A 56,547-nucleotide genomic window follows, 5' to 3' on the forward strand; every position below is an offset into this window, starting at 1 on the left:
GCTTGCGATCAAGGCCGGGCGGGTGCCCGACGCTTGGGCGGACAAGCCTGAGAAACTGCGCCAGAAGGATCGCGATGCACGCTGGACCCTGGTCTACGGCAAGGCCCGCCTGCGCGAGGACGGTACGAAGCACGCCGACATCGCCATCCCCGTCTTCGGCTACAAGAGCCACGCCGGAATTGATCGTCGCTACGGCTTCATCCGTACATGGGCGGTCACGGATGCCAGTCGCCATGACGGCCGGATCCTGCGCCGCGGCCTGCTGGACAAGAGCAACACCGCCTCGACGGTCTGGGCGGACAGTGCCTATCGCTCCAAGGCGAACGAGGCCTTCATGGAAAAGAACGGCTTTCGCAGTCAGGTCCATCACCGCAAACCGCGAGGGCGCCCCATGGCACCGCACATCCGCCGCGGCAACGCCAGCCGCTCAAAGGTCCGTGCCGCCGTCGAACACGTCTTTGCCCAGCAGAAGGGGGCAATGGGGCTCTTCATCCGCACCATCGGCCTGGCACGAGCCAAGGTGAAGATCGGCATGGCCAATATCACCTACAACATCCGTCGTCTGGTCTGGCACGAGCGACGACAGGCGAGTGCCTGAGGCCGAGCCGACAGAGAGGACCGCCGACCTCCATAGCCCCGCCGAGGCTGCAGGGTAAGGCGAGCGCAGTAATGAAGCACGGCGCGGCTTGGCTGCTTCAGAACATCAAACCCGGTTGTTAGAGGTCCTCAGCTTTCCCGTGCACCTATTCATCAAGAATACAATCAGCCGAGCGGGTTGATGTTCCGAGACCGATCACTCCGGCGCAGAAACCGCGAAATGATCTCTTGGCTCTTCACTCGCCGCAGTTGTTGGAACCATCGTTCGGGGCCTGCGTTTTGCTGCAGAGACCTCCCATCACGGCGCCTTTTCAAGGGCTTGAGGTGTATCAATGATTTCCACGGCATCACGGGTTCCCAGTCATACAGCCAGCGAAGTCAATCGCCGGATCAAGAGAGATACCGAGGCGCGCATAGCTTATTTCGCAGAGCATCTTGATGAGATTCCTGTGCGACTAGGCGAGCTTGACCGGGAATGGGACATAGAGCGCGCCATAGAAGCCAATGCATCAACGCTTGCCTTTGCGGGCGTTGCCCTCGGCACAACTCTTGACCGACGCTGGCTTGCGCTGCCCGCTGTGGTCACCGCCTTTTTATTTCAGCATTCGATACAGGGTTGGTGCCCTCCCGTTCCGATCCTTCGACGCATGGGATTCCGTACCGCCGACGAGATCAGCCGGGAGCGTTACGCACTCAAGCGATTTCAAAGCCGTTGGCTCCGCCCATGACACGGCAGCGGCTGTGCTGAAGGCGACCGGCATTCACGGAAAGTAGGTCGCGGCTTGCGGTCGCTGATTTGAGGTCGGCACCTGAAAGAGCACGCGCTTCCAAGCCAGTGATCGCTTCTCGGGTTGAGGGGACACCACGCTGACCGCCCAGACAGTAGCGTGTTGTGGCTTCGAGCGACACTCGATCCTGCGCTGGAACAGTTAGTCCGCCACCCTGGTTAACGAAGGTCACGACCTAATCAGCATGGCGCCGCTCAAGAGGTCTTTAAGCGGGACGTATTGATCATGAAAACACTACCCCATGGAATAATAAGAACCGCACGACTTGATGAAATAATGATCCGTGATCACGAGAATCAGTGGCTGGGTATGGTGAAAGACGTGGTCTTGGCTATGCCCAGTGGACGCATTCAATTCCTATCATTGGATCGAGCTGACCAGCCTGATTCAAATCAGGAGCTGGTTTTGAGCTGGGACCAGCTCAATTATGATCCGGACAGCGGAAATTTTAAGAGCCTTTCCGAGCGAGAACAGGCGGGAGAACTTGCGCAAGAGTTAGAAGAACAGGCCGGCACAGGCCTGATCCGCGGCCGCGACCTCTCCGGTAGACAGGTTCGGGCTGCCGATGGAGAGGTATTCGGCGAACTGCGCGAAGTGATCCTGGACGTTGAACGCGGGGAGGCGATCTACGCACTGCTCGCCGACACCAGTGGGAAGCACTACCCCCTACCGTGGGCTGTACTCTCTTACGATGAAGACAAGCGCATCTTCCACCTGCAAGCCCAACACCATCAACTGCGCAGCGCCCCACACTTCGGAAAAGGCGGGGAACCACAGGCGCCTTTTGACTGGAGCGAACGCGTCTGGGCCGAGAGAGTCCATGAACATTATGGCGTTCAGCCTTTCTGGACGGTCAGCCGCCCCAAATAGCGACTGTGGTTTGAAGAAATAAGACCACAGTCTTTTCTTTTCCGAGATCGCCATGGCGAGAAATTCCATCAACAGGATGCCGTACAATCGTCAAACCACATTCGCTGGTGGCCTACTCGGCTTTGCGCTTGGTGGTTTCTTTGACGGAATAATCCTCCATCAGATTCTGCAGTGGCACCATTTGCTGAGCGCCATTGAAAGCGCGCCCTTCCGCAACATTCAGATGCAGATCATGATGGACGGGTTTTTCCACGCACTGATGTACGTCTTAGCCCTGGTGGGTTTATGGCTCCTGTGGCGCCAACGCGACACCTTCGCAATGGTGGGAACCGGTCGATTGCTGGCAGCAAACGCCATGATTGGCTTCGGGCTATGGCATGTGCTGGACGGGGTGTTATCGCATTGGATACTGGGTCTGCACAGGATCCGCATGGACAGCCCAAACCCGCTCTTCTGGGATATCCTCTGGTTTCTCGTATTCGGTGTCAGCGTTCTGGCCATCGGCTTCTGGCTGCGCCGCCGGCCCGGCGATAACAATCTTTCGGGCGCCGGAGGACACATCGCAGCCATCGTCTTGGCAGTGGCTGTGAGCGCGACTGGTCCCATCTCCGCCATTCCACCGGCCGAATCACGCACTGTAATGGTGCTCTTTTCCGAGAACACGCCACCAGAGCAGATTTTCGCCTCAGCGGCCGAAGCGGATGCGCGGCTTGTCTGGAGCGACCGCTCAGGCCGCCTCTGGGCCATTGCACTGTCCGACAGTGGCGACACCAGCGCTTTCTACAGACACGGGGCACTTGCCGTGAGCGGAAACTTCCTCACTGCAGCCTGCCTCGACTGGACGGTCCTATAGAACCGCGCCTTCGCGCCACGGAACAACAGCTACAGCAGGCCACCGACGACGATGTAGGCAACGCCAGCGGCCGCAAGAAACGCAATCACGACGAGCAGGCCATCCCTCGCTGTGAGGGCCAAGGCGAAGAGCGCCACCGTCAAAGCAGTGAATGCGTTGGCCATCGGCACGATCTCCAATGGCGGCATGGCGAGAGCGATCAGGACAGACGCGACCCCAACGATGCGCGGAAAGGGCGCGCGGACCAGACGCGGCAGTCGCGGATGCACAAGCTTGTCGATGGTTTGAGCCACGGGTTCCAGATAGCGCATCGTCCGGGTGAGTTTTTGGCCGCTCACCTTTCGCTTCAACAGCACCAATGGAAGCCACAGTTGCTGCCGGCCCAACAGCAGCTGCAAGCCGATCAAAGCGATGATGACGGCACCGATCGTTGGTGCGCCTGGCACAGCGCCCACTGGCGTCACCAGCAGAACGCTGACAACCAGCAGCAGCGGCGCAAAACTTCGCTCGCCGAGCGCGTGCAGGATGCTATCGATTGTAACGTCCTGATTTCCGCCAGCGGACTCGACCCGTTCGACGAGGCGCCGCAAGCTCCGCTGCCGTCCTTGCTCATTGGTCACCGCTTCAGCCCTCTAGATACAACAGGCAGGCGAGCAGCGCCCGTTCCTGGGGCTCTGGGTGCCGGCGAAGCGGGCTACGCAATACACGCTTCATCATGGTCAACTAACGGGGCCGCTTGGTCGTGGTTCCCGCCTGAAGCGAGCCGAGGTTGGAACCATTCCTCATCCTGCAGGTTCGGCTGCAGATGCTGCTATGACGAAGGCATGACCCTCGAAGGCAGCTCCTCCAGTTGGCGCTTTAGGGAAAACGAGGCATGGGCTTGTTCCTGATTGCAGGCGGCGCGGGCTTCATTGGCCGGCATCTGTGCCGAGAGTTGCTGCAGCACGGGCACAAGGTGCGCGTGCTGGACAGTCTCGTGGAGCAGGTGCATGGCCCGACGAGCGGTGTGGAGGCCTGGCCAGAGGTGGACTTCATCGAAGCCGACCTACGCGATACCGCAGCAGTGCGAGAGGCGCTCACCCAGGTTGACGGCGTTTTCAATCTGGCCGCTGAGGTGGGTGTTGGCCAAAGCATGTACGAAGTCGAACGCTACGTGGCGGCCAACGACCTCGGAACAGCGGTGCTGATGCAGGAGGTGATCGCCCAACCTGTGAAACGGGTGGTGGTCGCCTCTTCCATGAGCCTCTATGGCGAAGGTCTGTACCGGACCGAAGCAGGCGAGCGAGTAGAAGTGGGCGCCCGCCCCTCCACGGCCCTTCGCGAAGGCCGATGGGAGCCGGAATGGGAAGGCGCTCCCCTCCTCCCGATACCGACAGACGAAAGCAAGCGCCCCGATCTATCTTCCGTCTACGCCCTCTCAAAGTACGTTCAGGAACGCCTGACCCTGATGCTTTGTGCGGCTTACGGCATCGAGGGCGTGGCGCTTCGCTTGTTCAACGTCTTTGGCCCTGGGCAACAGCTTTCCAACCCTTATACCGGCGTGCTGGCCATCTTCTCGTCACGCCTTCTCAATGGCGCTGCGCCGCTGGTGTTCGAGGACGGACAGCAGCGGCGCGACTTTGTGCATGTTTCCGACGTTGCGCGCGCGTTTCGGCTCGCGATGGAAGCGCCTTCAGCCGCCGGACAGGCCATCAACGTAGGCAGCGGCCGCAACCACTCGGTGGCCGAGGTGGCCGCACTGCTTGCGACGGAGATGGAGCGCCCGGATCTCGTTCCGGAGATTCTCAACAAGGCCCGAAGCGGCGATGTCCGCCACTGCTTCGCCGACATAAGTCGCGCCCGTGACTTGCTGGGATTCGAGCCAACGCGGACCCTGGAGGACAGCCTTCCGGAACTGGTCGACTGGCTCTCCGGCCAGCATGCCTTGGACCGCGTCGGCGAGGCCCGACGCGAACTGGAACAACGAGGGCTGGTGGTATGATCAGCCGCTTTGTCGGAGGCTGATTGTCGTGCGCTTCCTGCTTTTCACGCACTCCCTGGTGAGCGACTGGAATCATGGCAATGCGCACTTCCAGCGCGGGATCCTGCGCGAGCTGTCCGCCAGGGGTCACGAAGCGCTGGCCTTGGAACCTGCTGAAGGGTGGAGCCGCCACAACCTGTTGGCGGAGTGCGGTCCAAAAGCCATCCAGGACTTCGAACATCGCTTTCCCGAGCTGCAGGTACAAACCTACGGCGCCTGCCCCGACCTGGATCGGCTGCTCGAGGGAGCCGACGTGGTTCTGGTGCACGAATGGACTGACCCGACACTGATCGAGACTTTGGGCCGTCGGCGCTTGGAGGGCGGCCGTTTCCTGCTGTTGTTCCACGACACCCACCATCGGGGCGTCTCGGCGCAGCAGGATATGGCTGCATTGAAGCTCGATGGTTACGACGCTGTGCTGGCGTTTGGCGAAGTGCTGGGCGAACTTTATCGACAGTTCGGCTGGGGGCGCAGGGCGTTCTGCTGGCACGAAGCGGCCGACCTGCGCCTGTTCAAACCCCTTCCGGCTGTGCCGCGCAAGCAGGACCTCGTGTGGATCGGCAATTGGGGAGACGGCGAGCGCGACGCCGAACTGCGGGAGTATCTGCTCGAACCCGCACGCGACCTGGGCCTATCCGGCGTGGTGCATGGTGTGCGCTACCCGGAGGAGGCGCGAGAGTCTGTTCGCATCGCCGGTTTGGACTATCGCGGCTGGTTGCCAAACGCCGACGTGCCGGCCGTTTACGCTGGTCACCGTATGACCCTGCACGTGCCGCGACGGCCCTACGTGGAGCAACTCCCCGGCATTCCCACCATTCGCGTTTTCGAAGCACTCGCCTGCGGCATTCCGCTGCTCTGCGCCCCTTGGCGTGACGAGGAATGTCTCTTTCGCCCAGGCCAGGACTTTCTGCTCGCTGAAGATGGTCAAGAAATGAAAAACCAGATGGCTCAGCTGCTCGCAGAACCGGAGATGGCAAAGGAGATCGCAGCAGCCGGACTTGAGACCATTCGCTCGCGCCACAGCTGTGCTCACCGCGTCGACGAACTCTTCACCATACTCCGCAAGCTTGAGCTTGAACCGTCCCTGGGTTCCAGGGAGGCAGCGGCAGGATGAGGCAGAAAAAGCTATCGCTCGTCTTCATCGGCCTATCGCTCTCCTCCTCCTGGGGCAACGGACATGCCACCAACTACCGCGCGCTCCTTCGCGCGCTCCACGCCCGCGGCCACGATCTGACCTTTCTTGAGCGCGACCAACCCTGGTACGCCGCCAATCGCGATCTGCCGCAACCGGATTTCTGCCGCCTGGCCTTTTATCGCGATCTGCACGAGCTGAAGCGAGATCACGCCCCTCTTATCGCACAGGCGGATGCCGTGGTTCTGGGCTCCTACCTGGCTGAGGGCCCAGAGGTGGCACGCACTGTGCTCGAGAGTGCCAGCGGACTGGTGGGATTCTACGATATCGACACCCCGATCACGCTGGCGAAGCTTGCTTCGCAGGATGCGGAGTACTTGACCGCCGAACTGGTTCCCTATTTCGACTTCTACCTTTCCTTCACCGGCGGCCCCTTGCTGAAGCGCTTGGAAGCGGAGTACGGCGCGAGGCTTGCAACGCCCTTCTACTGTCTGGTCGACAGTGATTCCTACCAGCCGGTGAGCAAAACGCCGCGTTGGGATCTGGGCTATCTCGGCACCTTTGCTGCCGATCGCCAAGCCTCTCTTGAGCGCCTGCTGCTGGAGCCGGCACGCCGGCTCCCGTCGCATCGCTTTGTCGTCGCCGGCTCGCTTTATCCGGATGACATCGATTGGCCCGCGAATGTTGATCGGATCACGCACTTACCGCCGGGAGAGCATCCGCGCTTCTTTGGCAGCCAGCGCTTTACCCTCAACCTGACGCGCGCCGCCATGATCGAGGCAGGATGGTCGCCCAGTGTCCGGCTTTTTGAGGCGGCCGCTTGCGGGTGCCCCATCATCACCGACCGCTGGCCGGGGCTCGAAGACATCTTGCCTCCTGATCGCGCGCTGCTGACGGCAGAGCGCAGTGAAGACGTTGTGAGCATCCTGACCCAGGTCTCTGCGACCAGGGCAAAGGCTCTGGCGGAGGATGCGCGACGGATCGTGCTGACCAAGCATACAAGCCCAAAGCGGGCAGATGCGTTCGAAGAGGTTTTGGCAACTGCGGGCATCGCAGATCGATCGCGAAACAGCGGAGCAGCCAAACATGCCCTCGTCACGTCGAAGTGAGGTTCGTTCAGTTCTGGTTGCCGGCGGTGCCGGTTTCCTTGGATCCCATCTCTGTGAACGGCTGGTGGCGGAAGGGCGGCGCGTTTACTGCCTGGACAGCCTGCACACAGGCGTGATCGAGAACCTCAGAACCTTGGAGCGGGAAGCGCGATTCCAGTTCATCGAAGGCGATGTTCGCCGACCGAGGATTCCTCCCGTCGACCAGATATTCAATCTTGCCAGCCCCGCATCCCCTCTGCACTACCAGCGCGATCCAATCTACACGCTGACCACCAACGTAGGGGGAACCGCTGCTCTGTTACAGGCAGCGGAGGAGGTCGGTGCACGCTACTTGCAAGCCTCGACCAGCGAAGTGTACGGCGATCCGCAAGAGCACCCCCAGCGGGAAAGCTACAACGGCAATGTAAACCCTACCGGCCCACGCGCTTGCTACGATGAGGGCAAGCGCGCTGCGGAAGCTTTATGTTTCGACTTTCTGCGCCATAGTCGGGTCGATGTCAGGGTGGCGCGGATATTCAACACCTACGGCCCGCGCATGCGCGCCGACGACGGCCGCATCGTCTGCAACCTCATTGCCCAGGCGCTGCGAGGCGAGCCCCTGACCATCCATGGCGACGGCACCCAGACCCGCTCCTTCTGCTACGTGTCCGACCTGATCGAAGGTCTCATTCGCCTAATGCAGTTTCCGCAGGTGCCGAAGAGCGCGGTCAACCTCGGCAACTCCGATGAGTTCTCCATTCTGGAACTGGCTGGAGAGGTTGTCCGGCTCGTGGGGTACCAAGGCTGCTATCTCCATCGCCCGCTCCCCCAGGACGATCCCCGTCGGCGCCGACCCGATATCTCGCTCGCGCTGCGCCTCCTCAAGTGGCAGCCGCAGGTGACACTACGCGATGGACTGCCTCCGACCGTGGCATGGTTTCGCCATTCGCCTCCTGCGACGCCGGCGACGTCGGCGCAACCCGCCGCTGTCGGTGGTGTCTGAGTCTGGAACCCTGCTGCTGCCGTCCAGTTTGCCATAAATAGCCCTCACAGGAACATCGCCAATGCCGGAGACTGGAGAACAGAGCTTAAGGCGACCGATGAAGCCAGATCGGGCCGGCAACAAAGGCTTCGGCATTACCGAGTGGTTCCGTCCCTTTGAGTACGAGCGGGTCGACGAGTGCTTGCTACATCTGACGAACCTCGGAGCCTCCCACCTGCGCACGCACCTTTCCTGGGCAGATTTCCACGTCGAGGGCGTTCCGGAGTGGTACGATTGGCTGATACCGCGGCTCGCGGAGCATGTCGATCTTCTCCCATGTGTCCACTACACACCTCCCTCCCTCTCTCGTACCGGCACGACGGCCGGGCCACCTCGGCGCCTGCGCGATCTCGCAGATTTCGTAGACCAGGTTCTGGACCGCTATGGCAGTCACTTTACCCATCTCGAACTCTGGAACGAACCCAACAATCTACTGGATTGGGATTGGCGCGCGGATCGCGGATGGCACCAGTTCTGCGAAATGATCGTGGCTGCAGCTCATTGGACGGAGCACCGCAGCTGGAAAGCGGTCTTGGGCGGCCCCGGCCCTTTCGACATCGAGTGGCTGAAAATGGTCGGACGCCAGGGGGTGCTTGAGCAGGTATCGGCGGTTGGCATCCATGGTTTTCCCGGAACCTGGGACAGTGAGACGGGCATCTGGACAGGCTGGGAAACGCAGATCACGCAGCTGCGCCAGGTCCTCTCGGAGTACCAGCCTCACGCCGAGATATGGATCACGGAGGCCGGCTACTCCACATGGCGCCACGACGAACTTGAACAGGTGCGACGCTTTCTGGAAGCCGTCGATGCACCCGCCGAACGCCTCTACTGGTATTCGCTGTGCGACCTGCCTCTCGATGCTGACATCCAGGAGGGGCGGCAGTTCGACATGCGGCACTACCATGTCGGCCTGCTCGATCGCCGCGGCCGGGACAAGCTCTTGGCACAGTTGCTGCGAAGGGGCGGCATAGCCAGTGCCCGCCGCAAGTTGCACATGGTCGGCCGCGGGATCGATGCGCCTCAGCTGAAACCGTCAGGCAGGCGTCCCGTTCTCATTACCGGCGGGTCCGGCTTCATCGGCTGCAATCTGGCTCATGCGCTTCTGTCCGAGGGGCAGGAAGTCATCCTCTTCGACAATCTCAGCCGATCCGGCGTGGCCGCCAACCTGGAATGGCTGCGGGCTCACCATGGTGAGCGAGCAATCATTCAAACCGCAGATCTGCGCGACACGACAGCGGTGGCCGATGCCGTGGGCGCCTGCAGCGCTGTCGTTCATCTGGCAGCCCAGGTGGCCGTCACGGAAAGCCTGGAGAGCCCCTTGGAGGACTTTGCCATCAATGCAGGCGGAACCCTGACACTACTGGAAGCGCTGCGGCGCAGAGGCGAGAAGGTTCCGCTCGTTTTTGCCAGCACCAACAAGGTCTACGGCTGCCTGCCCGATCTTCCCCTTCACCGAGGGGATGCGGGCTACCTGCCCAGCGATCCGGATGTTCTGGCCCGCGGCCTCGGCGAAAACCAGTCATTGCAGTTCGCAACGCCCTACGGTTGCTCCAAGGGAGCGGCAGATCAGTACGTTCTCGACTATGCCGCCTCCTTCGGTCTGCCCGCGGTCGTCCTTCGTATGAGCTGCATCTATGGCCAGCGGCAGTTCGGCACGGAGGATCAGGGATGGGTGGCGCACTTCCTCATCAAGGCGCTAAACGACGAGCCCATCACACTATTCGGCGACGGCTTTCAGGTCCGCGACGTGCTGCATGTGGATGATGCGGTGCGGGCCTATCGACTGCTGCTCAAGAATGCGGAAGGCCTCGCCGGCCAGGTTTTTAACCTCGGTGGCGGACCAGGGAATGCCGTTAGCCTGCTGACCATGCTGTCGGAGATCGAAGCCTTGCTCGGCCGGCCCGTCGAGCGGCAGCACGCCCCCATGCGGGCGGGAGATCAGCGCTACTTTGTCGCCGATACTGGCCGGCTGGAAGCGGCCACCGGATGGTGCGCCAGCGTGCCCTGGCGCGACGGGCTGCAACAACTCTGCTCTTGGCTGCAGCAGCAGTCACCGGTCGAGGGGCTTCCCGGCCAGAAGAAAGACCCAGCTTGGAGTGTTTCCGCATGAAACTGGCTCTGGTCAATCCGCCTTGGCGCTTCGAGGGCAGCATCTACTTCGGGTGCCGCGAACCGCATCTGCCGCTGGAGTTCGGTTATACCGCGGCGATGCTGCGCGCCGCCGGGCACGAAGTGCTGCTTTTGGACGGGCACCTCACCGAGACACCCGCGGAGCACCTGGTCGAGGATATTTCCGCCTTTGCCCCGGACTACACTGTTGTCACCACCGCACCGAGCTATCTTTTCTGGCGCTGTCCGCCGCCGGAGTTGCGGGTGCCGGCGGAGATCATCCGGCTGCTGGACGGGCGCGGCGGTCGGGTCGTCGCCGTGGGCCCCCATGGTTCGACCACGCCGCGTGCCGCCCTGACGAAGTTGGGGGCCGACATTGTTGTGCGCGGCGAGTGCGAGGAGGTCGTGACCAACCTTGCCTCGGCGCAGGATTATCGGCGGGTTCCCTCTATCGCCTACCTTGACAAGGGGGAAGTGCAGGTAACCGGGGCACCCAATGTCAGTCCCTTCGTGGAGCAGCCACCTCTGGCCTGGCCGGACGAGTGGATTACCAGGCACAGCCATCACCATCATCGCTTCGATACCCGGCCGTCCGGACCCGGGGCCGAGGTTGAAGCCTCACGCGGCTGCCCCTTCGCCTGCAGTTTCTGCGCTAAGCTCGACTACCGGGATGGCTACCGGAAGCGGGCGCTGCGCCATTTGCTGCCGGAAATCGACGCCCTGATCGCTCAAGGTGTCACATACCTCTACTTCATCGATGAGATCTTCCTGCCACAGGCGGACCTGCTTCAGGCGCTGGTCGAGCGGCCCGTGCAGTTCGGCGTTCAGACCCGCATCGACCTCTGGAAGCCCGAGATGATCGAACTGCTGGGACGCGCCGGATGTGTCTCGGTCGAGGCCGGCGTGGAAAGCCTCAGCGTCGAGGGGCGGGCGGCCCTGAACAAGCGCTGTCGCCTGAGCAATGAAGAACTGGCGGAGCTCCTGCTGCTGGCGCGCAGCCACATCCCCTTCGTGCAGGCTAACCTTTTGGGAACCGAGGAAGACGACCCGCTGGTCATCGCGCAATGGCGGCAGCGGCTGCAGCAGGCGGATGTCTGGTCGAACGACCCGGTTCCGCTTTTCCCCTACCCGGCCTCGCCCCAGTACCGCATGCTTTGGGGTGAGCCGGACGACCAGGCCTGGGAGCGGGCCCACGCACACTACCTCGCTGCCTTCGCGCGTTTCAGCGACATCCAGGAAGCGCGGCCAGCGGACCTTGCCCAGCTGGAGGCGGAGTATTGCCGCTGAAACCAGGGCACCTCATGATGACCGCCGACAGCGTCGGCGGTGTCTGGCGCTACGGCTTGGACGTCAGTGCGGAACTGGTGCGCCGCGGCGTAACGGTGACCTTGGCGGGCCTGGGGCCACTGCCTTCGCGGGGGCAGGTGCAGGAAGCCGATGCGGCCGCCGTTGATCTGGTCTGGCTGGACGTGCCGCTGGATTGGGCCGACCCGAAAGGAGAAGCATTGGCGCAGGGCGCCGCTGCCCTGAATGATCTGCTGTCGGAGCGCCGGCCCGACCTGCTGCATCTGAACACACCCAGTCTTGCCTCCTTGCTGGAGGGACGACCGCCGTGCCTTGCTGCCGCTCACTCCTGTCTTGCCACCTGGTGGCGCGCTATGCGCAGCGAAGCGCTGCCGGCTGATTGGCAGCGGCACGCACAGGACATGGCCTCCGGTCTCGCGGCCGCCGACGTCGTAACGGCGCCCACCGCCGCCTTTGCCGCTCAATTGCGCGCGGCCTATTCCCAGCTGCCGCCGGTGCAGGTGGTGCCCAACGGCGGTCGTACCATCGAAGCGCAAGCAAAGGGGCAGTTCGTCCTCGCAGCCGGGAGGTGGTGGGACGAGTCCAAGAACCTGTGGGCGCTGGAGGCCGCGGCGCGAGAGGTCGCATGGCCAGTCCATGCCGCCGGCCCGCTGGCTGGCCCGGAAACCGCCGTCGCCGCTCCGGATCATCTGTCCTGCCTTGGCTCGCTGGATTACCGCGAGCTCACGCGCTGGTTCGCGATGGCTCCCATCTTTGTCTCGCCTGCGCGCTATGAGCCGTTCGGCTTGGCCGTGCTGGAAGCCGCGAGCGCCGGTGCGGCTCTGGTTCTCTCGGACATTGCGACCTTTCGCGAGCTGTGGGACGACTGCGCCGTCTTTGTCGATCCGCTGCAGCCCGAGGCGATGGCACGCAGCATCAACGCGCTCATTGAAGACGAGAAGTCCCGCGCCCTGCTCGGCGCCCGCGCCCAGCGCCGTGCTGCGAGCTTCACTGTCCCCCGGCAGGTGGATGCCTTGTTGACTGCCTATCATCGTGCAGCAGAGACGCGATTCCAGACTGTCTGAGTATCACGGCTGAAAGGAGAGCCCGCGGATGAGGATCGCCTTCTATGGTTCCAGCCTTCTGTCGAGTTACTGGAACGGCGCAGCCACTTATTACCGCGGCTTGATCAAGGCGCTGGCGGCACTGGGGCATGATGTGACCTTTTTCGAACCCGATGCCTTCGAACGCCAGTCCCACGCCGACATCGCGCCGCCGTCGTGGTGCCGGGTGGTGGTCTATCCCCCTGACATGACGGGTGTCCGAAGTGTTGCCGCACGGGCTGGCGAAGCGGATGTGGTGGTCAAGGCCAGCGGCGTCGGGGTCCTGGACGACGAACTGCTGCTCGCGGTCATGGCGGGCGCCGCACCAGGCGCTCTGCGCCTCTGGTGGGATGTCGACGCGCCGGCGACTTTGGCAGAGCTTGAACAGCGGCCGGATGCGCCGCTGCTGCGCCTCCTGCCCCGGCTCGATGGCGTGCTGACCTACGGTGGGGGGACGGGAGTGGTCGCTGCCTACCGGGAGTTCGGCGCGAAGCACTGCGAGCCCGTCTACAATGCGCTCGATCCCGACAGTCACCATCCAGTGACGCCAGCGCCACGCTATAACGCCGACCTCTCGTTCCTCGGCAACCGCCTGCCCGATCGCGAGACCCGGGTGGAGAGCTTTCTGCTGGAGCCGGCGCGGCAGGCGCCGCATCTGAGCTTTCTGCTCGGCGGCGCCGGCTGGGACAGCAAGGAACTGCCCGAGAATGTGCGCGCCCTGGGGCATGTGCCGACTGCAGAGCACAACGCCTTCAACGCCAGTCCGCGAGCTGTGCTGAACATAAACCGCGACAGCATGGCTGCTCGCGGCTTCTCGCCGCCAACGCGGATCTTCGAGGCCGCCGGTGCCGGAGCTTGTGTCGTGACGGATGCCTGGCCGGGCATCGAGGACTTTTTGCGGCCGGATGACGAAGTGCTGGTGGTGCGCAACGGCCAGGAGCTGCTCGAGTGCCTTAATGCCCTCACGTCGGATCGGGCGGCTGCCATCGGGCAAGCGGCCCTGCAGCGGCTGCTGCGCTCGCACACCTACGCACAGCGGGCGCGGCAAGTCGATGAACTGCTGGCGACCCTGGCCGACCAAGCCGCCAGCGCGCCCGTTGCCTGAGCAAGGAGGACGCAACACGCGCCATGAGCAGTCACCAGCGGCGCCGGGCGCTGCGTGCCACAGGCTTGCGCCTCGCGAAGGTGGACGGGCTGACCATCCGGCGCCAGCGTTGTGGCCGAGGCTTCATCTACCGCGATGAGGCCGGGCAGCGTATCGACGATGCAGAAACTCTCCAGCGCATCCGCAGCCTCGCAATCCCGCCCGCATATGAAGAGGTTTGTATTTCCCCCGATGCGCGGAGCCACCTTCAGGCGGTGGGTCGCGACGCCGCCGGTCGGCTGCAGTACCGCTATCATCCAGGCTGGGAGGAAGTCCGCGAGGCCGAGAAGGTGGAGCGCCTGGCTCAATTCTGCGCTAGCCTTCCGCGACTGCGCCGCAGAGTGCGCCGCGATCTGCGGAAGGAGGGCCTCACCCGTGAACGGGTGTTGGCCGCCATCGTGCTGATCATCGACCGCACCCACATTCGCATCGGCTGTGAAGACTATGTCCACTCCGGACGCACGCGCGGCGCCTCAACCCTGCTGAAGCGCAACGTCCACTGTGACGGCAAACACCTCAGTCTCACCTTCCGTGGTAAGGGCGGGCGAGAGGTCCGCTGTGAACTGGCTCACCCCTCCCTCACCGCCCTGGCACGCGAACTGCACACCCTGCCGGGCAGCCGTTTCTTCCAATATCGCGGTGCGCAGGGCAAGCGACACAAAGTGACGGCCGGCGAGGTCAACGCCTATTTGCGTGAAGCTGCGGGGGCACCGGTGAGCGCCAAGGACTTCCGCTCGCTCACCGCCACCGCCGCAGCCGGCCAGAGACTGGCGCGCCTGCAGCCCGAAGCGCGAGAACGGGCGCGTAACCGGCAGATCGCCTCGGTCATGCACGAAGTGGCTGAGATGCTGAGCAATACGCCGGCGGTTGTGAGACGCAGCTATGTCCACCGCTGCGTTGTGCAGGCCTTCACGGGTGGCACGCTTGCGGGACGCTTCGCGAACTGCCAGCCGGCCGACAGCCTCTCCCGAGCGGAAACGCTGGTCGCGCAGTTGGTCTCCAAGGGATGAGGAATGCAGTGCCGGCACAGTCGACTGGGAGATGAACCATGAGCAGCGATGGAGTATCAGCGAAGCACGACACCGAACGTCGCATACGCGCGCTGGGCAAGTGGTTCCACAACATGGATTTGGGCGGCGTGTCCACCGCTCCGGAACACTTCCTGGGCGACTATCCCGGATGGATCTGGCGACGGTTGCAGCCGGCTTTACCTAGAGATCTTAGCGGCCGCACGGTTCTCGACGTCGGCTGCAACGGAGGTTTCTTCTCGATCGAGATGAAGCGTCTCGGGGCCGAACGGGTGGTGGGGATCGATTCCGATGAACGCTATCTGGCGCAAGCACGCTTCGCAGCGGAGACACTCGGTGTTGAGATCGAACTGCACCGCATGTCGGTCTACGAGATTGCTGCGCTGCAAGAGCGGTTTGACGTGGTGCTCTTCATGGGCGTGCTGTACCACCTGCGCCATCCCCTGCTGGCCCTGGACCTGCTGCACGAGCACGCAACCAAGGACCTCTTCATCTTCCAATCGCTTCAGCGTGGCAGCCAGGATGCTGCGGCCCTGGCACCTGACTACCCCTTCGCCGAGGAAGAGGTGTTCAACGACCCGGCCTACCCACGCCTCCACTTTGTGGAGCAGTCTTTCGCCGGCGATCCCACAAACTGGTGGATTCCAAACCGGGCCTGCTGCGAAGCCATGCTTCGGAGCGCGGGATACGAAATTGTCCGAAAACCTTACGACGAGATATACCTTTGCCTCCATAAACAATAGCCACTCTTCTTCCTTTTGAACCTATGATCAGCAGCATATTTTAAAGAAGTCATCTCAGTTAACCCCTCTTTTCACCTGCTGCTACTGCACGTACCAATCCGCTTCTACTTGACATGGATAGGGTTGCTATCGGAATGTAGCGCATCACCTTGCATTCCGACGTTGCTTCAGAGGTTCTTTTTAAATGGTGTGCCAGCGCAACTCTCTCACCGTGACGCGAATCTTGGGTCTGTCACGCAGTGGCAATCACGCCATAATTGACTGGATTCTGGCGCAGTTGTCCGGTCGCTGGTTGTTTCAGAATTGCGTTGTTCCGGAACAAGACCCCTTTGCCGGCGCTCGCCCCACCGATCATGGCGCCTGCCACGAGAGTAACCTCGCCGGCTTCGATCCCGAGGGGGTCGAGCCCGGTGAGTTGGACCATCTGCTTTTCAGTCAAGAAGACTGTTTTCTGCGTTCTGCCTGGGGCGAGCGCGCAACTGAGATTCAGGAAAGCGCGATAGAGCAGCGTCTTGGCAGCATCGGAACGCGGATCGACCTTCTAATCCTGCGGGACCCCTACAATCTCTTTGCCAGCCGGCGCCGATTTAATGGCACCTTGCTACCGGAAGCGACGGCTTTGCGGGTCTGGAAGCAACACGCGCGAGCCTTCCTGGGATTGCGCACCTGTCTCAGCCATCGCTTTCTGGCCGTCAGCTACAACCGCTGGTGCCGCGATCCCGGCTACCGTCAACGACTGGCGGAGCAACTGGGTTTGAATTTCACCGATGCCCGAGTGGATGCCGTGCCGGCCGTCGGCGGAGGCAGTTCCTTCGATGGGCAGGACTATCACGGCCAGGCCTCCCGGATGGCGGTCCACAAACGTTGGCGGCACTTCGCGGACGATCCACGTTTCCGACGGCTTTTCGACGACCAGACCAAGGAACTGGCATATCGCACGCACGGGCCACCGCCGTGGGAGGAGCAAAGCCTTCGCTCCCCACTCCAGGAGGCGCTGCCAGCATAAGGCGGTTCGACAGGATGATTGCTGGCGCCCCGCCCTGTCTTCCCGGCAGCGTCAGGTCGATGAAGCCGGACCACCGGTTGATGGCCCGCCACCAATGTTTCCGGTGCCGCTTTCCTTGCTCGCTTCGTTCGAGGGACGCTTCGAGGAACCGGCTTTGTCCATCTCCGCTTCCGCTGCCTGTTTGAAGCGGTTGACGTCGCTGGCCAGTCGGCTCTCCGCGTTGCCGCCGAAGAGACGGGCCGCCATTCGCCCAAGCGCACCGCCCGGTGGCAGGTAGCGCAAATGCACCTTGATGCGCGTCCTGCCCTCGCCCTCAGACTGGAACTCGACGGACCCCTCGTTCTGGACATCCGCATCTTCGCTGGAGCGCCAGGTTATGCGCCGGTTCGGTTCATCCTGTTCAATGCGTGAGGTGAACTGCAATCGTGCTCCACCGGGGCCGGTAACGGTCCAACGAGAGTTGCGTCCATCGAGCGGTTCGACCTTCTCCACGTGGGAGAGGATCTGGGGCAGAGTGGAGACATTCCGCCAACGCGCATAGAGCTCGCTGGCTGGGCGCTCTATTACGGCGCTGGCCTGGGCCTCCTGCCATCCCTGCCCATGTTCGGCCCCAGCGAATCCTCCGCGGGAATCGATGCTCAAGGCTTCATAGAGATGGCAGTGGCCACTGAGGCCGCGGAAAGCAAGAGCTCCGCCCAGGATCAGTTTCAGACAGCCTCCGACCCCGCTGTCTCGCCACCCGGACCGGAGAAGACAAGCGCCCACCCCGAGCGACAAGAGTCGCTCCAGTGGGTGGACATTCAGCCCTTCAGACGTCAGACGACCTTCGCTGCTGCTCATGATCCAAGCTCCTGCTGGTCAACTGGTTTACTCCAGCGGCAGTCCATCCGGCGCTTCGGACCGGCAACTGCCGCGCTCGCGTTGCCGCGCTCACACTGGGAGCGCTCAAGCATCGGCGCACATCAGCCATTGATGACGCTGCCTCCATTTGGGTGCAGCACCTGACCCGTCATGTACGAAGCCTCTTCGCTTGCCAGGAAGACGTAACAGGGCGCCACTTCATTGGGCTGCCCCACCCGCCCCATGGGAGAGCTTTCGCCATGTTGGGAAACTTTGGACTCATCAAAGCTGGCCGGAATGAGAGGAGTCCAGATCGGGCCAGGTGCAACGGCATTCACGCGAATACCGCGCTCCAGAAGCGCCTGGGATAGCGAACGGGTCAGTGCAACAATGGCACCGCGGGTCGCACTGTAGTCGATCAGCAGTGGGTGGCCCTTGTAGGCCGTGATCGATGTGGTGTTGATGATGCAAGCGCCCTCACCAAGGTGTGGCAACGCTGCGCGTGTGAGATGGAAATAGCCGAAGACATTGCTGCCAAAGGTGCGCGCCAAGTCGTCGGCCTCGATCTCCTCAAAAGAGCGTCGAATATGCTGCTCGGCGGCGTTGTTGACCAGAATGTCAATCCGCCCGAACTTCGCCATCGTCTGTTCCACGGCCTGCTGACAGAAGGTTTGCGAAGCAATGTCGCCCTTGATGGCAAGGCCTTCCGAGCCTTCTTCCTTTAAAAGTTCGAGCGTGTCTTGCGCGTCGGCGTCTTCATCCAGGTAGATAAAGGCAACGCGGGCACCTTCCCGCGCCATGGCCAGGGACACGGCGCGACCGATGCCACTGTCGCCGCCGGAGATCAGCACGACGCGCTCCTTAACCTTGTCGACGCCTGGATAGCGCGGCCGGAAATCCGGCGTCGGCTCCATCTCTCGCTCGACGCCCGGCTGTTGTTCCTGCTCTTGCGGTGGTGGAGACTTAATCGCCATCGGTTAATCCTCAACACAAGAGACCTGGTTTCACAGTCAATGGCCCCCGCCCCTGCTTTGTTCCGCCGAGGCAACGCGATGCATTTCATTGGCTCTTCGAGCTCTCAACCAGCGGCCGGCGACCAATTTCGACGGGCCAAGTCTGCTCTGCATCTAGACATGGTCTGAGAATGGTAGCCTCCGAACGCGTTGCGCGGTGGCGGCAAAGAGCGCATTGGCCAGCGCAGGTGCGACCGGCGGAACGCCCGGCTCCCCCACACCACCCAACGGCGAGCCAGTCTCGACAATGCTCACCGCCACCGAAGGAGCTTCCTCGATCGTCAGGAGCGGGTAGTCATAGAAGTTGGCCTGTTCGGTGCGACCGTCACGGATCGTGACCTTCTGTCTCAGCGCGGCCCCAAGCGCGTCTATCACCGCCCCCTGGATCTGCGTCTCCACCTGACCGGGATTGATGGCATGTCCGCAGTCAATCGCCGCGTAGACCCGTTCCACGCTGATGGTTCCCTCTTCCACCCGCGCCTCGACCACCTGAGCCACGTAGGAGCCATAGCTCTCGACCACTGCCAAACCTCGGGCAATTCCTTCCGGGGCGTCCTCGCCCCAGCCGGACATCTCGGCCGCCCTGTCGAGCACAGCGAGCATCCTCGTCTGTCCGGTGCAATGGCTTCTGCGAAACTCGAGCGGATCGCGGCCCGCTGCCGCAGCGCACTCGTCCATGAAGCTTTCGAAGAAGAAGCCGGTGAAAGAATGGGCGATCGAGCGCCAAGGGCAAAGTGGGATCGGCAGCTCAACGACGGCATGCTCAACGACGAAGTTCGGGATGACATAGCGCATGTCCGACAGTCCGCCGACCGAGAAGGGATCGAAGTTGGCGACATTGCCGGTCGCCTGTGCCATCTGCTCCGGATCGAAGCCGTACGCCCGCCCCATCTGCGGTCCGGCAAGGCGGATGCGCATGGCGGCAATGTCGCCGGCTTCGTTCAACACCGCTCGCATGCGGCACATCATGGTCTGGCGGTACTGGCCCTGCTGAACGTCATCCTCGCGCGCCCAGAGCACCTTCACCGGCCGGCCACCGACCGCGCGGCTGGCGAGAGCCGCTTGCAGCGCGATTTCGCCATGGGTTTTGCGGCCGAAGCCGCCGCCGAGGTAGGTCGTGTTGATGAAGAGCCGCTCAGCGGGTACCTGCAGCGCGCGCTCGAGTGACATGCGCAGGACGTCGTGACCCTGCGTGCCAATCCACAGTTCCGTCCGCTCCTCGCTGGACTCGGCCGTGCAGTTGATCGGCTCCATGCTCATATGGGTGAGCAGCGGTACCGCGTACTCGGCCTCGACGATCAGGCCTTCGGTCGACAAGGTCGCCTCGGCGTCGCCGCGCAGCGTCGTCACCGCGACGTCGGTCCTGTCCAGCCCCTCGCGGAGCATTCGGTCTATCTCATCCGTGGAAAGATCGTCCGCCGGTGTCCGCGTGAAGGTGACCTCCAAGGCGTCCGCAGCCTGTTTGGCCTGCCACCAGGAGTCGGCGACGACCACCGCGCCGCGCGGCACGCGAACCACAGCGATCACCCCCGGCATGCCGGAAACACTGTTTTCGTCGATTGATTCCACCTCGGCAGAGAAAACCGGGGCAAGTCGGACGGCGCCGTACAACATACCGTCGCGCTCGACGTCGGCCCCGTAGATGGCCCTCCCGGTTACCTTTGCCGCTGTGTCGAGGCGCAGCAGCGTGTGACCGGTCAGGCTTCGTTCACTGTCGGGGCGCAGAGTCGGCTCCTCCGGCACCGGCAGCGCCATCGCCTCCTCCACCAGTTCACCGAAGGGGAACACCCGCCCGGTCTCGGGGTGGATGATGACTCCGTTTTCGGCATGCAGGCCCTCAGATGCCACTGCGAGGCGGTTGGCCGCGGCCTGCGTCAGCATCTCCCGCGCCTGGGCGGCCGCGCGGCGCAAGGGGTCGTGCCAGAAGCGGATGCCGAACGAGCCCACGGAGCGCATCTGGCCGATGAAGGGAATCCGATAGTCGGGCGCCGGCTGCTTCGGCATGGCGACACTGATGCTCGACCAGTCGGCGCCAAGTTCCTCGGCGAGGATCTGAGCCTGTCCGGTGTGGGTCCCCTGGCCCATTTCGCAAGTGGGCAGCAGGAAGGTCACCTGCCCGCTCGTGTCGATACGGATGAAGGCTTGCGGCCCGCGCGGCTCGGCCCCCTCCTGCGCCCATGCCGCCGGCAGCCGAAGGGGAAGAATAAGGGCAGCGCCAGCTGCGGTAGAAGCGTTGGCCAGGAAGGATCGACGGGAAAGCGAAAGATCTTGCTGTTTCATCATTCAACCTGCGCATTGCGTGGACAGCGATGAGGAGCGGATTTCGTTAGATCTCGGAAGCACGGTGAATGGCCGACCGGATGCGCACGTAGGTGCCGCAGCGACACAGATTGCCGCTCATCGCCGCATCAATGTCCGCATCGGAGGGCCTCGCATTCTGCGCCAGAAGCGCGACCGCGCTCATGATCTGCCCGCTCTGGCAATAGCCGCACTGCGGCACGTCCAGCTCCACCCAGGCCCGCTGAACGGGATGCGATCCATCATTGGACAAGCCCTCGATGGTGGTGACTGACCTGCCTTCGGCTTCGGAGAGCGGGAAGACACAGGAACGCACCGGCTCTCCGTCAACGTGCAGCGTACACGCACCACATTGTGCGACGCCGCAGCCGAACTTGGTGCCGGTGAGCCCCAGCTGCTCCCGGATCACCCACAGAAGCGGTGTCTCCGGTGCAGCGACGACCTCGACCGCGCGCCCATTGATCGTGAATACCGTCATGTCTGCATCTCCTCGACCTGATCCCTAATTCCGTGGTCGCCGGTTATGAGAATTGTGTTGCCTGTCGTCTTCACCTTGATCTTCTCCTTCTCCTGCTGCGGATAGCTGCCCTCCTTCGCGTGTCCGCCACTTCGTTGGCGACAGCCGCACGCAAGTGGCCTTGCATCCACGTGTCAGGGCTTTTCTACAGCGAGGGTGGGGAAGGAGGCTTGCCAAGGTCTGCGCAGAACTTGCCTAATCCTGCAGCAGGCGGTGAAATGTCCCCCACTGGCGTGCTACAGTCGGGCTGAAGAGCAGGAGCAAGCGAGATGAACAGGCTCAAGCAAGCTGTGCGCGCCTATGCACGGCGCCACGCGAACGGCGATGGCTTGGCCGTCACGCCAGTGCCGGGGCTGCGGATGATGTGCCTAGAAGCACCTGCCGGCGACCTCCACTCCGTCTACCGGCCGCTCGTCTGTTTCGTGCTGCAAGGCGCGAAACGCATGACGGTGGGGAGCGAGGAGCGTGTATTCCACGCAGGGCAATCCGTCATCGTGGCGGCTGACATGCCTGTGGTCGGACGGATTGTCGAGGCGAGCCAGGACACGCCGTATCTTGCGATCGCCGTGGAACTGGAGATGGCACTTTTGCGCGAAGTCGCGGCCCAGATCGGCGATACCGCCACATCACGGACTTCGAGCATGCAAACGCTCTTCGCGGCAGATAGCGAGAAAGCGATGCTCGATTGCGCGTCGCGCCTGATGCAGCTTCTGGACCGGCCGGACGCTGCCCCGATTTTGCGGCCCGGGATCATTCGGGAGTTGCATTATTGGCTCCTGTCCGGCCCCCATGGCTCTGCGCTGCAGACGCTTGCAGACCCTGACGGATATGCCGGCCGCCTGGCCTCGGCCATCGCGATCCTCAGGGCAGACTATCGCTCACGCCTGCCGGTCGAACGTTTGGCAGCGGCAGCGGCGATGAGCCTCACCGCTTTTCACAAGCACTTCAAAATGATGACCTCTTTGACACCGGGGCAGTATCAAAAGCGCCTGCGTCTCATCGAAGCGCGGCGTCTCATGCTCGACGAAGGCTTTTCGGCAAGCAACGCGGCCTTCGAGGTGGGGTATGAGAGCGTGTCCCAGTTCACGCGCGAATATGGCCGGCTCTTCAAAGCGCCGCCAAAGCAGGACGCGCTGAGGATGCGCCGCAAGTCGGTCACTGAACGCAAACCAGAGGCTCGGGCAGGCGCACTGGCCTAAGCAGGTGCGCCTGCCCGGTGGCGCTATGCCGCGAGACCGGCGATTGCACCTCTGGCCTCGTTGATGGCGCTCACCTTGGCCTCATCGCCGAGCGCAACGCCTTCTGCGCGGACGATTGATATGTCCGTGATTCCGAAGAAGCCGAAGATCATGCGCAGATAGCTTTCCTGGTGATCGAGCGCCTCGGCGAAAACGCCACCGCGCGAGGAAGCGATGATGATTTTCTTGCCTCCGGCTAGCCCCTCCGGCCCGGCCTCAGTGTAGCGGAAGGTGGCACCCGGCACCGCGAGGCGGTCGATCCAGGCCTTCAACTGGCTCGGAATAGCAAAGTTGTACATCGGTGCACCGACCACGACGATGTCGGCGGCAAGGAACTCTTCGAGTGCCCCGCGTCCTGCGGCAATATCATCGACAACAACAGGCTCCTCAGGCACCGCCCCCTGGGCAGCGAGAAGGTGCGCATCGGAGAGATGGCCGATCGGCTTGGCCGCGAGGTCGCGGACCGTCACCTCTGCATAAGGATGCTTCTGCTTCAGCGATTGGATGATTTCGGCCGAGAGTGTGCGGCTGACCGAGGCGGGACCGGTAATGCTTGTATCGACGTGCAGGATCTTCATCGCGGTGTTCCTGTGAGTGAGTAGCGCGTGGCTCACAGAACTAAGCCTCCCGCTCGATCAAGAAAACTGGTATAGTGTTGGGAGTCGCTATAGGAGATTCTGATGGAGTTAGGGATCAGTCTCGACCAGTTGCGCATCTTCACAACTGTGGTTGAAGAGGGAAGCTTCTCGGCGGCAGCCCGACGTCTGAACCGATCGCAGGCCTCCATCACCTACGCCGTGCAAAAGCTCGAAGGCGCGATCGGCACCCTGTTGTTTGACCGAAGCGGCTATCGCCCGGATTTGACCGACGCCGGGCGTGCCCTGCTTCCACGTGCGCGCCGGGTGGTCGAAAGCAACGCAAGTTTTACGCGGCAGGCGTTAGCGTTGCGCGAGGGGATAGAGGCGGAGTTGACCCTGGTCGTCGATGCCATGTTCCCGATGTCGTCCTTGTTCGAGGCCTTGTCGGCGTTCGATCGACAGTTTCCGACCGTACAGACCCGGCTCTACGTCGAAACCCTGGGGGCAACGGTCAAGACGGTGCTGGATGGGCACGCGGACCTTGGCATCGTTATAGACTTCGATAATCTGTCCAACGAACTGGCATCGACAGCCTTGGATACCATTGAACTGGTTCCGGTCGCCGCGCCCAGCCATCCCCTGGTGCTCATGCAGAAGCAAAGCGGCGCGGCGCTGAGCGACGAGGATTTGCACGATCATCTCCAGCTCGTGCTAACGGACCGGTCGGACCTCACGAAAGGCAGGGACACGGGCGTCGCAAGCGTGCGCACTTCGCGCCTCGCCGATCTCGGCGCCAAGCATGCAATGCTGCTCGCAGGGATGGGTTGGGGCAACATGCCGCTGCACGTGGTATCGAGCGACCTCGCCGCGGGCCGCCTAATCGAACTGGAGATTGCGAGGTGGCCCAGGCACATACGGCCCCCGACGGTCGCGATGGTCATCGTGCATCGTCAGGATCGCCCGCCGGGGCCCGCCGGCGCTTGGCTGCTCAAGCGGCTCGGCAGGATGGTGCCGACAGGCTCCAAGAGCCGCCGCGTGTCGAACCCATCGACCCCGATCAGTGGGACGGACCCGAGCGCAAGCCCTCCTGCTCGATGACCTGCAGCGACTGCTGCACCGGCTTGTTGCTGATCAAAGGCGCCCCGCGCGCCGCTCACGCCCCGCCGCGCGGCGCCGCAGAAGAACGATGGCGACCGTCGAGACCGTGGCCGCAATCGCAGCTTTGCGCACCAGGCTGTCCCTATTGTGCTGCCACTCAGCCCGGACACCCATTTCCGCTGGAATGTTGGGGACGCGCCCACCTATAAGGTCGGCAAGAATGCCTTCGAGCATATTCACCCGGTCTGCCCCGAGCAGCATCAGCCAGTGCCGCCAGTCGGATTCGCTGTAGGTGAAGGCGGCACGGCGGATCATACCGCTTACACCCGACGGCGGGACGGAAACGCCGAACACGGCCGGCCGGCGATTGTGCTCGAGCGAACGAAGCACCTCCACATCCTCTGGCTGCAAGGGCGGGCGTTCCCATGCCATACCTTTTGCCTGGTCGGCCGCACGGTCACGGTAAGGGTAGGTCGGATCGTTCCGCGAGTCGGCGTCCACGCCCCAGCCGTTCACCGTCGCCGGGTCGATGGCCTGCCGCGAGCTTTTGGAAACCATGCGCTGCTTCTCCTAAGCGCCGCCGTTTGGATACAGGACTGGCTTGATGCAGGCGTCGAGCTTTGCCGAGAAGAGGCGATAGGCGTCGGAGACCTCCTCGAGCGGCAACCTGTGGGTAATGAGGGCCTTCGGGTCGATGCGGCCGGCCTGCACGTGCTCGATCAGCCGCGGCAGGAGGCGTTTCACCGAGGCTTGGTTGGCACGGATGGTGATGCCCTTGTTCACGACGTTTCCCATTGGGATCAGATTTCCCGTCGGTCCGTAAACGCCAACGATGGAGACGATCCCGCCCTTCTTCACAGAGTTGATGGCCCAGTGCAGCGTGATGGCCGATCCCGCCTCGAGCTTAAGCTTCTTGCCGAGGAGCGTGCGCAACATGCTTCCCGCCGCGTCCCCGCCGACCGCATCGATGCAGACATCCGCCCCAAGCGAGTCCGTCTGCTTCTTGATGAAGAGAGCCATGTCGTCGATTGCCGCGAAGTTGTAGACTTCCGCCGGGCAGTAGCGGCTCGCAAATTCGAGCCGATAGTCGACGTGGTCGATGACGAGGACGCGTCCTGCCCCGAAGAGCCACGCGCAGCGCGCCGCCATGATTCCCACGGGCCCTGCGCCGAAGACGACCACCGTATCGCCCTTCTGGATCCCGCCCATCTCAGCTGCTTGATAGCCGGTCGGTACGATGTCGGTGAGCAGCACGGCGTCGTCGAGATCCATCCCGTCGGGAATCAGGGTCGGGCCGAAGTCGGCGTAGGGCACCCGCGCATACTGCGCCTGCCCGCCGTCGTAGCCACCCGCCGTGTGCGAATACCCGTAGATCCCGCCGACTGCAGTGGCCTCGGGATTGGCTTCATGGCAGTTGCCGAACAGGCCCTGCTTGCAGAAGTGGCATTGGCCGCAGGCGATGTTGAAGGGCACCAGCACATGATCGCCGGGCGAAAGGTTTCCCACCTCTGCGCCGACCTCCTCGACGATGCCGCAGAACTCGTGGCCGAAAGTCATGCCGACCCGCGTGTCAGGCACAAGCCCATGGTAGAGATGCAAGTCGGAGCCGCAGATGCAGGAACGGGTTACGCGAACGATGGCATCTCGCGGGTGATGGATAGCCGGCTCCGGCTTCCGCTCCGCCCGGACCCGATAGGGGCCTCTGTAATCGGCAGCTAACACGACTGGCTCCTCGCAGCGTCGATGATGGAACCTCATCGGACAAGACTTGTTCCTCGGTCTCCTCGGCTTGGTGCTCGAGAGCTTGCTTCAGCTTGAGCACCCTCGCTCGCTTTGGCGGCCCTTTTTCAGCGCGCGCCTCCAGGAAAGCAGCGGTCGAGGAACCCGCCGTCAGCGGGAACGTTAGACGCCGTGGTTGTAGCTTCGGGAGTTTCGCAATGACCTTGCACGATGGAAAGATTCGCGCTCGACCTGACGATACCTACCCGACTCGCGTGGAAGACAGGGAGCGGTGGTTGGAGCGGCTCGAACCTGTTCTGTGGAGCGAATGGAGCAGCGACGCGCCGATCTCACGAGAGCAGGCCGGGTGCTACGAACGCGACGGCTATCTCGTGATGAAAGACATCTTCTCGGCGGCCGAGATTGAGGCTCTTGTGCAATCCTCGGCCAAGCTTCGCACAGCGGGCTCCACCCTGCCAGTAGAGGATGTGGTGACAGAACCCGGCGCCCAGGAAGTCCGCACGATCTTCCGTCTCGACGAGCATTCTGAGGCCTTTCGCAGGTTGGCACACGACCGCCGGCTGGCCGGCGTGGCGCAGTTCCTGCTCGGTGACGGTGTCTACGTCCACCAGTCCCGCCTGAACTACAAGCCTGGCTTGACCGGCAAGGAGTTTTACTGGCACTCCGACTTCGAGACGTGGCACGCCGAAGACGGCATGCCGCGAATGCGCGCCGTGTCGGCCTCGCTGCTCCTGACGGACAACGGGCCTCTGAATGGGCCGCTCATGCTCATCCCGGGCTCCCATAGAACATACATCTCCTGTCGCGGCACGACGCCCGACGAGAACCATAAGTCCTCGCTCAAGCAGCAGGAGGTTGGCGTGCCGTCGGATGAGAGTCTTGCGCGGCTGGCTCAGACAAACGGCATCGACTATGCCAGCGGCAAAGCAGGCACCCTGATCTTCTTCGATTGCAACACGATTCACGGTTCGAACGGGAACATCACGCCCTTCCCGCGATCGAACGTCTTCTTCGTCTTCAACGCCGTTTCGAACGCCCTTGAGCAACCCTTCGCAGCTCGAAAGCCGCGGCCCAGCTTCCTGGCCCGCCGGGGCGCGCCGGAACCGATATTGCCGGTACCTGGCGCCCTCGCGTAATCCTGTATGGCCACGTCCACTCCACGGTAATCCTGCCCGGCCCCACGCCACTGACCAACAGGCGGGCGCGGGGCGCGGGTAGGATGAGGGGACGTCCCGCTGGACCTGTTTGGCGGCGGCGCGGCTGCGCGCGAAGCCTTCGCCGAGCGCTTTCTACTCGTCGGCTTCCACCTCTGCTTCCGCAGAGCCCATGAGCGCAGCACAGGGGGCATCCTCGGCCAAACCGAGCTCCAGGAAGGGCAGCAGCGCCGCCAACGGCGTCACCAACGTGCCCAGCGCGGCTGCCAGCCCACCGCGGATAGCCAGTTCCGTCGGGTCGACGCCGAAGGCGGGCTCGGCGAAAGTACCGCCGACGGTCACAGCCAGGCGCGAACTGGCGAAGCCTGGATCTTTAGCCTCGCCGCCGATCTCCAGGTCGAGCGCTTCCTCGCCCAGGTCAATAATTCCCTCGGCCTGGATGGCGCTGTCTTCGGTGTCGAGCAATACCGGGTTGCTGGTGAGGACGCCGTCCTGGATGTCGAAGGCGCCGATGAGACAGCGAATATTCATGTCGGCCGGCACACCATCGCTCAGGACGACAGCGATGGCTTCCAGAAAGCCCGCATCGAGAAGTTGAAGGATGGACCCGGACACCAGGCCACCATCCATCAGGAAGGCCGCGTCCCCTTCCGCCGTGGCAAAGGCGCTCCGGACCGTGTTGCCCACCGTGGAGAAGCGGGTGCGGCCTTCGATGACCCCCTGGGCCTCACCCTCCAGCCCCGCCTGATTGAAAATCCTCTGGAGCTGAATGCCCGAGAGCCGCAGGTCGTAGTCCGTCTCGACGGGATCCACCGTGGCATAAAGCGAGAGGAAGAGGCTGAGCTGTCCTCCGGCGAAGTCAAAGACCACCGGCTGGAGCTGTAGCACACCCTCGTCGATCACAAGGTCGAGCGCGACGTTGTCCAGCGGCAAGCCCGGCGCGATCACCTGCTCCCCCCGAAAGCTCACCTGCGCATCGCTGCTGCGCACCTGCTCAATCTGCAACGGCGCATCGGGCAGCAGGCGCACCCGGCCACCGGCCTCGCTCTGCTCGGTGACCTGCTCGGGCTCGGGCGGTAGGCCAACGAGCGTGCCCAAGTCTTCGAAGGCCAATCGCTCCGATATCAGGTCAGCGACAATCAGTGGTTTCTCCTGATCCACCTCAACGCGCATGTCACCCGCAAGGTCGCTCTCGCCGACGGTCCCATTGAAGTCTTCAAAGTACCAGGCCTGATCATCCCTACGCAGCCGCCCGCTCAGTTCGTAAGGCGGGGTTGAGGGGAGCGGAATGTTCAAGATCGGCGCCAGCTCATCGGGGGTCGGGCCGCTGATCCAGAGTTCCCCATCCATCCCGGCAAGCTGTAGCGGCGCCGTCAGCGTCCCTTCGGCCCGGGCGCGCGTCTGTCCGACGGCAATCTCAATCTCGATCGGATAGGGCTCCTCCTCCTGACGCAGCAATGCCAGGGAACCACCGCTGGCGGCAATGGAGAAGGGATGGCCTTGGACTCGCCCCTCGCCTTCCAGGCTGACAGGCAGGCTGCCCTCCTCCGGGCTCACGACCTCCGCAGAGGCCACCTGAGCCTCCAGTTGAATATCTCGGGAGGCATCTTCGAGGGTCAGCCGACTGTCTTCCACCACCAGCTTTTCCAACAGCGGCACCTCGCTGCGCTGCGAGTCCCCCCCATCCGCCGCGTCACCGGCGTCACCAGCCATATCCCAGTTGGCACGCCCCTCCTCATCGATCTCCAGTTGGATGTCGGCGCCGCGGATGCGCGTGTCCATGATCACCAATTGACCACGCAAGAGTTCCCGAGCGTCAATCCTCAGCGCAAGTTCCTCGACGTGAACAAGCTCCTCCGCCTGAGCCCAGTCCGCATTGGCCAAGCGGATGTCCCGCGCGCGCATCCAGGGCTGCCAGGAGAACTCGCCCTGCAGATCGCCTTCGATGGCAAAGTCGCGGCCGGTTGCCGCTTCCACACGCGCCTCGATCGGCCCGCGCAACATGTTCCAATCAAAGAGAAAAATGGCCGCCACAACAGCAACAGCCAGCAAGGCAAAAACGGCGGCAATCCATTTCAGAATTCGTGGCATCTTCTGCCTCTGACGCCCCCTCAACGTGTCGATGTCCACAGCGACAACGCCGACAGCGTGCAATAGGCTCCATGAACCTGCCTCTGCAGCACCACGCGGGGCTGTACTCGACGCGGCTTTCCGCCTGACGGCGGCGGGCGGGGCGGGCGCTCACTGACAGGCGGTGAGGCCACTTTCCCCGCCGCACTCACGCGCCCAGATGCAGCCGTCTCCGCGCCTCGCTCAGTTCGCCCGTCGCCGGCACCAGTTCCCCGGCGCGGCCGAGGCCGGTGCGGGGCATGCCGGAATAGACGGCTTCGTAGGCGCCAGCCTTGACCAGATAGGTCTCGTGCCAGATGCCCACGTCGCCGCGGGCGTGGCGGGCTGCGCGGTTGAAGGCGGTCCAGGCCTGGCGGTGGCGCCCGTCTTCGCTGCGGGCATAGGCCTCCAGATACTCGAAGCTGCGCCAGTACTGAGCAATGAGCCGCATGCTGAGCCCGCTGTGGCCGAGAAAACCCGTCTCGGGTCCGGCTGCCTCCAGTTCACGCAGCATGACCGGCATTGCCCGGAAGACCGGCCACCAGCGCTGCACCTTCCAGGGCTTGTTGATGCGCATGCCGATGAGGAAGACCACGAAATCCCCCTCGATCCGCGCCGCCACGCGCTCCGCGACCACCTCTTTCATGGCGCTGCCTCCTGCCGTCACTCTGCTCGCACGTCAGCATAGCAGAGCAACCGCACAAGGCGCGGCACTGCCTGCTCAAGCCAGGCTGCCGATGGTCTTGCGGAAGTGGGAGAGGGTGTAGGCGAAGAGCAGTCCACCGATGAGAATCAGCGCCAGGAACTGCGGCCAGACCAGGGCGAAGCCGGCGCCCCGGAAGAGGATCGCCTGAGCCAGCATGACGAAGTGGGTGGTGGGGGCGCCCAGCATGATGAACTGGACGATCTCCGGCATGCTCTCGCGCGGCGTGCTGCCGCCCGAAAGCATCTGCAGCGGCAACAGCACCAGGATCAAGAGCATGCCGAACTGCGGCATGGAACGCGCCAGGGTGGCAAGAAAGATGCCCAGGGCAGTGGTGGCAAAGAGGTGCAGCGCGGTTCCGGCGAGAAAGAGCGCGATGGAGCCCTCGATCGGCACCTCCATCAGCCCCTGCACCACGACGGCAAGGGAAAAGCTGGCGGCCACCAGCACCACCAGCCCCATGGAGAGCACCTTGCTGGTCATGATCTCGAAGGGCGTGACCGGCATGACCAACAGATGCTCGATGGTGCCATGCTCGCGCTCGCGGATCAGCGCAGCGCCGGTCAGGATGATCGAGAGCATGGTGACATTGTTGATCACCTGCACGATGCCGCCGAACCAAGCCGGGTTGAGCTCCGGATTGAAGCGCGCCCGCTCGACCAGTGTCACCGGCAGCTCAGGCACGGCGCGATAGCCCTGGGCAAACTCCTGGACTTCGGCACTCACGATGCTGCTGACGTAGCCGGTGCCGGTGAAGGCCTGACTCATGCGCGTGGCATCGACGTTGAGCTGAACCGCCGGATTGCGCCCCGCCAGCATGTCGCGCTGAAACTCTGCGGGAATGTTGAGCGCGAAAGTGTCCAGCCCCGCATCCATGCGCGCGTCCATTTCCGCATGGTCGATCAGCGATGGCTCCAGGAAGAAGGGCGGATAGAAGGCGTCGATGATGCGAAAGGAGAGCGGCGAGCGATCCTCATCGATGATGGCGATGGGCGCCTTGTTCAAGGTCTCCGGCATGGCGGTGGCCGCGGTGTAGACCGAGAAGCTGAAGGAATAGACGATCAGCACCAGCATGACCGGGTCGCGCAGCAGGCCGCGCAGCTCCTTCATCCCCAGAAACCAGATATTGGCCAGGCTGCGCATGGCCTCAGCGCTCCTGCTTCTTCAACAGCACAACACTGAGCCCGATCAGCACCGGCACAGCGATGAGCAGCGGCACGAAGGCCGCCTTCAGGTCGGCAAAGCCCAAGCCCTTGGCGAAGGTGCCCCGCGCGATGGTGAGGTGGTGCGTGGTGGGATAGAGCGCGCCGATCACCGCACCGGCCCCTTCTAGGGAGGAGACGGGGTCGATCATGCCCGAGAACTGCACCGCCGGAAGCATGGTCAGGACCGCCGTTCCAAAAAGCGCGGCAATCTGGCTGCGCATGAAAGAGGAGATGAGCAAGCCGATGGCGGTCGTGGCGCTGACGTAGATCAGGGTTGCCAGCAGCAGCGTGAGGAAGCTTCCGGTCATGGGCACGCCGAAGAGGGTGACCGCCAGGACCCAAAGCGTCAGGAAGTTCACCATCGCCAGCGCGATGTAAGGCAGCTGCTTGCCGATGAGAAACTCGAGGCGCGTCACCGGTGTGACGTAGAGATTGACGATAGAGCCCAGTTCCTTCTCCCGAACCACGCTCATCGCCGCCAGCATGGCGGGAAAGAGGACCAGCAGGATCGGGATGACGGCCGGGACGATCGACACCAGGCTTTCCACGTTCGGATTGTAGCGATAGCGCGTCTCGATGGTGAAAAGCTCGGCAGACTGGTTGGCAGCCTGGCTTTCAGCCAGCCGCTGGCTCAGCCAGTGGGCATGCATGCCCTGGACGTAGCCGCGCACCGTCTCGGCCTGCTGCGGCATGGAGCCGTCGATCCAGGCGCCGATCTCCACCGCGCGCCCCCGCGCGACGTCACGGCCAAAGCCGGGCGGAATCTCGAGCGCAAGACTGATCTCGCCGCTGCGCATGCGCGCGTCCAGCTCGGCGTGACTGGCAAGCGGCGCGCGCTCGATGAAGTAGCGCGATCCGGACAGGCCGAGCGTGTACTCGCGGCTGGTGGTGGTCTGATCGCGGTCGAGCACGGCAAAGGTGAGATCCTCCACATCCATGGTGATTCCGTAGCCCATGATGAACAGCAGCAGCACGCTGCCGAGCAGGGCCAGGGTGGCGCGGATGGGGTCACGGCGTAGTTCCAGGGCTTCGCGCCGCGTGTAGCTGAACAGCCGGCGCGGGTCGAAAGAACGCTCGGGCGCACTTTCCGCCGCGGCGGTGGCGGGAACGTCGAAGGACGCCGTAGCGCGGGTGCCCTCCTTACCCTCTTCGCCCTCCTCCTCCACGGCCTTTAGCAGATAGTGGACGAAGGCCTCTTCCAGTGTCTTGGAGTTGCTCCTTTCCTGGAGTGCCGCCGGCGTGTCGCTCACCAGCACTTCGCCCGCGTGCATCAGGGAGATGCGGTCGCAGCGTTCGGCCTCGTTCATGAAGTGGGTCGAAACAAAGATGGTGACGCCATCGCGGCGCGAGAGTTCGATCAGGTGCCGCCAGAAGGCATCGCGCGCCACCGGGTCCACGCCTGAGGTGGGCTCGTCCAGGATCAAGAGCTCCGGCTCGTGGATCAGCGCCACCGCCAAGGAGAGGCGCTGGCGCAGACCCAGCGGCAGCTTCCCCGGCAGGACGTCGAGAATCTCGTTCAGTTCGAAGCGCCCGGCCAGCGTGGCCACTCGTTCCGGGATCCGCGCCGCCGGCACCTGGAAGAGGCGCGCGTGGAGTGCCAGGTTCTGGCGCACGCTCAGTTCGCCATAGAGCGAGAAGCTCTGGGTCATGTAGCCGACCCGGCGGCGGGCCGCGATGTCCTGGGCATCCACCTGCTGCCCGAAGAGCCAGGCCTCGCCTTCACTGGCTGGCAGCAGCCCGGTCAGGATCTTCATGGTCGTGGTCTTGCCGCAACCATTGGAGCCGAGAAAGCCGAAGATCTCCCCGCGGCGGATGCGGAAGGTGACCTGGTCCACAGCGACGAAATCGCCGAAACGTTTGGTCAGGTCGCGCGCCTCGATTGCTACCGGGGCGTCCTCTCCTGCGGGACGCGGCGTGATCTCCACCGGCTTGTGCAGCCGGCGCTTCTCCTCGGGCAGCAAGGCTATAAAAGCAGCCTCGAGTGAGGCGGCACCGCTGGCCTCCTGGATATCCTGCGGGCTGCCCTGGGCAAGCAGGCGTCCCTCATCCATGGCGAAGAGCCAGTCGAAGCGCGCGGCTTCTTCCGTATAGGCCGTGGCCACCAGCAGGCTCATGCCCGGCCGCTGGCTGCGGATATGCTCGATCAACTCCCAGAACTGGCGGCGGGAGAGTGGATCGACGCCCGTGGTCGGCTCGTCGAGAATCAGGAGATCGGGGTCGTGAATCAGGGCGCAGCAAAGGCTGAGCTTCTGCTTCATACCGCCCGAGAGCTTGCCGGCCGGCCGATCGGGAAAAGGCGCCAGACCCGTGGCCTCGAGCAGGAGGGCGATGCGTCGCGCACGCTCGGCCCTGCTGTGGCCGAAGAGGCGACCGAAGAAGTCGACATTCTCGAAGACCGAAAGGGTCGGATAGAGGTTGCGGCCCAGCCCCTGGGGCATGTAGGCGATGCGCGGCCCCAGCGCGCGTCGCTGGGCCGCGTCGGCCATATCGCAGCCGAGCACCTCGACCTGGCCCTTCTGAATCTGCCGTGCGCCTGCAATCAGGGCCAGCAGGCTCGACTTGCCCACCCCGTCCGGTCCGATGAGCCCGACCATCTGCCCCGCCGGCACCGCAAGGCTGACACCGTCAAGGGCTAGGGTGCGCCCGTAGGCCAGCGTTACGTCTTGCAGCGTGGCGACCGGCGGAAGCTGCGCCGACCCGGAAACGGCGGCGCTGCTCATGGCTGCAGGGTGAGCGCCAGCCAGTCGGGCCAGGCTGCCTCGGGGTTGAGACGGATGTAGGCCACGCCCGGCAGTCCGGTCTTCACCTGAGTGATGTGCTCTTCCAACAAGTGCGGGTCGATGCGCGCGCGCACGCGAAACATCAGCTTCTCCCGCTCGTCCGCGGTTTCGACCGTTCTCGGCGTGAACTGCGCCACGTCGGCGACGAAGCTGACCCGTGCCGGTATGACATGCTCTGGCGCGGCATCCATCACCAGGCGCACCTCGCTGCCGATGGCCACCCGCCCCGCCTGACCCGTGGGCAGGAAGACCGTCATATAGACGTCCGCCAGGTCCACCAGATTGAGCACCCGCCCACCGGCCGGCAGGACTTCGCCGAGCTGGGCCACGCGGTACTGTACCCGGCCGTTACGCGGTGCGCGCAGCAGGCTGTCGTCGATGTCTGCCTGGACGCGCTCAATCGTGGCAGCCACCGCCTCCACCTCGGCTTCGGCATCCACGATGCGGGCTTCAGCCGCAGCGATCGCCGCTTCCGCCGCTGCCACCTGGGCTTCTGCTGCGCTCACCGCAGCACGAGCGCCTTGCGTCTGGGCACGGTCATCATCCAGGCGCTGCGTCGGCACCGTGCCCCGCGGCGCCAGTTCTTCTGAGCGTGCAAGGCGCCGCTCAGCCGCGTCGAGCTCCGCTTCGCGCTGAGCCACCACGGATTCCGCCGCGGCCTTCTCGGCACGTCGCTGGGTCACCAAGCTGCCTGCGGTCCCGACTGCAATCTCGGCACGCCGGAGCTGTGCCTGTGCTTCGCGCAACTGGGCATCGAGCGTCGCGGTGTCCATGCGCGCCAGCACCTGACCCGCTTCGACGAAATCCCCTTCGTTCGCCAGAATCTCGGTGATCCGGCCCGGCGTTCTTGTGGCGACATCGATCTCCACCGCCTCGATGCGCCCATTGCCGCTGGCGAAACCGGCCGGCAGCTCCTGATCGCCGAGGCCCTGCCAAAGATAGGCGCCTGCGGCGAGCACCAGAACCAAGAGCAGCAACAGGATCCAGCTTTTGCCGGAAAGCCGCATCACGAAACCCCGCCCAGAAGAAAGAACCAGCGCCGACAGTGCGAGCGGACTGTCGAGGCCGTCAAGACGCGCGCTGCACCAGCGTACCGCTGCGCCCCTCCAGAATCGCCCGCGCCTCCTCAAGCCGGCCGATCCCGGCCATTCGGCCAGGGACGGCTGCGAAGCTGCTGGCCGCCTCCACCTTCGGGCCCATGGACCCGGCCGGGAACTGCATGCGCGCCAGTTCATCCGGCGTGGCCCTGCGCAGCGGGCGCTGCTCGGCCGTACCCCAGTCGAGGAAGACCGCTTCGACATCGGTCAGCATGAGGAAGGCATCCGCCTCCAGTTCACGGGCGAGCAGCCCGGCCGCGTGATCCTTGTCGATCACAGCCTCGACCCCTTCCATTTCGCCGGCATCGTTGCGCACCACCGGAATGCCGCCGCCGCCGGCACAGACGACGATGACGCCGCCTTCGACCAGCAGCCGGATGGCTTCAATCTGTGTGATGCGTTTGGGCGCCGGTGAAGGGACCACGCGCCGCCAACTGCCCGGCTTCTCCTCGACCAGCGGCCAGTCATGGGCGCTGCGCAGCCGTTCGGCGGCCGCGTCATCATAAACCGGGCCGATGGGCTTTTCCGGCTTCAGGAATGCGCGATCACCACGGTCCACCTCGATCTGAGTCAGCAGGGTCGCACAGTTTCGCTCCGGCGGCAGAGCATTGACCAGTTCCTGCTCGACCAGATAGCCGATCATGCCGACGCTCTCGGCCCCGAGAATATCAAGCGGATAGGGCTCCACGTCCTGATAGGCAGCGGCCTGCAGGGCCAGCAGGCCGACCTGCGGCCCGTTGCCGTGCGCCACGATGATCTCGTGGTCGCGCGCCAGGTCGGCCAGCGCCCGGGCGGCGTGACGCACATTGCTGCGCTGCACCTCGGCGGTCATGGGCTCGCCCCGCTTGAGCAAGGCGTTGCCACCCAGTGCAACCACGATGCGCATCTCAGCCCCCTATGGTGGCGGTCAGAACCGCCTTGATGGTGTGCATTCGGTTCTCCGCCTGGTCGAAGACCACGGAGGCTTCCGACTCGAAGACCTCCTCGCTCACCTCCATGCAGTCGATCCCGAACTGCTGGAAGATCTTCTCGCCGATCTCGGTTTCCCGGTTATGGAAGGCCGGCAGGCAGTGCAGGAACTTGGCATGGGGATTGCCGGTGGCTGCCATGATCTCCGAGGTCACGCGGTAGGGCGTGAGCAGCTTGATCCGCTCCTCCCAGACCGAGTCCGGCTCACCCATGGAGACCCAGACGTCGGTGTAGACGTAGTCGCAGCCCTTCGCGGCCTCCTTGGGGTCCTCGGTCAGGGTGATCTTCGCCCCAGTCTGCTGCGCGATCGCACGGCAGTGATCGACCAGTTCCTGGTCCGGCCAGCAGGCTTTCGGTGCGCCAAGGCGCACATCCATGCCGATCTGCGCCGCCCCGGCCATCAGCGAATTTCCCATGTTGTTGCCGGCATCGCCCAGAAAGCAGAAGGTGATCTGCGAAAGATGCTTGCGGGTGTACTCGCGCATGGTGAGGAAGTCGGCGAGGATCTGCGTGGGGTGAAACTCATCGGTCAAACCGTTGTAGACCGGCACCCCGGCGTGGCGTGCGAGCTCCTCTGCCATGCTGTGCCCGAAGCCGCGGTATTCGATGGCATCATAGACGCGGCCGAGCACCCGCGCGGTGTCCTTCATCGATTCCTTCTTGCCGATCTGCGTGCCCGTGGGCCCGAGATAGGTGACGTGCGCGCCCTGGTCGTAGGCGGCGACCTCGAAGCCGGTACGGGTGCGGGTCGAGTCCTTCTCGAAGATCAGCGCGATGTTCTTGCCTTTGAGCCTCTGCTGCTCGTAGCCGCCGTACTTGGCCTGCTTGAGCGAGGCGGAGAGCTTGAGGAGAAAGCGGATCTCCTGCGGCGTGAAATCGAGCAGCTTGAGAAAGCTGCGACCGTGCAGGTTCACAGGCATGGTGTGCTCCCTCAGATTGGATCGCGGATCAATGGGCAGGTCATGCAGTGGCCACCGCCACGGCCGCGCCCCAGCTCAGCGCCCGGCACCGTGATCACCTCAACCCCCGCCTTGCGCAGCAGAGTGTTGGTGTAGACGTTGCGGTCGTAGCCGACGACCACACCGGGCTCGAGGGCGATCACGTTGTTGCCGTCGTCCCACTGCTCGCGCTCACGGACATAGGCGTCACCGCCGGTCTGCACCACGCGCAGCTGCTTGAAACCCAGCGCCTCGGCCACGACCTCGGTCAGCGGCCGCTCTTCCGCCCGCACGTCGATCCGCCCCGGCTTATCTCCCGGACGCAGGGAAAAGGCCTGAATGGCGTCCACCACACCGGAGAACACCGTCACCAGATCGCGGTCACAGAAGGTAAAGACCGTATCGAGGTGCATGCTGGCGCGCTCGATGGGCAGGCGACAGGCAATGACCCGCTTGGCCGCCCCTTGGGCGAAAAGCGCCCGGGCAATCTGTCCGGTGGCGTGCGCCGTCGTGCGCTCGCCCATGCCGATCAGGACGGTGCGATTGCCGATGGGCATGATGTCGCCGCCCTCGGCCGTGGCCTTGCCGAAGCTCTGATCGGGGTCGCCCCACCAGACCGGGAAGCCGGCGTCACGGAAGTCGGGGTGGAAACGATAAATCGCGGCAATGTTGACCGTTTCCAGCTGCCGGGCGTTCCACTTCATGGGGTTGAGCGTCACCCCCTCGTAGATCCAGCAGGTCGTGTCCCGGGTGAAGAGGTGGTTGGGCAGGGGCGGCAGGATGAATTCCTCCGGTGCCAGCACCGCGGCCACCACACTGTCGGCCGCCACCGGCAGTTCCGCCTTGCTCATCCCGCCGATGAGCAGACCCGAGAGCCGGTCGGCATCCATTTCCATCAGGTAGGCGTGGAGATCGTCAGCCAGGCCGACGCCGACCCTGTTGTCATTCACCCGGCGGTCGAGCAGCCAGCGCCGGGCGTCCGGGATCTTCATGGTCTCGGTCAAAAGCTCGCGCAGAAAGACCACCTCAACCCCTCGGTGGCGCATGGCATCGACAAAGGTGAGGTGCTCCACCCGAGCCTGCTTGACCCAGATCACGTCGTCGAACAGCAACGCCTCCCGGTTCGCGGGCGTCAGCCGGGCCAGCGCCGTGCCGGGGCGGTGCACCAGGACGCGGCGCAGCTTTCCAACTTCCGAGTGTACGCCATAGGTCTGTGCCATCGTTGAGGCTCCTTAGAACAGGGCGGCGAGACTGAGGCACGCCATGATGATGACGGTCAGTATCAGCAGCAGCGGCCACATAAAGCGCAGCCAGCGCTCATAAGGCAGGCGGGCAATCGCCAATCCCCCCATGACGACGGCGAAGGTGGGGTTGATCAGGTTCACCAGGCCATTGGCGGACTGATAGGCCGTGACCACGAGGTGGCGACCAACGCCGGCGAAATCCGCGACCGGTGCCAGGATTGGCATGCTGAGCACCGCCAGGCCCGAGGATGAGGGCACGAAGAAGGACAGCCCCACCTCCAGCCAGTAGATGACGTTGATGAACATCACCTCGGAGAGTCCGGACACCGCCAGTTCGGCCGAGTGCAGGATCGTGTCGGTGATCCGGCCATCGTCCATGACCACGACGATGCCGCGGGCCAGGCCGATGATCAGCGCCACACCGACAAGGTCCCGAACCCCGGATAGGAAGGACTCGACAAACTGCTCCTCGCCAGGGCGTGCGATCAGGCCGACCAGAATGGCAGCCCCCAGGAAGAGCGCCGTCATCTCGCCCATCCACCAGCCCGCGAAAAGAACACCCCAGACCATGACCGCAAAGGTCAGGCCAAAGATGGCCAGCACGATCTTGTGCAGCCCGGTGAACTCGGGGTTCTCCTCCTGGTCGCGGGGCACGAGGAAGTGGCGCTCATGCTCCTGCTTGCGGTCATAGACCAGAGAGCGAGACGGATCGGCGCGGACCTGTTCGGCGTAGCGCATGACATAGAGGACGCAGCCCAACCAGCAGAGCCCCAGGATGACGAAGCGCAGCACAATGCCCTGAGTAAAGGGAATGCCAGCGGCGTCCGCCGCGATAACCGTGGCGAAGGCGTTCACCGTCGATCCCAGAACGCCGACGCCGGCCCCTAACAGAATCACCGCCACGGCCGTGACCACGTCATAGCGCGCCGCCAGCATGATTGGGATGAGCAGGGGGTAGAAGGCCAGCGTCTCTTCGGCCATGCCGTAGGTGGTGCCGCCGAAGGCAAAGAGGCCCATGAGAACGGGAATCATCCACTTCTCTCGCCCGCGCAGCGACAGCATGGCTCGCTCGATCCCGGTGGTGATCGCCCCGGTTGCGGTCACGACGCCGATGAAGCCGCCGATGATGAGCACGAAGAGTGCGACGTCGATGGCATTGGCCTCGTAGCTGACCGGGTCATAGAGCCCGGCGATGGGCGCCATGAGAACGTCGATCAGGCCTTGCGGGTTCGCCTCCGCTTCGGAATAGGTCCCGGCCAGCGGGGCATCTCGGCCGAGTTCCTCGTTGTAGGCGCGCTCATACTGGCCCGCGGGGATGATCCAGGTGAGAATGGCCACCAGGATGATGAGGCCGAAGAGGATGCTGTAGGCCGTAGGAAACCTCGGGCCGCGTTTTTCCGTTCCTTCGCTGGACTGCGCCATCGGTCCCTCCCTGAAAACTTGTACAACGACGGGCGACCCTTCGCGCCGCACGCAGCCGGGCCGCCCGCAGCGTTGAGGCTAACAGAGTCAGCCACTGACCCTTTGCGGTAGATCAAAGGGAGGCAGGGGCCCTCGCGATGACCTGTTGCCAGGCGCCGGCGCGGCATGGGAGTCTGTCGTGCAAAGGCGCAAAAGGAGACCCCATGACCACCATCCTCGGCCTTTCCGGCAGTTTGAGGCAGGCCTCCCTGAACCGGGCACTGCTGCGCGCCGCAGCGGAACTCATGCCGGAGGGCGCGACGCTGGACGTTCAGGGGATTGAGGGGATTCAGCTCTACGACGCGGATGTGGAAGCAGCCGAGGGCCTGCCGCCCGCGGTGGTGGCGCTCAAGCGCCGCCTCCGGGCCGCGGATGGGCTGCTGCTGGCGACGCCGGAGTACAACAATTCGATCCCCGGTGTCTTCAAGAATGCCATCGACTGGCTGAGCCGCCCGCCGGGCGAGGTCTCCGCGCACTTCGCCGGCAAGCCCGTGGCGGTGATCGGCGCCTCACCCGGCGGCTTCGGCACCATTTTGGCGCAGGGCGCCTGGCTGCCCGTGCTGCGCACGCTCGGCACCCGCCCCTGGTTCGGCAAGAAGCTCATGCTCGCCCGGGCCGACAGCCTGATGGACGAAACCCACAGCCTCACCGACGCCGCCGCCCGCGAGAAACTGTCGGCCTTTCTGGAGGGCTTCGTGGCATTCGTGAGGGAGTGAGGGGGAGAAGCAGATAGCCCAGGGCGAAGGGCAGCATTGCCTCATGTTGTAAAAGCGCAGGCTCCTCTAACGGGGGGGGGGGGGTGACCAGCGCTATGAATTTCCCCTACCTCTCTGCGGGAGCATCGTTATGCTTGCCTTCCGCCATAGGACGGGCCCGTAGCAAAGGGTTCTCGTGGGCCGCTCGCTCAGCGCATACAGGAGATTGAGCACCCGTGACGGGATATTGTAGCCAGAAAGGGACCTGCGCAGCATGAAGATCGCCATGATTGGCACCGGTTATGTCGGACTCGTCTCCGGCGTCTGCTTTTCCGATTTCGGCCACGAGGTGGTCTGCATCGACAAAGATCCGGCCAAGATCGCCCGCCTGGAGAAGGGCGAGGTGCCGATCTTTGAGGCGGGGCTGGATGCGGTGATGGCCCGCAATGTGGAGGCCGGGCGGCTTTCCTTCACCGCCGACACCACCCGCGGCGTCGCCGGGGCCGATGCGGTCTTCATCGCGGTCGGCACGCCCAGCCGCCGCGGCGACGGCCATGCCGACCTCAGCTATGTGCTGGCGGCCGCCGAGTCGGTGGGCCGGGCGCTCACCGGCTATGCGGTGGTGGTGACCAAGTCCACCGTCCCTGTCGGCACGAACCGCAAGGTGGCCGAGGCGATCCGCGCCGTGGCGCCCGAGGCCCGGTTCGACGTCGCCTCCAATCCCGAGTTCCTGCGCGAGGGTGCGGCGATCGACGATTTTATGCGACCCGACCGTGTGGTGGTCGGCGTCGAGTCGGAGCGTGCGCGCGAGGTGATGCAGCAGGTCTACCGCCCTCTCTACCTGCGCGACTTCCCGATCGTCTACACCGACCTGGAAAGCGCGGAGATGATCAAGTACGCGGCCAATGCCTTCCTCGCGACCAAGATCAGCTTCATCAACGAGATCGCCGCACTGTGCGAACGGGTCGGCGCCGACGTTAAGGCCGTGGCCAAGGGCATCGGGCTGGACGGGCGCATCGGCAACAAGTTCTTGCACGCCGGGCCCGGCTACGGCGGCTCCTGCTTTCCCAAGGACACCCGCGCGCTCGCCCGCATCGGGCAGGAGCATGGCGTGCCTCAGCGCCTGACCGAGGCGGTGATCGCCGTCAATGACGAGGTCAAGCGCCGCATGGTGGAGAAGGTCTGCGAGCTCTGCGGCGGCTCGGTCAACGGCAAGGCGGTGGCGGTGCTGGGCGTCACCTTCAAGCCCAACACCGACGACATGCGCGAGTCCCCGGCGCTGACCATCGTGCCGGCGCTGGTGGGCGGCGGTGCCCGGGTGCGGGTGGTCGACCCGCAAGGCCGCCGCGAGGGCGAGGCACTGCTGCCGGGCGTCACCTGGGAGAGCGACCCCTATGTGGCGGCCGAAGGGGCGGAGGCTCTCATCATCATCACGCCGTGGAACGAGTTCCGCGCTCTCGACTTGGGCCGCCTCGCGGAGGGCATGGCCGTGCCGCGCATGGCCGACCTGCGCAACATCTATGAGCCGCGGGACGTCTACGAGGCAGGCTTCCTCAGTTACGTGTCCGTCGGGCGCAGCCTGGACCGGTCGCAGTTCCTTCCTGATGCAGAGCAGAAACGCGCCGCTTCCGCGGAGTGAAGCACGGCAAGCGCCGCCCCGGCTCCCTCGCGCAGGGAAGTCGGGGCGGCGAAGAGCCAGCGCAGTTTCCGTTTTTCTCAAGAGATACGCTGCACCGGCCTCCCCCTCACACCCGCGCGATGAACCAGACGTTCATGGGGTCGTGGGACAGGCGGTGGTGTTCGATGTCTTCGAAGCCGGCGGTGCGCAGGAAGCGCTCGGCGGTTTCCCAGCCCCACATGGTGCCCAGGCCTTCACCACCCTGACCGATCGAGATCGGGGTGCAGTGCACGGTGGACACCGCGTAGAGCAGGGTGGCGAAGGGGAAGTCGCGGTTGTTCTCCAGCTTGGCCGAAGCGCCGATGTCCTGCATCAGGTAGAGCCCGCCGGAGCGCAAGGAAGCATGCAGGCCGCGCAGGAACGCCTGGGGGTCCTTCTGGTCGTGCACCGCATCGAAGCTGGTGATGAGATCCCAGCGGCCCGGCTCCACATAGCCGGTCAGATCCCGGGCCTCGAAGGTGATATTGGTCAGCCCCTGAGCCTCGGCCTCCTTCCGGGCGAAGGCGATGGCATCGGCGCCCAGGTCGTAGCCGGTGAAGCGGCTGCGCGGGAAGCGCCGGGCCATGGCCAGGAGCGCCGCGCCGCGGCCGCAGCCGGCATCCAGCACCTCGATGCCCTCGGCCAGACGCAGCGGCAGTTCCGGGGCCAGCGGCAGGATGTGCTCGAAGAGCCCGGCAGTTACGGTCTGGCCGCTGTCCTCGGCCATGATCTGGTGGAAGCAAGGATAGTCCCCGTAGACCGTGCCCCGGCCGCTGCGGAAGTTCTCCAGAGTGCGTTCCTCCAGCCGGCCCAGGAGTGCGACATGCTGGGCATAGACCGCGAGATTGCCGAGCGCGCCTTCGCGGGTGAGCGAGGCGGCGTGTTCGGCCGGCAGGTGATAGCGACGGCTCTCCGGTGTGTAGTGCAGGATGCCGGCCACCACCATCACTGCCAGCCATTCGCGCAAATAGCGCTCAGTCAGGCCGGTGGCTTTCGCAAGTTCTACACTGGTCACATCCGGTAGAGCGGCCAGTTGGTCGAACAGGCCCAGGCGATGGCCGTGGGCGATCATCACCGCGGCGGCGCCGTGGTCGAGCAGACTGGCGACGTGGCCGAGGAAGTCTTCCGCACGGGCCGCATCGTAGGTCTCAGCCACAGCGGCCAGGGCGTCGCTCGCCTCGGCCTTGCTGGTATCGACGGATAGCGTTTCAAGCTGTGCCATGATGTCATTCCTTATGGCAGGTTTCGGTGCGACAGCGCTTACACCCGCCGCCCGAACGGCCGTGAGAGAGGGAGCGGACAAGAAAGAGGGATATCGGCCAGCAGCACCCGGGTTATGGTATTAACTTGCCGCGTGGCGCCCACCCTCGGACACGCTTGATGCCGCAATCACCACCCCTCATCCGGGTCAGTCTGCTGGCCCTGCCGGAATCCTATCCCGCCGTGCTCTACTGCCTGCACGAACTTCTCGGCTGCGTCGGCCGCACCTGGCAGAGTGTGACCGGCGAGCCCGAAGCCGCGGCCTGCCGCTTTGTGCCTTCCCTGGTTTCCCACAGCGGCCGGTCGCAGCGCTCGCCGCTCGGCTTGCCCATCGCCGTCGAGGCCGCGCTCGACGAAGGGCCGCCACCCGACATCGTCATCGTCACCGATCTGGGCATGACGAACGAGTCTCGCCCGCGCGGGCGCTGGCAGGAAGAGGTCGCTTGGTTGCGCCAAAGGCATGAGGCGGGCGCGGTGATCTGTTCCGTCTGCTCCGGCGCCCTCTTTCTCGCCGAGGCGGGCCTGCTCGATGAACTTGAGGCCACAACCCACTGGGCCGCAGCGGGCCTCTTTCGTCGTCACTATCCCCAGGTTCGCCTACGGGCCGAACGCATCCTCTGTCCCGCGGGCGAGGGGCAGCGGATCGTCACCGCGGGCGGCACCTCTTCCTGGACCGACCTGGCGCTCTATCTGGTGGCCCGCTTTGCCGGCGAAACCGAGGCTCGGCGCATGGCCCGAATCTTCATCATCGGCGACACCTCGGGCGGACAGCAGCCCTTCGCTGCATTGGCCCGTCCGCGCCAGCATGAGGACGCCGCCGTCGGCCGGGCCCAGACCTGGATCGCCCTCAACTACACCTGCACGCATCCGGTGACCCGCATGGCGGAGGTGGCCGGCCTGTCGGAGCGCACCTTCTCGCGCCGCTTTCGCAAGGCAACGGGCTACGCGCCGGTGGACTATGTTCAGGCCCTGCGCCTGGAGGAAGCCAAGCAGATGCTGGAGAGCAGCAACGCGCCGGTCGACGCGGTGGCGCTGGAAGTCGGCTATGCCGATCCAGCTTTCTTTCGCAGCCTCTTCAAGCGCGCCGTCGGCCTTTCCCCTGCCCGCTATCGTCAACGCTTTGCCCGTTTTTTCGGGCCGCGATGAGTGGGCGGCATGGGCACCTGGAGTTCTGTTTTTGCCAATAGACCGATTGACTCAAATCGGATTCGCAAAGCGTCCCAATTTAAGTCGCGAATCTGCTCTACACCCGTTATTCAAAGCGCGTTCGCCCAGTTGATCTGAGGGCTGCGCGTTACAGATACACCGCGATCCGCTCTGGTCGGGACTTGACGTTATGCTGTCGCTTACTAGTTGAATTGGTTCCGGCAGCAATGCCACCACGACAAAGGATAAATGATCCATGGGTATCGAAGTCGGCCTGCTTGGCCTCATTCTCCTCGTATTGGTCGTCTACGCCATCATCAAGACCGTCGGCTCCTCCGCCTCGGCCATGGGCAAGGCGATCTGGATCGTGGTTCTGCTGGTCTTTCCTTTCGTCGGTTTCATCGCCTGGCTGATCTTCGGGCCACGCAGCTGACCTGAGACAGTCACACTACCGGCTGGGCGGCGGCGTTCACTCGCCGCGCTCGCCTTTCAGTTCAGCCACCTCCCGCCGCAGGCTGCGCAGTTCGCGCAGAATAGTCTCGGCGTCGGCGTGAACCTGTTCACGTTCGGCCTCCATTTCCGCTTGCTGCCCGGCCTGCATGGCATCGACGATGATGCCGATGAAGAGGTTGAGAACGGTAAAGGAGGTCATGAGGATGAAGGGCACGAAGAAGAGCCAAGCCAGGGGATAGGTCTCCATGACCGGCCGCACGATGCCCATCGACCAGGATTCCAGGGTCATGATCTGGAACAGCGTGTAGGCCGAGGCACCGATGGTCCCGAACCAGTCCGGGAAGCTGGCGGCGAACAGCTTGGTCGCCATCACCGCAAAGACATAGTAGAGCAGCCCCAGAAGCGCGACGATCGAACCCATGCCCGGGAGCGCCGCCAGCAATGCGCCCACCACCCGACGCATGGAAGGCACGGCCGAGATAAGGCGCAACACGCGCAGCACCCTGAGCGCTCGCAGCACCGAGAGGTTGCCCGTGGCCGGCACCAGGGCGACGGAGACCACGAGAAGATCGAAGAGGTTCCAGGGGTCGCGGTGGAAGCGGCGGCCGTAAACCAGGATCTTCATGGCCAGTTCCACCACAAAGACCGAGAGGATCAGCTTGTCCAGGGTCTGCAGCAGGCCGCCGGCCGCCGCCATGGCGCGCTCGCTGGTCTCCAGGCCCAGGGTGACGGCGTTGATGACGATCAAGGCCGTGATCACCTGCTGAAAGCGGCTACTTTCCACCAGGGTCTGCAATCGGCCGCGCAGACCCTCCTGCTTGTGCGTGTCTTGCATGCTTGTCCCTCTCCCGCTGCTGCGGAGCAGCAGATTGGGCAAGCCGCGGCCGGACGCAAGCGCTAGATGGTGTCTCGCGCCATCATAAAGCGCGGGAGCCGCTGCCTCAGACCATGCGCACGCTCAGGCGATCGATGTCGGCCCAGGTGCAGGTCATGGTCTGACCGCGCTCCACCGGCCCCACGCCGTCCGGCGTGCCGGTCATGATCAGGTCCCCCGGCTCCAGGCGCACCAGGCCGGAGAGGTAGGAGACGATCTCCGGCGTCTTCCAGATCATCAGCGAAATATCGCTGTCCTGTCGGGTCTCGCCGTCCACGGCCAGCGTGATCCGGCCGCTGTCCGGGTGACCGATGCGCGCCGCTGGATGAAGGGCCGTGCAGGGCGCAGACTGGTCGAAGCCCTTGGCCATGGCCCAGGGCCGGCGCATCTGTTTGGCCTCGTTCTGCATGTCGCGGCGCGTGAGATCGATGCCCAGGCCGTAGCCGAAAACGTGATCCAGCGCCCCCTCCACCGGAATGTCGACGCCTCCCTTCCCGATCGCCACCACCAACTCCAGTTCGAAGTGCAGGCTGCTGGTGGCCGGCGGATAAGCCACATCGCCGCCTTCCGGCACGATGGCATCGGCCGGCTTGGCAAAGAAGAAGGGCGGTTCGCGCTCCGGATCCCCGCCCATCTCATGGGCATGGGCCACGTAATTGCGCCCGACGCAGTAGATGCGCCGCACGGGGAAGAACTGCTCGCTGCCCGCAATAGGCAAATTTGGCTGCGCAGATGGCTCGAAGACGTAGCGTTGGGGCATGACCGACTCCTGAATTGGATGGGCCCGTTTGCGGAGATCCAGCAAACGCGTGAATCTGCTTTCCTCATTAAGAGGAGCCCTGTTTTGTGTGTTCAGTCCTACACCTTTCGTTCAGATTGACGGCAACCCGGTCTAACCTTAAAGCACCGTCCCATCCAGGTATCGCATCCGGTTTCGCCTGCGTGATTCTACTGAAGATGCACGGAGCCGAGAATCAGGATCGGAAGCGTGTGACGGCAAAGGGCGTTGGGTCGGCAAAAGGCTTCTCGCCTGTCACCAATTGCGCCAACAACAGACCTGAAACCGGACCCAATGTCAGCCCGTGATGAGCATGCCCGAAACAGAACCAAAGACCTTCCTGGCGCGGTGCGGGACCAATGATCGGCCGCATGTCGGGCAAGCAGGGTCTGCGCCCGAGCCATGGGTGAGGATCGAGACGCTCACCCAGTGCCGGCAACAAGTGACGCGCCCGTAGCTCTGCCCTATCGAGTTGGATGGTGTTGGGTGGAGCGTCAGGAGCGGCAAACTCGATCCCCGTCGTGAGCCTTATGCCGCGTGTCATCGGCGCAAGCACATAGCCCCCCTCCTCATCAAGGATCGGACGGCGCAAGGAGCTGCCATTCTCCAGCCCATAGTGCATGTGATAGCCGCGCTTGGTGATCAGCGGCACTCGATAGCCTAAACGCGAGGTAAGGTCGGCAGACCATGGCCCCATTGCGACAACTGCCCTTGGTGCCGACGCAGGACCATTCGTCGACTCTACCTGCCACAGGCCGTTCTCCTGAGAGAGCGTGGCTGCATCACCGCGCAGGAATGTCCCGCCCAACCGAACGAGGGCCGCTGCGTGGGCTTTGAGCAGCGCGCCAGGGTCAAGGACCGTCCAGGGATCGATCCAGTGAATGGCGGTTTCCACTGCTGTAGAGACACAGGGTTCCAGCGCCACAAGCCTCTCGCGCCCCAGTAAGAGGCCCGTGACGCTGTGCTTTCGAGCAGCATCGATACGCGCCTGAGCCTCATCGCGAGCCTGAGGAGAAAGAAGAGGCTCTACCCATCCCTCTTTGCGGATTAGCGCCTTCGCTTCGGCCACTTCCGCCAGTTCCTCGTGAGCCCGCAGACAGTCTTCGATCAACGGCAGTAGAGCGTCAGCTGAAGCGGACAAGCGGTCTTGCTGTGAATGCCACCAGTAACGGACAAGCCACAGCGCGATACGCGGCAAGTGCAGCAAGTCGTAGCGCATGTCCGAGCGCCGGTTCCGTGCATACCGCGCTAGCTTCCAGACCGAGCGCGGAAACGCATAAGGCACAAGCGTGGCGCGCTCCAGCAGGCCGGCATTTCCGAAGCTCGTCTCCTCGCCGGGATCCCGGCGGTCAACCAAAACGACCTCCATGCCGCGACGCTGGAGGTGCAGCGCAACTGCCGTTCCGACCGCACCGGCGCCCAGCACAAGCGCGTCAACTTGCAGCGCCATCACTTTTGCCCGGCTACTGGTTCCACATCGGCCATCTCCGGGATGACCAGTGCAGAGGCAAGGAGATTCTTCGTGTAGTCGGACTGAGGTCGCGAGAAGAGTCCGTCGACGTCCGCGATCTCGACAATTTTGCCCGCCTGCATCACGGCCACACGGTCGGCGATGTACTCCACAACGGCCAGATCATGGCTGATGAAGAGATAGGTCAGGTTCAGCTCAGCACGCAGCTCCATCAGAAGATTCAGGACCTGCGCCTGCACCGAAACGTCAAGCGCCGAGGTGGGCTCATCGCAGATCACTACTTCGGGCCGGGAAATCAGCGCCCGTCCTATTGCCACGCGTTGTCTTTGCCCTCCGGACATCTGCGATGGGTAGGCATCGAGCATACGCGCCGGCATGCGCAGTAGATCCAGCAACTCGCGCACCCGACGCAGCCGCTCCGCGCGGGAATGCCTCCCCTGAAGGATCAGCGGCATTTCGATGATCTGACGTACCGTTTTGCGAGGGTTGAGCGAGGAATAGGGATCCTGAAAAATTGGCTGCACCCGCTGGGTGAATTCCCGGCGGGGAAGCTTACGGATACTGCGCCCATCGAACAGAACATCACCTGCAGTTGGCTTGTCGAGGCCGAGCAGGATGCGTGACAGGGTGCTTTTGCCGGAACCCGATTCCCCTACGAGCGCCAGCACCTCCCCTTTGTGAAGGTCGAGGCTAACTCCATCCAGTGCATGGAGCAGGCGCGGTTGCGAAAATAGCCCACCACCAAGCTGGAAGACGCGGCTGACGTCGATCAACCGAAGCATGGCCTCGCTCACGCCGACGCCTCCTGTTCAGCGCCAAGCTTGTCCTTGCCCCATCGCTGGCCACGCCGTGGAATGCAGGAGAGCAGCGCGCGCGTGTAGGGATGACGAGGATGCACGAGGAGTTCGCGCATCGGTCCAGCATCTACAGTTTGTCCAGAGAACATAACTTGCACGCGGTGCGACACGCGGGCGACTACGCCAAGGTCATGGCTGATGAAGATCATTGCGAGGCCTCGTTCCCGCTGCAGGTCCGCCAGCAGATCGAGTATCTGTGCCTGCACTGTCACATCGAGCGCGGTCGTGGGTTCATCGGCGATGAGGAGGTCCGGATCGCACAGGAGCGCGATCGCAATCATCACGCGCTGGCGCAGCCCACCCGAAAGTTGATGGGGATACACCTTCATACGCTCGGCAGCGCGCGAGATTCCCACTCGAACCAGCAAATCTACCGCGCGCTCACGAGCTTCGCGACGTCCTGCGCGGCGATGGCGAAGGTAGGTCTCCGTCATTTGCCTACCGACTGTAAGTACCGGGTTCAGGGCCGTCATTGGCTCCTGAAAAATCATCGCGATGCGGTCACCGCGAAGATCGGCCATCTGGCGCTCAGTCCTGTGCAGCAGTTCGATACCGCAAAGCTCCATGGCATCGGCATCGACTTTTATGAAAGAGGGCAGCAGCCTCATCAGGGCGAGGGATGAAACCGACTTCCCACATCCTGACTCCCCGACAATGCCTAGCGTTTCTCCTCTGGCCACACTCAAATCGATGCCGCGCACCGCTTCGAGGGGGCCAGTGGGGGTTGGCACGGTCACGCACAGATTGCGCACGCTGAGGATAGGGCTGCTCATGCCTTGCCCTCCGGCGCCAGGACGTCGCGAACGCCATCACCTACCAAATTAATCCCTAGTACCAACAGGGCAATCGCTGCGCCGGGAAGCGCAATGAGGCGGCTGTCAAAGAAGATCATGCCCTTACCTTCCGCCACCATCAGTCCCCAAGAGGGAGTCGGCGGCTGCACGCCCAGTCCGAGAAAAGAGAGCGCAGATTCAAGCAGAATAGCATGCGCAATCTCCAACGAGCCGACAACCACCAACGGCCCCACAAGATTGGGCAGAAGTTCCCCCAAAAGGATGCGTGGCGTGCTGCATCCCATCGCCCGGGCGGCGACGACGAACTCCTGGGATCTCAACTGCATCGTCGCTGAACGCACGACAACCGCGAAGCGATCCCAGAGCAGCAGACTGAGCACGGCGACGACGATCCATAGCTTTCCGCCGAACAGGGAAACGGTCGCCAGCGCCACGAGCACCACCGGCAATGCCAGTCGTACGGAGACGAAGAAAGTCACAACGCTGTCGACTCGACCGCCATAGTAACCGGCGAGCAGCCCGAGAGCGGCGCCGATCAGACACGAGCCCAGCGCCGCACTGATACCGATCAGGAACGATATGCGCGCACCATAAAGGATACGCGAAAGATAGTCTCGTCCCAGCGCGTCAGTCCCAAACACGTGCTCCCACGTCCCATTTTCGGACCAGACTGCCGGCAGCAGTCGCTTCGTGAGATCCTGCGCATAGGGATCATGTGGGGCGATGAAGGGGGCGGCGAGGCCGCACAGCAGCACGATGAAGACGATCAGGCTGCCGATCGCAAGACCCCGATGATTGCGCGCCCGCCGCCACATGAGCTGACTCGGCGTCGGACGCAAGTCAGCAATTTGATTGCTCAGACCTTGCTCCAGAGACGGTGAGGACATTTTTCAGTTCATCCTGATGCGCGGATCGAGCCAGGCATTGATCACGTCGGCCAGGAAGGTGAGCCAAACATAGAGCATGGCGTAGATCAGTATGATTGCCTGGACCGTCGGGAAGTCGTTCCGGCTGATGCTCTCCCAGGCGAGCATGCCGATGCCGCGAATGCCGAAAACACTTTCGACCACGACTGATCCGCCGAGGATGAAGCCAAACTCTACAGCGGCGACGCTTATCACCGGCAGGATGGCATTGCGCAGGGCATGGCCGCCGAGTATCTGGACGGGCAACAGGCCCTTGGCCCTTGCAGTTCGAACGTAATCCGAACGCAATGCCTCGATCATACCCGCTCGGCACAGCCGCAGCATTGATGGAGCCGCATAGTATCCGAGCACCAGTGAGGGCAGTATGAAGTGCGCGAAGGTTGCGGAACCCGACACCGGCAACCAACGCAGTTCAACAGCGAAAAGAGAAATAAGCATCAAGCCGAGCCAGAAGCTGGGCGTGGCCTGTCCAATAGTGCCGATGGTGAGGGCAATGCGATCCGCCAGCCGGTTCTGACTCGTAGCGGCGAGGATGCCCAGCGGCACAGCCAGTACAAGGGCAACCAAGATTGCCAGCCCACCGAGCTTAAGCGTTGCCCGGAAACGTTCGGCAATCAATGAGACGACCGGGGTGCCAAAGTAGTAGCTATCGCCGAAGTCGCCCTGAACAACGTGCAGCAGCCACGAGCCATATTGGACAATAATTGGCCGGTCAAAGCCGAACCGGCGACGAATGACCTCCAGGTCTGCTTCCGTCGCGCCCTCTCCGGCAATAGCCAGCGCGGGATCGCCCGCCAGAAACATCAGTCCGAAGCAGATGCCGGATACCGCAAAGGCGACCATGATCGCGATTGCGAGACGACTCAGGATGAAGCGCAGCATCCGCTCCCTCTTTCCGGTTGATGGCAACGCAATCCTCGACGGGCGGCGGGCAGGAACGGCCGGGCGCGCTACCGCTTGCGCCCGGCTTAGCCCATCAAGTAATCAACGCCAGCTTGCGGAGTAGAATTTGGGCAGCTCGTCGGCAGAGGGCGTGAAATCGAGCCGACTATCGAAACTATAGTTCTTCGTATAGCTGAAGAGCGGTAGCCAGTAAGCTTGCTCCGCGATCATTCCCAGTGCCTGGGCGTAAGCCTCCTGGCGTTCCTCCGGATCGGAGGAAAGATCGCCCTTGCGGATGGCGGCTGTAACCTTCTCGTCATTGGCCGGATCATCAGGACCGCCGCCGAAGAAGTAGCTGGTGACCGCCGACACGTCGGGGATGGAGGAGGAACCCCAGGTCATGTTGGCAAGCGGCGCATTGCCCTGCCGGATCAGGTCGGCGAGTGCGGAGTATTGCATCCATCGCAGGTTGGTGTTTATGCCGACCTTTGCGAGATCACCTGCGATCGCTTCCGTCACCTCCCGGTCGCGATAGCCGTAGATGTCGACACTGAAACCCTCTGGGTAGCCAGCAGTCGCGAGGAGCGAGCGGGCCTTCTCTGGATCATAGTCATAGACCATGACGTCATCGGTGCATCCGAACTGGATGGGATGACAGGCCGCGTTCACCACTTCGCTGTTTTCGCCCAACAAAAAAGTGGCAATCTGTTCTCGGTCGATGGCATGCCCCACCGCGCGCCGGACATTCCGGTCGGTAAAGATGTCAGTACCGCTCGAGCCTTGGAGATCGAAGGTCAGATAGCTGATCCGCATGGTCGGCGCGTTCACCGTCGTGAGATGCGGGGCTTGCGACAGCGCGTCGCTCTGATCGTTGCTCAAGCCCCATACCCAATCTACTCCGCCGGTCATCAACTCGGCGATCTGGGTGGAGCCGTCAGAGAGGGTCCGATAGGTCATCGTCTCGATGGCCGGCCTCCCCTTCGGTCCATCGCCGAAATAGTCCTCGTTCGCCGTCATGACGATTCGCTCGCCGGCGCTGAAGTCCGTGACCTTGTAGGGGCCGGTACCATTGGGCGGAACCGATGAGTAGCGCTTCTGCCCCCCTGCGCCCTCTTCGGCAGAGTCGAAGTGGCCGTTCGGAAGGACCGGCAGGACCAGCGCAAGATAGGACTGAACAGCCGGGAACGGCTCATGAAGATTAAGACGGACGGTGTTCTCGCCGACGGCCTCGGCACTCTTGAGCCATCGGATGTCACCGTAGTTCAAGACCCCGTTGGCCTCGTCAGCAATGAAATTGAAGGTGTAAACCACATCCTCGGCTCCGAAGCTGCTGCCGTCATGAAAGACGACGTCATCTCGCAGATCGAACTCCAGCGTGACCGCGTCGACCTGTCGAAAGCTCGTTGCCAGCAGAGGCAGAAACGCCTCGGCTTCCTGGTCCCAGTAGATCAGCCCGTCATAGACATGCTGGGCGAGGACCACGGCTTCCCGAGACGTATCGTAGTAGGTGTCGACCGCCGTGACTTCCCTATCGGACGCCCAAACGAGGCTGTTGACTTCCGGCGCTGCTGCAGCGGGTAGGGCGAGCGCTCCCAAGAATCCCAGAGCCGCCGTGGCCCCAAGTGAAAAACGCAATGTCATGATCTGGCTCCCTGCTTAACTCACCGTTTATTGATCAGCGCGATCAAATAGTGATTGCTTAGGGCATTATTTAACGTAAAAGGAGCTGCGCCTGTCAAGCCCGGCGCGACTGCTGGTGAAGGAGACACCAATGTCCAAGACTGCGCGCCCTGGAAAGCTGGCTTCCACGCTGGAGCGGGGCATGCGGGTGCTGAGCCTTTTTCGAGAGAACCATCATCCGCTAAGTTTGAGCGAGATCGCAGTGCGGGCGGGGCTCGAGAGAAGTGCCGCACAGCGGCTCTCCTACACGCTACATTCGCTAGGCTATCTCGAACGAGACGAGTCAACCCGCCGCTACCGCCCCGGCATGCGGATGCTCGACCTCGCCTACGCCTACCTCATCCATGATCGATTGCTTGAACGCGCCACGCCTATGTTGGTCGAGGCCAGCCGGGCTCTGGGGACAACCGTCAACCTCAGCGTTCTTGACGGGCACGAGATTATCTACAAGGCGCGCATTCCCCACTCTAGCCTAGCATATGATGCTACGCTCATCGGCGTGCGCCAGCCAGCGGTGGTAACTGCCGCCGGCCTTGTCATCTTCGCTTTCTTGCCCGACTCGGTACTGGAAGAGACGCTTGCGCAGGGCATGCCCGCCCCCGTGACGCCCAGCACACTGCGTGATCCAGAACTCGTTCGCGCGCGGGTCGCCCGGGCCCGTGAGGACGGCTACACGATCTCGATGGACCAGCTGCTGGTGCAGGAGATCGTCGTGGCCGCGCCCATTCTGGGACCAGGCCGCAGCGCCATCGCGGCGGTCAGCATGCCTGTCTACAAGCCAGACTGGGATGAAGAGCGAGCGCGAGAAGAGATCGTCCCCGTTATCACAGAGACGACGCGCACCATATCCTCGGCCTTTCTCCATCTTTGATTGCAACGGAGCAGATACACATGACCTTTCGGGTTCTGGCGTCGATGATCGGGCACGAATCCAATGTGCTCTCTGTATTGCCCACGGAGATAGAGGCCTTCAGAGACAACATCCTCTTCGAGAACGATGCGGTCATGCCGACGCTTGCCGGCACGGCGACAGAATTTGCTGGATTGGCACAGGCTGTGGAAGCCTATGGCTGGCACCTTCGCACGCCGATTGCTGCCTGGGCGACCCCAGGCGGGCGCGTTTCGAACGATGCCTGGCAGACGCTTTCCGCGAAATTGCTCGATGGATGCAAGACAACGTTGGCGGAAGGTAACCTCGACGGCATTCTGCTATTTCTGCACGGCGCCATGGCAACCGAGTACAGCGATGACGCTGAAGGCGATCTGCTGCGGGAAATCAGAGAGGTCGTACCGGCCAAGGTAAAAATCGCTGTCACGATCGACCTTCACGCAAATGTTACCGAGGAAATGTGCCGACATGCGGACATTCTGTGTGCCTATCGGACATACCCGCATATCGACCAAGCACAAACTGCGCGGCGAGCGGCAGCACTTCTTGAACAAGCGATGCGGGGCAGCATTTCGCCGCGCATCGCATTCGCCGCTTCCGGCTATCGCACCGGGCTGGATGATGGCCGTACCACGACCCCGGACAGTGTCATGGGGCGTGCCCTCGCCATGGCCGAGGCGGCAGAGCGGGCTGAACACGGCGTGCTATCGGTGAGCTTGCAAGCTGGTTTCGGGTTTTCGAACCTTCCCGAGGCCGGCCCGTCAGTTGCCGTCACCTACGACGCCAGCACGCAGGACAAGGCTGAGGAAGTGCTGGAACGCTTTGCGCGTTTCATACGGGACACCCAACATGAAAGCAGCTGCCGCTTCCTCTCTTGCCAGGAACTGGTCAGCCACCTCCGGACCAAGAATGGCCAAACTGGTCCGATTGTGATCGCCGACTACTCCGACAATCCCGGCGGAGGCGCCTATGGCGATTCGACCATCCTGTTGGAAGCTCTGCTGGCCGCGGATGTCGGCCGAGGTGCGCTGGCGACGATTTACGATCCCGAAGCCGTTCGCATCCTTTCTGCGCACGAGATGGGCGATGAGGTCACACTGAAGATCGGCGGTAAGATCGACCCGCGCTTCGGCGCGCCGCTAAATGTGACGGGGACACTCCTCCACCGGACCGATGGGCGCTTCGTCGCCGGTGGGCCACGGTGGCGGGGAATCACAATGAATCTGGGGCCAAGTGCTGTTCTGCGCGTCGGCCGCATCGATATCCTGATCGTTTCCAACCGTCTCCAGTGCACCGAGGTCGAAGCATTCACCCACGCGGGTATCGAGCCAACCCAGCTCGACTTTGTCGTAGTCAAGTCCATGCAGCATTTTCGCGCCGCTTTCGATCCGATAGCGACGGAAACCCTGGTTGTCGACGCTGGCGCCCTTTGTAGCGACGCGCGTATTCCCCAGCCAGCCACCGCTAGAGATGAAAGCAATCAAGCTTGATACTCAGAGCGCTTTCGGCGCATCTCTGCCAAACAAAGCGGGCAGTGACTTCCATTCGCCTTACCGGTTCTGGCGATAACCATGGATTCCTTTCCTCTTTCAGTAGCTGCATCCGCTCCTGAACTAATCAGGTCGAATGGTGACCTTCTAGTGCAAGCTGGACTCATCAGGAAGAATTACATCGACGACACCTGACACTGCCGCGGAGGCGGCATTTCAAACTCGGAGCGCCCCATGACCGACGCCGTCAGACTCGAACGCCGCGGGCGGGTCCTCGAGATCACGCTTGACCGGCCTAAGGTAAACGCCATCGACCGGGCCACCTCCATCGCACTGGGTGAAGCCTTCGTGCTGCTGCGTGACGATCCGGAGCTGCGCTGCGGCATCGTCACCGCCGCCGGTGACCGCATCTTCTCGGCCGGCTGGGACCTCAAGGCCGCCAACGAGGAGGAAGAGGTCGGCCGCTGGTGGCATATCGACTACGGCCCGGGCAGCTTCGCCGGCATCACCGAGCTCTGGGACCTGAACAAGCCGGTGATCTGCGCCATCAACGGGCTCTGTCTCGGCGGCGGCCTGGAACTGGCGATCGCCTGCGACCTGCTGATCGCCGGCGAGCACGTGGAGTTCGCCCTGCCGGAGCTGCCGCTGGGCATCATCCCGGACAGCGGCGGCGTGCAGCGGGTGCCGCGCCGCCTGCCCTACAACATCGCCATGGAGATGCTGCTGCTGGGCCGGCGCATGCCGGCGGCCGAGGCGCTGCATCACGGCATGATCAACGCGGTGGTGCCCAAGGATCAGCCGCTGGAGAAGGCCCGCGAATGGGCTGAGCAGATCGCCTCGGGCGCGCCGCTCACCGTGCAGGCGATCAAGGCGATTCTGCGCGAGTGCGAAACCCTGTCCATACGC

Annotated in this window: 51 protein-coding genes (1 of these 51 only partly in view); 25 read left to right on the forward strand and 26 right to left on the reverse strand. The window is 63.4% G+C overall.

Annotated elements, in window-relative coordinates; genetic code table 11:
• The 4 genes from P2G67_RS05095 to P2G67_RS05110 form a co-directional block, all read left to right on the forward strand.
• The coding region (locus tag P2G67_RS05095) for a transposase (RefSeq protein WP_275820695.1) at window positions 1-598 on the forward strand (598 nt) is incomplete at its 5' end.
• Window positions 599-929: 331 nt separating this feature from the next.
• Window positions 930-1,325, forward strand: a complete 396-nt coding sequence (locus P2G67_RS05100; RefSeq protein ID WP_275820697.1) for a hypothetical protein — start codon at window positions 930-932, stop codon at window positions 1,323-1,325.
• A 285-nt stretch (window positions 1,326-1,610) separates the two neighbouring features.
• Complete coding sequence (locus P2G67_RS05105) at window positions 1,611-2,255, forward strand: PRC-barrel domain containing protein (RefSeq protein ID WP_275820699.1); 645 nt, start codon at window positions 1,611-1,613, stop codon at window positions 2,253-2,255.
• Between the two features lie 52 nt (window positions 2,256-2,307).
• Window positions 2,308-3,108 carry a DUF2243 domain-containing protein gene (locus P2G67_RS05110; RefSeq protein ID WP_275820701.1) on the forward strand — a complete coding sequence of 267 codons (801 nt, stop codon included), beginning with the start codon at window positions 2,308-2,310 and terminating at the stop codon, window positions 3,106-3,108.
• A 29-nt stretch (window positions 3,109-3,137) separates the two neighbouring features.
• On the opposite strand, the gene P2G67_RS05115 is transcribed toward P2G67_RS05110, so the two are convergent.
• Entirely contained in the window at window positions 3,138-3,698 is a 561-nt protein-coding gene (locus tag P2G67_RS05115; RefSeq protein WP_275820703.1) for an exopolysaccharide biosynthesis protein, read from the reverse strand.
• Between the two features lie 284 nt (window positions 3,699-3,982).
• Here P2G67_RS05115 and P2G67_RS05120 point away from each other — a divergent pair, with 284 nt between their 5' ends.
• The 11 genes from P2G67_RS05120 to P2G67_RS05170 all read left to right on the forward strand — a co-directional run bounded on the left by P2G67_RS05120 (window position 3,983) and on the right by P2G67_RS05170 (window position 16,807).
• The gene (locus P2G67_RS05120) at window positions 3,983-5,089 is read left to right on the forward strand and encodes an NAD-dependent epimerase/dehydratase family protein (protein WP_275820705.1); all 1,107 of its coding nucleotides are present in this window, start codon (window positions 3,983-3,985) and stop codon (window positions 5,087-5,089) included.
• A gap of 28 nt (window positions 5,090-5,117) precedes the next feature.
• Window positions 5,118-6,242 (forward strand): CgeB family protein, encoded by a 1,125-nt coding sequence (locus P2G67_RS05125; RefSeq protein ID WP_275820707.1) that lies wholly within the window; start codon window positions 5,118-5,120, stop codon window positions 6,240-6,242.
• Entirely contained in the window at window positions 6,239-7,369 is a 1,131-nt protein-coding gene (locus P2G67_RS05130; protein WP_275820709.1) for a CgeB family protein, read from the forward strand. Before P2G67_RS05125 ends, P2G67_RS05130 begins: the two co-directional genes overlap by 4 nt.
• Window positions 7,347-8,351, forward strand: coding sequence for a UDP-glucuronic acid decarboxylase family protein (locus tag P2G67_RS05135; RefSeq protein WP_275820711.1), 1,005 nt, complete (start codon window positions 7,347-7,349; stop codon window positions 8,349-8,351). Before P2G67_RS05130 ends, P2G67_RS05135 begins: the two co-directional genes overlap by 23 nt.
• 97 nt (window positions 8,352-8,448) lie before the next feature.
• Window positions 8,449-10,500: an SDR family NAD(P)-dependent oxidoreductase gene (locus P2G67_RS05140; protein ID WP_275820713.1), complete on the forward strand. Its 2,052-nt coding sequence runs from the start codon at window positions 8,449-8,451 to the stop codon at window positions 10,498-10,500.
• Complete coding sequence (locus tag P2G67_RS05145) at window positions 10,497-11,786, forward strand: TIGR04295 family B12-binding domain-containing radical SAM protein (RefSeq protein WP_275820715.1); 1,290 nt, start codon at window positions 10,497-10,499, stop codon at window positions 11,784-11,786. The genes P2G67_RS05140 and P2G67_RS05145 overlap by 4 nt, the downstream gene beginning before the upstream one ends.
• A 17-nt stretch (window positions 11,787-11,803) precedes the next feature.
• Complete coding sequence (locus P2G67_RS05150; RefSeq protein ID WP_275820717.1) at window positions 11,804-12,868, forward strand: glycosyltransferase family 4 protein; 1,065 nt, start codon at window positions 11,804-11,806, stop codon at window positions 12,866-12,868.
• A 28-nt stretch (window positions 12,869-12,896) separates the two neighbouring features.
• The gene (locus P2G67_RS05155) at window positions 12,897-13,991 is read left to right on the forward strand and encodes a CgeB family protein (protein ID WP_275820718.1); all 1,095 of its coding nucleotides are present in this window, start codon (window positions 12,897-12,899) and stop codon (window positions 13,989-13,991) included.
• 23 nt (window positions 13,992-14,014) lie between these two features.
• Window positions 14,015-15,040: a DNA topoisomerase IB gene (locus P2G67_RS05160; RefSeq protein ID WP_275820720.1), complete on the forward strand. Its 1,026-nt coding sequence runs from the start codon at window positions 14,015-14,017 to the stop codon at window positions 15,038-15,040.
• A gap of 38 nt (window positions 15,041-15,078) precedes the next feature.
• Complete coding sequence (locus tag P2G67_RS05165; RefSeq protein WP_275820722.1) at window positions 15,079-15,801, forward strand: TIGR04290 family methyltransferase; 723 nt, start codon at window positions 15,079-15,081, stop codon at window positions 15,799-15,801.
• A 211-nt stretch (window positions 15,802-16,012) separates the two neighbouring features.
• On the forward strand, window positions 16,013-16,807 hold the full coding sequence (locus tag P2G67_RS05170) for an interleukin-6 family cytokine (RefSeq protein ID WP_275820724.1): 795 nt from the start codon (window positions 16,013-16,015) through the stop codon (window positions 16,805-16,807).
• Between the two features lie 51 nt (window positions 16,808-16,858).
• Here P2G67_RS05170 and P2G67_RS05175 read toward each other — a convergent pair whose 3' ends face one another.
• The 4 genes from P2G67_RS05175 to P2G67_RS05190 form a co-directional block, all read right to left on the reverse strand.
• A complete protein-coding gene (locus P2G67_RS05175; protein WP_275820726.1) occupies window positions 16,859-17,647 on the reverse strand; it encodes an SRPBCC family protein in 789 nt (262 codons plus the stop codon).
• Window positions 17,648-17,769: 122 nt separating this feature from the next.
• A complete protein-coding gene (locus P2G67_RS05180) occupies window positions 17,770-18,621 on the reverse strand; it encodes an SDR family oxidoreductase (protein WP_275820728.1) in 852 nt (283 codons plus the stop codon).
• Between the two features lie 153 nt (window positions 18,622-18,774).
• Window positions 18,775-20,940 (reverse strand): xanthine dehydrogenase family protein molybdopterin-binding subunit, encoded by a 2,166-nt coding sequence (locus P2G67_RS05185; protein ID WP_275820729.1) that lies wholly within the window; start codon window positions 20,938-20,940, stop codon window positions 18,775-18,777.
• Window positions 20,941-20,986: 46 nt separating this feature from the next.
• Window positions 20,987-21,436: a (2Fe-2S)-binding protein gene (locus tag P2G67_RS05190; RefSeq protein WP_275820731.1), complete on the reverse strand. Its 450-nt coding sequence runs from the start codon at window positions 21,434-21,436 to the stop codon at window positions 20,987-20,989.
• 308 nt (window positions 21,437-21,744) lie between these two features.
• On the opposite strand from P2G67_RS05190, the gene P2G67_RS05195 reads away from it, so the two are divergent.
• Window positions 21,745-22,674 carry an AraC family transcriptional regulator gene (locus tag P2G67_RS05195; RefSeq protein WP_275820733.1) on the forward strand — a complete coding sequence of 310 codons (930 nt, stop codon included), beginning with the start codon at window positions 21,745-21,747 and terminating at the stop codon, window positions 22,672-22,674.
• Window positions 22,675-22,697: 23 nt separating this feature from the next.
• Here P2G67_RS05195 and P2G67_RS05200 read toward each other — a convergent pair whose 3' ends face one another.
• Window positions 22,698-23,291: an FMN-dependent NADH-azoreductase gene (locus tag P2G67_RS05200; RefSeq protein ID WP_275820735.1), complete on the reverse strand. Its 594-nt coding sequence runs from the start codon at window positions 23,289-23,291 to the stop codon at window positions 22,698-22,700.
• Between the two features lie 102 nt (window positions 23,292-23,393).
• Between P2G67_RS05200 and P2G67_RS05205 the strand changes: the two genes are divergently transcribed.
• Window positions 23,394-24,389 carry a LysR family transcriptional regulator gene (locus P2G67_RS05205; protein ID WP_275820737.1) on the forward strand — a complete coding sequence of 332 codons (996 nt, stop codon included), beginning with the start codon at window positions 23,394-23,396 and terminating at the stop codon, window positions 24,387-24,389.
• 33 nt (window positions 24,390-24,422) lie between these two features.
• Here the strand turns inward: P2G67_RS05205 and P2G67_RS05210 are convergent, their stop codons facing one another.
• Together P2G67_RS05210 and P2G67_RS05215 are read right to left on the reverse strand one after the other, a co-directional pair.
• Complete coding sequence (locus tag P2G67_RS05210; RefSeq protein ID WP_275820739.1) at window positions 24,423-24,947, reverse strand: hypothetical protein; 525 nt, start codon at window positions 24,945-24,947, stop codon at window positions 24,423-24,425.
• A gap of 12 nt (window positions 24,948-24,959) precedes the next feature.
• Window positions 24,960-26,147, reverse strand: coding sequence for a zinc-dependent alcohol dehydrogenase (locus P2G67_RS05215; RefSeq protein WP_275820740.1), 1,188 nt, complete (start codon window positions 26,145-26,147; stop codon window positions 24,960-24,962).
• Between the two features lie 179 nt (window positions 26,148-26,326).
• On the opposite strand from P2G67_RS05215, the gene thpD reads away from it, so the two are divergent.
• Window positions 26,327-27,265: an ectoine hydroxylase gene (gene thpD / locus P2G67_RS05220; protein WP_275820742.1), complete on the forward strand. Its 939-nt coding sequence runs from the start codon at window positions 26,327-26,329 to the stop codon at window positions 27,263-27,265.
• A 153-nt stretch (window positions 27,266-27,418) separates the two neighbouring features.
• Here the strand turns inward: thpD and P2G67_RS05225 are convergent, their stop codons facing one another.
• From P2G67_RS05225 to P2G67_RS05265, 9 genes are all read right to left on the reverse strand, one after another.
• Window positions 27,419-29,374 (reverse strand): AsmA family protein, encoded by a 1,956-nt coding sequence (locus tag P2G67_RS05225; RefSeq protein WP_275820744.1) that lies wholly within the window; start codon window positions 29,372-29,374, stop codon window positions 27,419-27,421.
• Between the two features lie 187 nt (window positions 29,375-29,561).
• A complete protein-coding gene (locus P2G67_RS05230) occupies window positions 29,562-30,038 on the reverse strand; it encodes a DUF4188 domain-containing protein (protein WP_275820746.1) in 477 nt (158 codons plus the stop codon).
• 75 nt (window positions 30,039-30,113) lie between these two features.
• Window positions 30,114-31,238 (reverse strand): ABC transporter permease, encoded by a 1,125-nt coding sequence (locus tag P2G67_RS05235; protein WP_275820748.1) that lies wholly within the window; start codon window positions 31,236-31,238, stop codon window positions 30,114-30,116.
• Between the two features lie 4 nt (window positions 31,239-31,242).
• Window positions 31,243-34,020, reverse strand: a complete 2,778-nt coding sequence (gene rbbA, locus P2G67_RS05240; protein ID WP_275820750.1) for a ribosome-associated ATPase/putative transporter RbbA — start codon at window positions 34,018-34,020, stop codon at window positions 31,243-31,245.
• Window positions 34,017-35,087 carry an HlyD family secretion protein gene (locus tag P2G67_RS05245; protein ID WP_275821462.1) on the reverse strand — a complete coding sequence of 357 codons (1,071 nt, stop codon included), beginning with the start codon at window positions 35,085-35,087 and terminating at the stop codon, window positions 34,017-34,019. Before P2G67_RS05245 ends, rbbA begins: the two co-directional genes overlap by 4 nt.
• Before the next feature lie 61 nt (window positions 35,088-35,148).
• Window positions 35,149-36,063, reverse strand: coding sequence for a carbamate kinase (gene arcC / locus P2G67_RS05250; protein ID WP_275820752.1), 915 nt, complete (start codon window positions 36,061-36,063; stop codon window positions 35,149-35,151).
• A 1-nt stretch (window position 36,064) separates the two neighbouring features.
• Window positions 36,065-37,066: an ornithine carbamoyltransferase gene (argF, locus tag P2G67_RS05255; RefSeq protein WP_275820754.1), complete on the reverse strand. Its 1,002-nt coding sequence runs from the start codon at window positions 37,064-37,066 to the stop codon at window positions 36,065-36,067.
• Between the two features lie 11 nt (window positions 37,067-37,077).
• Window positions 37,078-38,304, reverse strand: coding sequence for an arginine deiminase (arcA, locus tag P2G67_RS05260; RefSeq protein WP_275820756.1), 1,227 nt, complete (start codon window positions 38,302-38,304; stop codon window positions 37,078-37,080).
• A gap of 12 nt (window positions 38,305-38,316) precedes the next feature.
• Window positions 38,317-39,750 (reverse strand): YfcC family protein, encoded by a 1,434-nt coding sequence (locus tag P2G67_RS05265; protein WP_275820757.1) that lies wholly within the window; start codon window positions 39,748-39,750, stop codon window positions 38,317-38,319.
• A gap of 203 nt (window positions 39,751-39,953) precedes the next feature.
• Between P2G67_RS05265 and P2G67_RS05270 the strand changes: the two genes are divergently transcribed.
• Together P2G67_RS05270 and P2G67_RS05275 are read left to right on the forward strand one after the other, a co-directional pair.
• Window positions 39,954-40,505, forward strand: a complete 552-nt coding sequence (locus tag P2G67_RS05270; protein WP_275820759.1) for an NADPH-dependent FMN reductase — start codon at window positions 39,954-39,956, stop codon at window positions 40,503-40,505.
• 253 nt (window positions 40,506-40,758) lie between these two features.
• Window positions 40,759-42,123 (forward strand): UDP-glucose dehydrogenase family protein, encoded by a 1,365-nt coding sequence (locus tag P2G67_RS05275; protein WP_275820761.1) that lies wholly within the window; start codon window positions 40,759-40,761, stop codon window positions 42,121-42,123.
• 106 nt (window positions 42,124-42,229) lie between these two features.
• Here P2G67_RS05275 and P2G67_RS05280 read toward each other — a convergent pair whose 3' ends face one another.
• Window positions 42,230-43,363, reverse strand: coding sequence for a class I SAM-dependent methyltransferase (locus P2G67_RS05280; RefSeq protein WP_275820763.1), 1,134 nt, complete (start codon window positions 43,361-43,363; stop codon window positions 42,230-42,232).
• A gap of 158 nt (window positions 43,364-43,521) precedes the next feature.
• Here P2G67_RS05280 and P2G67_RS05285 point away from each other — a divergent pair, with 158 nt between their 5' ends.
• Window positions 43,522-44,547, forward strand: a complete 1,026-nt coding sequence (locus P2G67_RS05285) for a GlxA family transcriptional regulator (protein ID WP_275820765.1) — start codon at window positions 43,522-43,524, stop codon at window positions 44,545-44,547.
• Between the two features lie 256 nt (window positions 44,548-44,803).
• Window positions 44,804-44,980 carry a PLDc N-terminal domain-containing protein gene (locus P2G67_RS05290; protein ID WP_275820767.1) on the forward strand — a complete coding sequence of 59 codons (177 nt, stop codon included), beginning with the start codon at window positions 44,804-44,806 and terminating at the stop codon, window positions 44,978-44,980.
• A 36-nt stretch (window positions 44,981-45,016) separates the two neighbouring features.
• On the opposite strand, the gene P2G67_RS05295 is transcribed toward P2G67_RS05290, so the two are convergent.
• The 8 genes from P2G67_RS05295 to P2G67_RS05330 form a co-directional block, all read right to left on the reverse strand.
• On the reverse strand, window positions 45,017-45,835 hold the full coding sequence (locus P2G67_RS05295) for an ion transporter (RefSeq protein WP_275820769.1): 819 nt from the start codon (window positions 45,833-45,835) through the stop codon (window positions 45,017-45,019).
• Window positions 45,836-45,941: 106 nt separating this feature from the next.
• Window positions 45,942-46,634: a fumarylacetoacetate hydrolase family protein gene (locus tag P2G67_RS05300; RefSeq protein WP_275820771.1), complete on the reverse strand. Its 693-nt coding sequence runs from the start codon at window positions 46,632-46,634 to the stop codon at window positions 45,942-45,944.
• 214 nt (window positions 46,635-46,848) lie between these two features.
• Window positions 46,849-48,102 (reverse strand): NAD(P)/FAD-dependent oxidoreductase, encoded by a 1,254-nt coding sequence (locus P2G67_RS05305; RefSeq protein WP_322099642.1) that lies wholly within the window; start codon window positions 48,100-48,102, stop codon window positions 46,849-46,851.
• On the reverse strand, window positions 48,102-48,917 hold the full coding sequence (locus P2G67_RS05310) for an ATP-binding cassette domain-containing protein (RefSeq protein ID WP_275820774.1): 816 nt from the start codon (window positions 48,915-48,917) through the stop codon (window positions 48,102-48,104). The genes P2G67_RS05305 and P2G67_RS05310 overlap by 1 nt, the downstream gene beginning before the upstream one ends.
• Window positions 48,914-49,753, reverse strand: coding sequence for an ABC transporter ATP-binding protein (locus tag P2G67_RS05315; RefSeq protein WP_275820776.1), 840 nt, complete (start codon window positions 49,751-49,753; stop codon window positions 48,914-48,916). The genes P2G67_RS05310 and P2G67_RS05315 overlap by 4 nt, the downstream gene beginning before the upstream one ends.
• Window positions 49,750-50,661 carry an ABC transporter permease gene (locus tag P2G67_RS05320; RefSeq protein ID WP_275820778.1) on the reverse strand — a complete coding sequence of 304 codons (912 nt, stop codon included), beginning with the start codon at window positions 50,659-50,661 and terminating at the stop codon, window positions 49,750-49,752. Before P2G67_RS05320 ends, P2G67_RS05315 begins: the two co-directional genes overlap by 4 nt.
• Before the next feature lie 3 nt (window positions 50,662-50,664).
• Window positions 50,665-51,582, reverse strand: coding sequence for an ABC transporter permease (locus P2G67_RS05325; RefSeq protein ID WP_275820780.1), 918 nt, complete (start codon window positions 51,580-51,582; stop codon window positions 50,665-50,667).
• Window positions 51,583-51,684: 102 nt separating this feature from the next.
• On the reverse strand, window positions 51,685-53,223 hold the full coding sequence (locus P2G67_RS05330; RefSeq protein ID WP_275820782.1) for an ABC transporter substrate-binding protein: 1,539 nt from the start codon (window positions 53,221-53,223) through the stop codon (window positions 51,685-51,687).
• Between the two features lie 130 nt (window positions 53,224-53,353).
• On the opposite strand from P2G67_RS05330, the gene P2G67_RS05335 reads away from it, so the two are divergent.
• From P2G67_RS05335 to P2G67_RS05345, 3 genes are all read left to right on the forward strand, one after another.
• Window positions 53,354-54,133 carry an IclR family transcriptional regulator gene (locus tag P2G67_RS05335; RefSeq protein ID WP_275820784.1) on the forward strand — a complete coding sequence of 260 codons (780 nt, stop codon included), beginning with the start codon at window positions 53,354-53,356 and terminating at the stop codon, window positions 54,131-54,133.
• Window positions 54,134-54,153: 20 nt separating this feature from the next.
• Entirely contained in the window at window positions 54,154-55,641 is a 1,488-nt protein-coding gene (locus tag P2G67_RS05340; protein WP_275820786.1) for a M81 family metallopeptidase, read from the forward strand.
• Between the two features lie 234 nt (window positions 55,642-55,875).
• Window positions 55,876-56,547, forward strand: partial view of an enoyl-CoA hydratase-related protein gene (locus tag P2G67_RS05345; RefSeq protein WP_275820787.1) — the 5' portion only. The gene runs 126 nt beyond the window's last position; only the first 672 of its 798 coding nucleotides appear in the window; it begins with the start codon at window positions 55,876-55,878; the stop codon falls past the right edge of the window.

The organism is Aquibaculum arenosum, from assembly GCF_029222965.1.
Lineage (GTDB): Bacteria > Pseudomonadota > Alphaproteobacteria > Kiloniellales > DSM-21159 > Aquibaculum > Aquibaculum arenosum.

What these genes read in the sequence shown, in the direction of transcription:
- P2G67_RS05100 (WP_275820697.1), top strand. Translation starts at nt 930, where the DNA reads ATGATTTCCACGGCATCACGGGTTCCCAGTCATACAGCCAGCGAAGTC.
- P2G67_RS05105 (WP_275820699.1), top strand. Translation starts at nt 1,611, where the DNA reads ATGAAAACACTACCCCATGGAATAATAAGAACCGCACGACTTGATGAA.
- P2G67_RS05110 (WP_275820701.1), top strand. Translation starts at nt 2,308, where the DNA reads ATGGCGAGAAATTCCATCAACAGGATGCCGTACAATCGTCAAACCACA.
- P2G67_RS05120 (WP_275820705.1), top strand. Translation starts at nt 3,983, where the DNA reads ATGGGCTTGTTCCTGATTGCAGGCGGCGCGGGCTTCATTGGCCGGCAT.
- P2G67_RS05130 (WP_275820709.1), top strand. Translation starts at nt 6,239, where the DNA reads ATGAGGCAGAAAAAGCTATCGCTCGTCTTCATCGGCCTATCGCTCTCC.
- P2G67_RS05135 (WP_275820711.1), top strand. Translation starts at nt 7,347, where the DNA reads ATGCCCTCGTCACGTCGAAGTGAGGTTCGTTCAGTTCTGGTTGCCGGC.
- P2G67_RS05140 (WP_275820713.1), top strand. Translation starts at nt 8,449, where the DNA reads ATGAAGCCAGATCGGGCCGGCAACAAAGGCTTCGGCATTACCGAGTGG.
- P2G67_RS05145 (WP_275820715.1), top strand. Translation starts at nt 10,497, where the DNA reads ATGAAACTGGCTCTGGTCAATCCGCCTTGGCGCTTCGAGGGCAGCATC.
- P2G67_RS05150 (WP_275820717.1), top strand. Translation starts at nt 11,804, where the DNA reads ATGACCGCCGACAGCGTCGGCGGTGTCTGGCGCTACGGCTTGGACGTC.
- P2G67_RS05155 (WP_275820718.1), top strand. Translation starts at nt 12,897, where the DNA reads ATGAGGATCGCCTTCTATGGTTCCAGCCTTCTGTCGAGTTACTGGAAC.
- P2G67_RS05160 (WP_275820720.1), top strand. Translation starts at nt 14,015, where the DNA reads ATGAGCAGTCACCAGCGGCGCCGGGCGCTGCGTGCCACAGGCTTGCGC.
- P2G67_RS05165 (WP_275820722.1), top strand. Translation starts at nt 15,079, where the DNA reads ATGAGCAGCGATGGAGTATCAGCGAAGCACGACACCGAACGTCGCATA.
- P2G67_RS05175 (WP_275820726.1), bottom strand. Translation starts at nt 17,647, where the DNA reads ATGAGCAGCAGCGAAGGTCGTCTGACGTCTGAAGGGCTGAATGTCCAC.
- P2G67_RS05180 (WP_275820728.1), bottom strand. Translation starts at nt 18,621, where the DNA reads ATGGCGATTAAGTCTCCACCACCGCAAGAGCAGGAACAACAGCCGGGC.
- P2G67_RS05185 (WP_275820729.1), bottom strand. Translation starts at nt 20,940, where the DNA reads ATGAAACAGCAAGATCTTTCGCTTTCCCGTCGATCCTTCCTGGCCAAC.
- P2G67_RS05190 (WP_275820731.1), bottom strand. Translation starts at nt 21,436, where the DNA reads ATGACGGTATTCACGATCAATGGGCGCGCGGTCGAGGTCGTCGCTGCA.
- P2G67_RS05195 (WP_275820733.1), top strand. Translation starts at nt 21,745, where the DNA reads ATGAACAGGCTCAAGCAAGCTGTGCGCGCCTATGCACGGCGCCACGCG.
- P2G67_RS05200 (WP_275820735.1), bottom strand. Translation starts at nt 23,291, where the DNA reads ATGAAGATCCTGCACGTCGATACAAGCATTACCGGTCCCGCCTCGGTC.
- P2G67_RS05205 (WP_275820737.1), top strand. Translation starts at nt 23,394, where the DNA reads ATGGAGTTAGGGATCAGTCTCGACCAGTTGCGCATCTTCACAACTGTG.
- P2G67_RS05210 (WP_275820739.1), bottom strand. Translation starts at nt 24,947, where the DNA reads ATGGTTTCCAAAAGCTCGCGGCAGGCCATCGACCCGGCGACGGTGAAC.
- P2G67_RS05215 (WP_275820740.1), bottom strand. Translation starts at nt 26,147, where the DNA reads ATGAGGTTCCATCATCGACGCTGCGAGGAGCCAGTCGTGTTAGCTGCC.
- thpD (WP_275820742.1), top strand. Translation starts at nt 26,327, where the DNA reads ATGACCTTGCACGATGGAAAGATTCGCGCTCGACCTGACGATACCTAC.
- P2G67_RS05225 (WP_275820744.1), bottom strand. Translation starts at nt 29,374, where the DNA reads ATGCCACGAATTCTGAAATGGATTGCCGCCGTTTTTGCCTTGCTGGCT.
- P2G67_RS05230 (WP_275820746.1), bottom strand. Translation starts at nt 30,038, where the DNA reads ATGAAAGAGGTGGTCGCGGAGCGCGTGGCGGCGCGGATCGAGGGGGAT.
- P2G67_RS05235 (WP_275820748.1), bottom strand. Translation starts at nt 31,238, where the DNA reads ATGCGCAGCCTGGCCAATATCTGGTTTCTGGGGATGAAGGAGCTGCGC.
- rbbA (WP_275820750.1), bottom strand. Translation starts at nt 34,020, where the DNA reads ATGAGCAGCGCCGCCGTTTCCGGGTCGGCGCAGCTTCCGCCGGTCGCC.
- P2G67_RS05245 (WP_275821462.1), bottom strand. Translation starts at nt 35,087, where the DNA reads ATGCGGCTTTCCGGCAAAAGCTGGATCCTGTTGCTGCTCTTGGTTCTG.
- arcC (WP_275820752.1), bottom strand. Translation starts at nt 36,063, where the DNA reads ATGCGCATCGTGGTTGCACTGGGTGGCAACGCCTTGCTCAAGCGGGGC.
- argF (WP_275820754.1), bottom strand. Translation starts at nt 37,066, where the DNA reads ATGCCTGTGAACCTGCACGGTCGCAGCTTTCTCAAGCTGCTCGATTTC.
- arcA (WP_275820756.1), bottom strand. Translation starts at nt 38,304, where the DNA reads ATGGCACAGACCTATGGCGTACACTCGGAAGTTGGAAAGCTGCGCCGC.
- P2G67_RS05265 (WP_275820757.1), bottom strand. Translation starts at nt 39,750, where the DNA reads ATGGCGCAGTCCAGCGAAGGAACGGAAAAACGCGGCCCGAGGTTTCCT.
- P2G67_RS05270 (WP_275820759.1), top strand. Translation starts at nt 39,954, where the DNA reads ATGACCACCATCCTCGGCCTTTCCGGCAGTTTGAGGCAGGCCTCCCTG.
- P2G67_RS05275 (WP_275820761.1), top strand. Translation starts at nt 40,759, where the DNA reads ATGAAGATCGCCATGATTGGCACCGGTTATGTCGGACTCGTCTCCGGC.
- P2G67_RS05280 (WP_275820763.1), bottom strand. Translation starts at nt 43,363, where the DNA reads ATGGCACAGCTTGAAACGCTATCCGTCGATACCAGCAAGGCCGAGGCG.
- P2G67_RS05285 (WP_275820765.1), top strand. Translation starts at nt 43,522, where the DNA reads ATGCCGCAATCACCACCCCTCATCCGGGTCAGTCTGCTGGCCCTGCCG.
- P2G67_RS05290 (WP_275820767.1), top strand. Translation starts at nt 44,804, where the DNA reads ATGGGTATCGAAGTCGGCCTGCTTGGCCTCATTCTCCTCGTATTGGTC.
- P2G67_RS05295 (WP_275820769.1), bottom strand. Translation starts at nt 45,835, where the DNA reads ATGCAAGACACGCACAAGCAGGAGGGTCTGCGCGGCCGATTGCAGACC.
- P2G67_RS05300 (WP_275820771.1), bottom strand. Translation starts at nt 46,634, where the DNA reads ATGCCCCAACGCTACGTCTTCGAGCCATCTGCGCAGCCAAATTTGCCT.
- P2G67_RS05305 (WP_322099642.1), bottom strand. Translation starts at nt 48,102, where the DNA reads ATGGCGCTGCAAGTTGACGCGCTTGTGCTGGGCGCCGGTGCGGTCGGA.
- P2G67_RS05315 (WP_275820776.1), bottom strand. Translation starts at nt 49,753, where the DNA reads ATGAGCAGCCCTATCCTCAGCGTGCGCAATCTGTGCGTGACCGTGCCA.
- P2G67_RS05320 (WP_275820778.1), bottom strand. Translation starts at nt 50,661, where the DNA reads ATGTCCTCACCGTCTCTGGAGCAAGGTCTGAGCAATCAAATTGCTGAC.
- P2G67_RS05325 (WP_275820780.1), bottom strand. Translation starts at nt 51,582, where the DNA reads ATGCTGCGCTTCATCCTGAGTCGTCTCGCAATCGCGATCATGGTCGCC.
- P2G67_RS05330 (WP_275820782.1), bottom strand. Translation starts at nt 53,223, where the DNA reads ATGACATTGCGTTTTTCACTTGGGGCCACGGCGGCTCTGGGATTCTTG.
- P2G67_RS05335 (WP_275820784.1), top strand. Translation starts at nt 53,354, where the DNA reads ATGTCCAAGACTGCGCGCCCTGGAAAGCTGGCTTCCACGCTGGAGCGG.
- P2G67_RS05340 (WP_275820786.1), top strand. Translation starts at nt 54,154, where the DNA reads ATGACCTTTCGGGTTCTGGCGTCGATGATCGGGCACGAATCCAATGTG.